The organism is Amycolatopsis sp. NPDC114505 (assembly GCF_055633615.1).
The window spans coordinates 1280349-1337409 of record NZ_JBVKDV010000001.1; the positions used below are offsets into that span (position 1 = coordinate 1280349).

Genomic DNA, 57061 nt, shown 5'->3' on the forward strand with positions numbered 1-57061 from the left:
CGAGCACGTCGAATTCCTGCGTGCCCCGCTCGACTGGGTGACCGGGAACCAGGAACAGCTCGACATCATGCAGGAGACCTGGGGAAACATCAGCGACGAGATCGACGCGGTCGCCAAGGACCTCCTGGAGACGGTCAAGGCGGACAGCGCGGAGTGGACGGGCCAAGGCGCGGACGCCTACCGCGCGTTCACGGCCGAGCTCGGCGACATGTACTCCGGGGTCGCCGGTGGTGCCAAGGCGATCTCGGTCCTGATCGACGTCTGCAAGAGCATCCTGAACGTCGTGCGCAGCGTGCTGCGGGACCTTCTCACCGAATGCATCGGCAAGCTGATCAGCATCCTCATGCGCTACCCGGGGCCCGCCGCGCCCGCGGGCCTGGCCGGCGAAGGCACGGTCGAGATCGTCAAGACCGGCGAGCGGATGACGGAGTGGCTGCGGAAACTGATGCGTGCCTTCGAAAAGGGCATCAAGCAGTTCAACGACCTCAGCGGGCTCTTCAAGAAGGTCGGCGGCAAGCTGCTCGAAGCCTTGCGGGACGCGGCTCGCGCGGCTCCCGGCATCTTCAAGGACGGGCTCAAGGAGCTGCCCAAGGCTCTCGGCGAAGAAGCCGGGAAGGAAGCGGGCAAGAAGACCGCGGGCGCTTACGACGAGGCCGACAAGAACTACCGCGAAAACCACTACAACGAAAAGAAGCCCGCGGTCGCCGAGCCGGTCTTCCAGCAACAGGGCGGCCGGCGCATCTCCGGGTCGATCTAGCGCCGTGGTGTCGACGACTCCCGGTGAGCCGGAAACAGCCGTGGTGCGAGTCCGGCTGCCGATCCACGACCCGCCCGCCGAACTGAGGAGGGCGGCCGGGTGCATGGCGTTCTTCGGCGTCGTGTTCGCCGTCGCGGCGGGCCTGCTGGTGTGGGCACGCAGCGAAGACCCGGTCGTGTACTGGGTCGCGCCCGTGCTCGGCGTGCTGGCGTTGCTGTGCCTGTGCTTCAAGCCGATCCTGGGGCGGTACATCCGCCGCAACGGCGCGATGGTGACGGCCAGGGTCGAGTTCGGCCCCGACGGGTTCCGGCAGCCGCTCGAAGACAAGACGACGCTCGTCCTGCCGTGGGATGACGTCCGCCGGTTCGTCTTCCGGGAAGGACAGCCGGAAGACCGGGTCGCACTGGCCGTTCTGCTGGTGGACGACGATGCGCTCCGGAACCTGAACCCCGATTGCCGGCACAGATCGGAGGACGGCTTCATCCTGACGTCGGCGATGGCCCGGGAAGAGGCCGAAAAGGCGTCGGCGGCGATCGAGCGGTACCGGCCGGGGCTCGGGCGCTGGACCTCCAAGAACGTCCGGCGCGGCGGCTTCGGCGTGCCGAACCCGGTGAAGGGGCTGGTCAAACGCTGGCGCGCCGACCAGCCGGGAATCCCTGTCCGCGCCGAACAATCGTCGGCCGTCCGGCTGGTCATCCTGTGGACCGCCTGGCTGACCGTCATCGCCGACTTCGTGGCGCCCGCGTTCTACGACATCCCGCCGGGAATCCCGCTGCCGGTCGCCGTGGCGATCTGGGTGCTGCTCTACCTGACGCGTTATCGGGGCGACCTGGGCGAATTCGCCCTGACGGCCGACGCGATCACCTGGCGCCCCAAGGAAGGCGACCCGGTCTCGGTGCGGCGCGCCGACCTCGCCCGGCTGACTGTCGAGCCCTCGGCGCAGCAGGCCACCCGCCGGTACGTCGCCGTTCACGCGGTTCTCCGCGACGGTGAGGATCGGCCGCTGGCGGTGAAAGTCTCCCCGGGTGCCGCCAAACACGTACTGCGGCTGGCCGTCGCATGAGCCGGCCGTCGGGGCGCCGCCGACGCCGATCACTCGGGGGGCTACGTGATCGGCGCCGGCGACATGATGCCCTGTCCGGCTCGCGCCGGCGGGGCACCGTCACCGCGGCTCGCGTGGTGACGCACCTGGAGAGCGGGACCGGTCCGCGTAGTGACGGCCGGGGGAATGACATCCCCCGATCGAGTGACGGTCATCCGCTGCTCGCATGATTGTCGCACTCAACGCCGGATAAGTTACAAAAACCTTCACTTTCCTCTTCGGCACCCTTCCCGACCTGGTCGGACGGCTTTCGTGGGACAGTGCGGGGATGAACTCCGACGTCCTCGTTGTGGGATCCGCCAATGCCGACCTCGTCGTCGCGGTGGACCGGCGGCCGGCAGGTGGCGAGACGGTGCTGGGCGGCGACACCGTGCTTTCGCCGGGCGGCAAGGGCGCCAACACCGCCGTCGCGGCGGGCCGGCTCGGGGCGGACGTCGCGCTGCTCGGGGCCGTCGGGGACGATCCCTATGGTCGGCTGCTGCTCGATTCGCTGCGGTCCGCCGGGGTCGACACCGGATTGGTCCGGACCAGCGAGCGGCCGACCGGCATCGCCTACATCACCGTGACCCCGGACGGTGAGAACGCCATCCTCGTCTCCCCCGGCGCCAACTCGAGCCTCGAGCCCGCGGACGTCGACGCCGTCTTCGACGGGGTCGAGATCATGGTGGCCTCACTCGAAGTGCCGCTGCCGACCGTCGAGCACGCTGTCGCGCGGGCGGCCGAGAAGGGCGTCAAGGTACTGCTGAACCTGTCGCCGGCGGCGAAGCTCGCCCCGGACACGCTGGCCAAGCTCGACGTCCTGCTCGTCAATGAACACGAAGCCGCGTGGCTCACCGGGCCCGGCGAGGACTTCCGGAAGCTGCTGGACCTCGGCCCGCGCGCCGCCGTCGTCACGCTCGGCGCGGCCGGTGCGGTCGTCGTGGAGAAGGACAGCGCGACCGAAGTCGGGTCGCCGAAGGTCGAAGCCGTCGACACGACCGGTGCCGGGGACGCCTTCGCCGGTGCGCTCGCGGCGTCGCTCGCCGACGGCACCGATCTCGTCTCCGCGGCGAAGCGCGCGGTGCGCGTGGCGGCCTTCAGCGTGACTCGGCATGGCGCGCAGCCGTCCTACCCGACCGCCGCCGACCTGGGGGAATGATCATCCCGGCCCCGGTGTTCTACCTCACATGGGCGACTCGTTCGGTTCGGCCTGGTGGCGTGGCTACGCCGCCCAACTGAGGGCGATCGCGGAAGCGCGCCGGCCCGACCACCTCGCGATCATGCCGCTCGGGGAAACCCTGAAGGCGCTCGGCAAGCAGACCGAGGTCGACGAAGGCGTCTACGACGTCCCGCTGGAGGGCATCGTCGGCACGGTCGCCCGCGCCGGCGACTTCGACCGCGAGTTCCGGCCGCGCAACCGCGCGCTGCGCGATCGCTGGGACCGCCTGACGCAAACTTCCGCCGACCTTCCGCCGGTGCGGCTCGTGCGCCTGTCCGACATGTTCTTCGTCGACGACGGTCACCACCGCGTCGCCATCGCGCGTGCCCGCGGCGCCACGAAGATCCGCGCGCGGGTCCGCTGGATCAGCACGGTCGCCTGCGCGCTGCGCTGCCTGACGCTCGCGGACCTGCCGTCGAAGACCGCCGAGCGGATGTTCCTCGAGCGCGTCCCGCTGCCGGACGACGTCCGTCTCGGGCTGTGGCTCGACGACCCGGAGGACTGGTTCCGGCTCGCCGATTCGGCCGAGGCCTGGGGTTTCCGCCGTATGCTGGCCGGACGGCCGGTGCGCAGCCGCGGCGAACTGGCCGACGCCTGGTGGCACGAGGAGGTCCGGCCGGTGCTCGAACAGGTACGTGAGCGGGGCTTGCGCCCGCCACCACGAGATATCCAGACGTATCTGAGCTATGGTCTAGACCATGTCTGAGTTCGATGCCGCCTCCGCGGGGAAGAGTGCGTCGGCGGGGACCCTTTCCGGGGTCGCCGTCAGCCCCGGCCGTGCGAGTGGTCCCGTCGTCCGCGTCGCGGAGCCGCTCGGCGAGCCCGCCGCCACTCCCGCCCCGGCCGACCCCGCCGCCGAAGCCGCCCGGATCGCGCCCGCCGCCGCGATCGTCGCCGGCCGGCTCGAGAAGCAGGCCGAGACCGCCACCGGCGAAGCCGCGACGATCCTCATCACCACCGCCGCGATGGCGGCCGACCCCGCGCTCGCGTCCCAGGCCGAGCAGCTGGTCAAGACGCAGGGGCTGCCCGCCGCGCGAGCCGTCCACCAGTCCGCCGAAGGCTTCGCCGAAGCGCTGGCCGCCGCGGGTGGGTACATGGCCGAGCGCGTCCGCGACGTCCGTGACGTGCGCGACCGGCTGGTCGCCGAGCTGCTCGGCATCGCGCCGCCGGGAGTCCCCGAGCTGGCGTCGCCGAGCGTGCTGGTCGCGCGCGACCTGGCCCCGGCCGACACCGCGGGCCTCGACCCGGCGAAGGTGCTCGCCCTGGTCACCGAAGAAGGCGGCCCGACCAGCCATACCGCCATCCTCGCGCGGGCGCTGGGCATCCCGGCCGTCGTCGCCGTGCGCGGATTGCTGGCGCTGGACGCCGAAGCGCTCGCCGTCGACGGCGACGCGGGCACCGTCGAGGTCGCCGACCCGTCGGCGCCGGTCGTGACGGCGACGAAGGCTCAGCTCGCCGAGTGGAACGGCACGGGCGCGACGGCCGACGGCCACCGCGTGAAGGTCTACGGCAACGTCGGCTCCCCGGCCGATGCGCAGGCCGCGGCGGACGCGGGCGCGGAAGGCGTCGGCCTGTTCCGCACCGAGTTCTGCTACCTGGACGCCTCGGCGGAACCGTCGGTCGCCGAGCAGCGCGCGGCGTACACGGCGGTGCTCTCGCCGTTCCGCGGCAAGCCGGTGATCGTGCGGACCCTGGACGCGGGTGCCGACAAGCCGCTGGTCTTCCTTTCCCCGGAAGCCGAGCCGAACCCGGCGCTCGGCGTGCGCGGGCTGCGCGTGGCGTTCGACCGTCCCGAGGTGCTGGACCGCCAGCTCGAGGCGATCGCCGGCGCGGCGGCGGACTCCGGCGCCGAGGTTTCGGTGATGGCCCCGATGGTCGCGACGGTCGAGGAAGCCGCCTGGTTCGCCGAGCGCGTCCGCGCCGCCGGCATCGCCCGGGCGGGCGTGATGATCGAGATCCCGGCCGCGGCGCTGAGCGCCCGCGAAATCCTCGAAGCCGTCGACTTCGTGTCCGTGGGCACGAACGACCTGGCCCAGTACACGTTCGCGGCGGACCGCCAGCTGGGTGCGGTGGCGAAGCTCAACGACCCGTGGCAGCCCGGCCTCCTGCGGCTGCTGAAGCTGATCGGCGACGCGGCCAAGGCCACCGGCAAGCCGGCCGGCGTGTGCGGCGAAGCGGCGGCGGACCCGAGGCTGGCGCTGGTCCTGGCCGGTCTGGGCCTGACGAGCCTGTCGATGAACGCTCCGGCGGTCCGCACGGTGGGCGCGAGCCTGGCGTCGGTGACACTCGCGGACTGCGAGGCGCTGGCTGAAGCGGCGTTGGCGACGTCGGACCCGGCGGCGGCCCGCGCGGCGGCTCGCCCCTGATCGGCGTGGGGACGGGCGCCGCCCCCCACTTTCAGTCTATCGGCCGTCACCGACAGTGCTGATCTGTGCGAACCTGGGTTCGCGGAGTTGTCCCCGATGCACGAGGGGTGTGGACAACCTGACCTGAAGCCGTGGAGGCCGCCTTCTCACAGGCGGCCTTCACGGCTTTCCGCCGGAAGATCCCGGCCGGCTGTCGATTTCGGCGGGGCCCGCTCGACGCAGTGGTGGAAGCACCACCGAGCCGAGAGGAACCAGCCATGACCACCACCGCTGAAGCGCCGGTCGGAGCCCCGGCCGAGACGGCGAGGGCCGGGCGCCGGGAGTGGATCGGCCTGGCCGTGCTGGCCCTGCCCACCCTGCTCGTCTCGCTCGACGTCTTCGTCCTCGTCCTCGCGCTGCCGAAGCTCGCCGCCGGGCTGCACGCCGATGGCACCGAACAGCTGTGGATCATGGACACCTACGGCTTCATGGTCGCCGGGTTCATGGTCACCATGGGGACCCTCGGCGACCGGATCGGGCGCCGGAAGCTGCTGCTCATCGGGGCCGCCGCCTTCGGCATCGCGTCCGTCGGAGCCGCCTTCGCCACGACGCCCGGCATGCTCATCGCCGCGCGGGCCGTGCTCGGGATCGCCGGGGCGACGCTCGGTCCGTCGACCCTCTCCCTCATCGGGACCCTCTTCAAGAACCCGCAGCAGCGCTCCCAGGCCATCGGGATCTGGGCCGGCTGCTTCACCGTCGGCGCCATCATCGGCCCGATGGTCGGCGGTGTCCTGCTCGAGCACTTCTGGTGGGGCTCGGTCTTCCTGCTCGGCGTCCCCGCCATGGTCCTGCTGCTGGTCATCGGCCCGAAGCTGCTGCCCGAATACCGCGATGAGCAAGCCGGCCGGCTCGACCTGCCCAGCGTCGGCCTCTCGCTCGCCGCGATCCTGCCCGCTGTCTACGGCGTCAAGGAACTGGCTCGCGACGGCGTCCACCCGGTCCCGCTGGCGGCGCTGGTCGCCGGACTGGCCGTCGGGTACGTCTTCTACAAGCGGCAACGCGCCCTGCGAGACCCCCTGGTCGACTTCAGCCTCTTCGCCGCGAAGGCCTTCCGGACCACGCTCGGCGGGATGCTCCTGTTCAGCATGCTCGGCGGCACCACGATGCTGTTCACCGCGCAGTTCCTGCAGGTCGCGCAGCACCTCTCGCCGGTCGGGGCCGCGCTGGGACTGCTGCCCGGGATGGCCGCCTCCACCGTCAGCTTCCTCGCCGCGCCTCACCTCGCGCGCCGGGTGAAGCCGAACGTCCTGATCGCCGGTGGGGTCGCCCTCGCCGCGGCCGGTATGGCGATCCTCGCCCTCGTCGACCCCGCCGCCGGGCCGGCGTGGCCCGCGCTCGGGTTCGCCGTGACGTCGCTGGGCGTCGGGCCGATGGTCGCGCTCGGCACGGATCTCGTCATCGGCTCGGTTCCGCAGCGCAAGGCGGGCGCCGCCGCGTCGCTGGCCCAGACCGTCAACGAGTTCGGCTACGCCTTCGGCATCGCGACCGTCGGGACCCTGGGCAACGCCGTCGTCCGCGCGCACGGTCTGCCCAGCGGGCTGCACGTCGTCGCTGCACTCGCCGCCGTCGCGTTCGCCGTCCTCGTGGGCTTCGTCGCGAGGAACCTGCGGGCCGCCTGAACAGCGCGAAGGCCTCCCCACCCGATGCCTGGGTGGGGAGGCCTTCTTGACGCCGGGGGCAGAGGGGCCCCGGCTAGCCGAACAACCCGCGCCGCGGGTGCCGGATGACCAGCGAACCGCCGTGGACCCGGCCGCTCAGCACGAAGCGCGGGTTCCCCGCGTGCCCGTTGCTGCGCGTCTTGTCCTCCAGCGAGCCGAACTTGACGTCGGTGATCGAGTTGACGTCGACCGCCGCGTGCTCCGGGATGATCACCTCGACCGAGCCCCACTTGGCGTCCAGTTCGATGTGCACCACCGGCGACTGGACCTGGGCCTCGGTGAAGTCGAGCTTCGTCGAGCCGTACTTGTTCCGCACGACCATCTCCGGCGGCACCACCCACGGTCCGCTGCGGACCAGCGACGAGTACTTCGCGTTCAACTCGAAGCGCCGTCCGGGCGAATAGCTGCCGGTGTAGCCCACCGGCGGAGGCGCGTACGCCGGCGCGGCGGCGACCGCGGCCGCCGGGTGGTAGAGCCCGGCGAGGTCGGCCAGCACGGCGTTCAGCTCGCCGCGGGTCCGGGACGCGAGCGCACGGTCGGTGCGCTCGGTGAACTCGTCGAGGTCGATCATCCCGCGGCCGATGGCCTTCTGCAGCACCCCGATGACGTGCTCGCGCTCGTCGTCCGACACCCGAAGATCGCGTTCGCCCAACGGCTTGGTTTCGGTCATCGGTTCCGCCGCCGCGGTCTCTTCCTCGCCCATGTCCATGATGGTAGAACCGGATTTCACCAGGGAGATCGGGGGAAAACCCTGAACGGACCCGTAGTTCGCGGCGCCGCCGTCTGCGCGGCCTTGGTTCTGCTGGCCGCGTGCACCGCCGAAGCGCCCACACCACCGCCACCGGCCACGAGCACGACGCCGACCGCCCCGCCGACGCTGCCCGAGGGGCTCGCCGGGGTGCCGGCGACCGGCGGCATCGGCATCACGGCCCTGCTCCCCACCACCGGCCCGACCCTGTTCGACGCCGACCGCGGCCCGGTCGGCACGCCGCCCGGCTATCCCGGGGGCGACACCGGGATGAGCGTCCTGCGGGTCGGGAAGTCCGCCGTCCTGATCGCCTATCCGACCGGCACGACCGACCCGCTGGAGGCCTTCGTCTACACCGGTCCCGCGAGCCCGCCGCGGTCGCTCGGCCACGCCTGGTCGGTGGCTCCCGCCGTCGACGGCGAGAGCGTGTGGGTCATCCGGCCGGACGCGCCCGACGCGTGCCGACTGCAGCGCGTCTCGCTCTCCGGCAGCGAGCTCGGCCACGGCCAGCCCGCCAGCTGCCGCACCGAGGTCCGCGCCGGGACGCCGCACGGCCTGCTGATCACCATCGACTCCGGCGCCGCCGAATCGACGGACGCGCTGATCGACCCGGAGACCGGCCGCACGGTCCAGCAGGCGCCCCGCATCCTCGGCATCGGCGGTGACTGGATGCTCCTCGACGGCCTGACCGACCTCACCCTGGTCGACCTACGGGACAACAGCCGCAAGCAGCTCAGCCGGCCGGTGATCGCGCGGACGCCGACCGTCGTTCCCTCCCGTGACGGCGGGGTCTGGGCCGTCGACTTCGCCAACCCCGCCTACCGCGGCACCAGCACGCAGGCCCGTGACCTCTGGTTGCTGCGCCCGGACGGGCCGAGCTGGGAACACGCCGCCGCGATGCCGTTCATCACCGAGCACCTCAAACGCGGCGGCGGTTTCGACTGGTCCGAGGCCGGTGACCTCGTGCTCGCCGACGGCGTCCTCGCCGCGTGGCACCCCGGCGAACCCCGGTGGCGGCTGGGCAAGGCGGCGCTCCCGACGAGCGTCTGGTCGGGGTTCGCCGTGCTGCCGTAGCGGCTACTCCTCGTCGAGGCCGTGTTCGATCGCGTACCGGGCCAGCTCGACGCGGTTGTGCAGCTGCAGCTTCCGCAGCGTCGACTGCACGTGGTTCTCGACCGTGCGGTGCGACAGCACCAGGCGTTCGGCGATCTGCCGCGCGGTGAGCCCCTTCGCGACCAGGCGCAGGACGTCCGTCTCGCGCTCGGTCAGGCGCGGCGGCTCGGCACCTTCGGCCGGCGCGTCGGCCATCCGCCGGTACTCCCCGAGCACCAGCCCGGCCAGTCCCGCGGTGAACACCGGGTCGCCGGCCGCGGTCCGGTGCACCGCGTCCACCAGCTCCGCCGCCGACGCCGACTTCACCAGGTAACCGGACGCGCCGGCCTTCACCGCCTCCAGGACGTCCTTGTGCTCGCCGCTCGCGGACAGCACCAGCACCTTCGTCGACGGCAGCGCCGAGGTGATCTCGCGGGTGGCGTCCACGCCCGAGGTCGTGCCGAGGTTGAGGTCCATCAGCACGACGTCCGGCAGCACGGTCTTCGCGATCCGCAGCGCCGCGGCGGCATCCGGGGCGGTCGCCCGCACGTCGAAGCCGTGCTCGGTCAGGTCGCGGGCCACCCCGTCGCGCCACATCGGGTGGTCGTCGACCACCATCACCGAGATCCGCTCGTCGCTCACTTCGCACCCCTCGTGCTCGGCACCTTGACCTCCCACTCGGTGCCCCGGCCGGGCCCGGTGTCGAGGGTCGCGCTCCCGCCGAGGTCGCGCACCCTCCCCCGGATGGATTCCACCACACCGAGGTGCCCGTCCGCGGCCGCTCGCTCGAGAACTCCGTCCGGAATGCCCGGTCCGTCGTCGCGGATGCTGACGACGACTTCGCCGCCGAGGTCTTCCAGCAGCACCCAGGCCTGTGCTTGGGGGCCCGCGTGCTTCTCCACGTTCGAGAGCGCTTCGCGGGCTATCGCGACGAGCTCATCGGTGACGTGGGCGGGCAGCTCGACGTCGTCCGCCGGGGTCGAGACCTGCACCGACGACGTCGCGAGCAGCTGCAGTGCGGCGCGCAGGCTCGCCGTGCCGCTGTCGTTGGGCGCCGCCGGTTCGGTCGTCACCAGCGACCGCAGCGCGATCTCCTGCTCGCCGGCCAGCTTCGCCAGCTCGGCCGCTTCGCCGCCGACCTCGTTGCCGCGCTTGCGGACCCGGGCCAGCACCTGCAGCACGCTGTCGTGGATCGACCGGGCCAGCCGCTCCCGCTCGGCCGTCGCCGCTTCCTTCCGCAGTGCCTGCTCCAGCCGGGCCGCGGACCGCCTGCCCATCGTCGCGGCCATGCCGACCAGCAGCCCGGCGGCGGCGAGCAGGACGCCGTCGCGGGCGACGTCGAGGTCGAACTTCTCCCGCGCCAGCCCGGTCGCCACGCCGAGGACCAGCCCGGCCAGCGCCCCGCCGACCGCGCCGAACCGCGCACCGGCGGCGACCGCGGGCACGGCCGCCCACACCGTCGTGATGAGCGGGACGTTCAAGGCGAACTGCGCGTCGCTGAGCACCCACGGCGAGGTCAGCAGCAGCGCGGTGGTGAGCACGAGGTCGAAGACGACGAGCGCCGGCGGCCGGGTGCGCTCGCGCAGGTAGAGGAAGCTGCTGACGACCGACCACGCGGCCATCACGCCGAGGATCGTCCACGCCAGCCACTCGCGCTGGTAGTGCCCGCTCTGGACGATCACCGTGCCGAAGGCGAACGCCCAGGTGAGCACGCGGAACGCGAGCACGCCGCGCCACATCGGCGTGATCGGGTCCGGTGACCGCCGGACGGTCACTTGCCGTCGCGCTTCGGCGGCTCGGCCGTCGAAGCGTCGGCTTTGGCCTCGGCGACCGTCGCGATTTCGGCCTTCGACGACCCGGGTTTGGCGTCGTTCGGCTGCGCGGCCTGGTCCTTCAGGACGTTCACCTCGGCCGGGTCCGGGTTGGTCTCGTGCAGCAGCGACCGGACGCCGGCGTTCAGCACGGCCAGCAGCGGCACGGCCAGCAGCGCACCGGGGATCCCGCCCGTCACCAGGCCGGCGGTGATGGCCAGGACCACGGCGAGCGGGTGCAGCTTCACCGCGCGGCCCAGCAGCAGCGGCTGCAGGACGTGGCTTTCCAGCTGCATCACGCCGATCACGATGGCCAGCACGATCACCGCGCCGATGAAGCCGTTCGTCACGAGGGCGACCAGGACGGCGACGCCGCCGGTGATGACGGCGCCGATGATCGGGATGAACGCGCCGATGAACACCAGCGTCGCCAGCGGGATCACCAGCGGCACGCCCATGATCCACAGCCCGATGCCGATGCCGACGGCGTCGACCACGGCCACCGCGGCGGTCGCCCGCACGTAGCTGACCAGCGACGCGAACCCGCGCCGCCCGGCGACGTCCACGCGGTTGCGGACCCGGTTCGGCACGGCGCGGACCAGGAACGTCCAGATGCCCTCGCCGCCGCTGAGGAAGAAGATCGTGATGAACAGCGTCAGCAGGAAGCCGGTGAGGATCTCGCCGACGGTGCTGGCCGTGGTCAGCGCGGTCGTCGTGATGGACGCCTGGTTGTTCTGGATGAACCCGATCGCCTGGTTGATGAAGTCCTGGATCTGTTCCTGGCGCAGGTGCGGCGGGCCGTTGAGCAGCCACTCCTTGATCTGGTTGAGGCTGTCGTTGAGCTGCTTCTGCAGCTGCGGCAGGCCGGAGGAGAACTGGGTGATGACGAACGTCAGCAGGCCGCCCAGCACCGCCAGCCCGGCGATCAGCACGATCGCCGTCGCCAGCCCGCGCGGGAACTTCACCGCCACCAGCTTCTGCACCGCCGGCGCGAGCAGCGCGGACAGCAGCAGCGCGATGGACAGCGGGATGATGACGACGGACAGGTAGCCGATCACCCACACCACGGCGTACAGCGCGGCGATCACCACGATGAACCGCCACGCGAGCGCCGCGCTGATGCGCAGCCCGCGGGGGATCAGTCCCGTGATGTCCTCGTGCTCCGGCAGGAACGGGTCTTCGCGTCGCGCGTGGCTCACCGCCACACCGTACTGGCTGGACCGTCCGATTCGGCCGCATTCGCGCCGTCGCGTCCGACACCGATCACTGCCAGGCGTGATCACCCGCCGTCAGACCGGGCTACACAGTGTGTCGTTCACACGATGGGGGCATCAAGTCGCGTCAAAGGTGCGCGGCGCGTCCCGGGTTTGGTTAGGTCGCTTCCGCAACGCAATGTTGCCGATCGATCACGAACTCAGCACGAGGAGACGACGAGTGGCGAACACCGCGACGAACGAGGGGCAGGGTGCCAAGCGCGCCGGCCGTCTCGTGTCGCGTGCGCTCCTCGTGCTCGGTGGCGCGGTGGCCGGCACGGCCGCCGCGTGGCTCGTCTCCGGTGCGACCGCTTCCGCCGACACCGTCGACGTCGGCACCGCCCCGATCACCGAAGCCGCGGCCGGCAGCCTCGGCGACGTCAACAGCGGCGCGTCGAGCGCGGCCAGCGACGTCTCCGAGTCGAGCTGCCACCAGGACGTCACGGCGTGGAGCGAGCCGTGCGCCCGCACCCTCGGCCACGAGGTCTCCGACCGCGTCAGCGACTCGGTTTCGGACCTCGCCGACGACGCCGTCGTGAGCCCGGCGCACCGCACCCTCGGCGCGGTCGAGCACATCGTCCGCAAGCCGCAGGACACCCGCCAGGTCCTCGAGCAGACCATCACCCCCGAGCCGGCCCACGACGTGTGGCAGCTGCTCGACCCGGCCGCCCACGGCGACCTGGTTTCGCTCCCGGGGATCGCCCCGGTCGAGCAGGATCCGGTGACCACGGGCCTCGGCCAGACCACGGACACGGTCGCCGTCTCGACCGTCCAGCTCCCCGCCGCGCTGCGAGCCATGCTCGCGATGCCGACGGGTGTCCAGCACGTTGACGGCATGGGTGCCGCGGGCGAGTCCCGCGACGGGCACCGCGATCTGCCGTCGACGCTGGTTCCGGCGCAGCTTCCGGTTGCGCCGTCTGTTCCCACCGCCCCGGGTGGCAGCTCTGCCCCCGGTGGCCACCTCGACGGCTTGAACTTCGGCGTCCCCTCGTGGGTCTCCGCTGCCGTCAGCGATGCCGCCGCCAGCGCTTACCGCGGCGGCCTGCGGCACACGCCGCGCACCCCGGGCACGCAGCCCGGTGTCACTCCTGACTGAACACCTCCCTTCACGGGTCGCTGACGCGCCCAAGTCCGTCTTCATCTGACGGCTCTGCGTCCGCGGAATTCCCGTGACACGGCGGTGCGCTTTTTCGCGCCCGCAGAAGTTCCATCCCCCCTCGGTGCGTATTAGCGCACCCCCATAAGCCCGCAAGGGAACCCGAAATAAAGGAGAAACACCCCATGCAGACGTGGGCAAAGCGCGGACTCCAGACCGCACTTGTCACCGGTGGACTGCTGATGCTGGGCACCGGCATCGCTTCGGCCGACGAGAACGTCAACCCGGACGCCCCGGCGTCCCCGCTCGACCTGAACGTGACGGCTCCCATCCAGGAAGCCAACAACGCGGTCGGCACTCCCTTCGGCCAGCTGGACCTGCCCGCCGGGCAGACGGAGCTGAGCACCAAGCCGGTCACCAACGCGGCGAACGAGGCTGCCAAGCAGCTCGACGAGGCCAGCCCGATCAGCCAGAGCACCCTCGGCGGTGCCACCAAGGCCGACGGCGCGGGCGCCTTCACCCCGGGGCACAACAACCTCAAGGGCAACAAGGTCACCGGCGACGTCGTCGTCCCGATCCAGATCGTGGACAACGCGGTCGGCGTGATCGGCGACGCGAACGTCGAGGGCGGCGACCACTCGCAGACCTGGGACCACAACCAGGACATCGCGACCACGGGCCAGGACTCCAGCCTCGCGGGCAACGCGGTCGCCCTCGACTGGGCGCTCCCCGTGCAGATCGCCGGCAACGGCGGCGGCGTCGCGGGCGGCACCGGCCGGGTGACCGGTGGGTCGGCCAGCCAGAGCACCACCGAGACCGGGAACGTCGACACCAACGGCGACGGCTCGTCCCTCTCCGGCAACGTGGTCGCGGGCCAGCTCGCCACCCCGGTGCAGGTGACCGGCAACGCCGCGTCGTACCTGCTCGGCAACGGGCAGAGCCACGGCTACTCGGCCGACACCGTCGCGACCTCGGGCGGCTCGCTGCTCAGCTCCGGCGACCAGAGCGCCGGATCGGGCAACGTGGTCGGCGCGCCGATCGCCCTGCCGGTCAAGTTCAACTGCAACTCGGGCGCCGTGTGGGGCTCGCTGTCGAACTCGGACGGCTGCAACACCTCCGCCGACGCCACGGCCGGGGACACGCGCGAGGGCAGCCTCGGCATCCCGACCTACCTCGAGACGAGCGGCAACGACTCGTTCCTGTCCGGCAACGGCGGGGCGGCCTCGCTGTCCCCGATCGCGAACGTCGCGGGTGTCGCGGGCTCGTGGATCGGCAACGCCTCGGCGGGCATCCCCGAGACCGGCAGCTCCTCCAGCACGGTCGACTCGGGCGGCTTCGTCAAGACCGCCGGTGACAACGCGAGCGGGTCGGGCAACGTCCTGAACCCGTCGGTCGCGCTGCCGGTCGAGGCCTTCGGCATCGGTGGCACCTACATCGGTCAGGCCAACGCCGCGCACGACAACACCACCGACGCCAACGCGGGCGACGGCAGCTACACCAAGGGCAACGACTCGGTCCTCGGTGGCAACATCGTCAACACCCAGACCGCGGGCGCGCCCGAGGTCTTCGGCATCGGCGGAAGCCACATCGGCAACGCCTCCGGCACGGCGACCGAGGACAAGACGGTCACCGCCGGGAACTACGACGGCACGCAGGGCAACGACTCGTCCGGCTCGGGCAACGTCGTCCAGGTGCCGGTCGGTCTCCCCGCCGAGGTCTTCGGCGTGGGCGGCTCCTTCATCGGCCAGGGCTCCGGCTCGGCCGACGAGACCAAGGTCGTCTCCGGCGGCGGCGGTGGCAGCACCCACGACGACAACGGCTTCCTGAGCTCGAACCTGGGCACCGTGCCGGCTTCGCTGCCGGTGCAGGTCGCCAACATCGGCGGCGCGTTCGTCGGCCAGGGCCACGGCAAGGGCTCGACCGACACGACGTCCAACGCGGGCGGCGACGTCACGGCGAACGGCCCCGCCGGCGCCGGCGCCGGCAACATCATCGAGGCCCCGGTCTCCCTGCCGGTGCTGGCCGCCGGCAGCGGTGCCGCCCTCGCGGGCATCGGCACCGGTGAGAACGACAACATCACCGACTCCTCGGCGGGCGGCGACGCCCTCACCGACGGTCAGGACGGTGCGCTGGCCGGCAACATCGTGAAGGCCCCGGTCGCGGGTGCCGCGCAGCTGTTCAGCGACGGCGTCGCGGGTGCGGCCCTGGGCCACGGCCTGGGCACGAGCGACACCACGTCGCAGGCCGGTGGCGACGCCACCACCAACGGTGACCGCGGCAGCGTGGCGGGCAACATCATCGGCGCGGACGCGCTTCCGGTCGCGCAGGTCTTCGGCGACGCCGTCAGCGCGGCGGGTGTCGCCAGCGGCACCGGGATCAACACGACGTCCGTGCAGAACGCGGGCGACGACACCACCTCGGGTGTCGAGGGCGCCATCTCCGGCAACATCCTCGACATCCCGGCCACGGCGATCGCGCAGCTGTTCGGCGACGCGGTGACCGTGGGCGGCGTCGCGCACGCTGTGGGCGACAACACGCTGACCACGCAGAACGGCGGCGAGCCGGTCACCGAGGGTGACGGGTCGAGCCTGTCGGGGTACAACTTCTACCACGACATCGTGGCGCCGGTGCAGATCTTCGGGGTGCCCCTCGAGCTGCTGGGTGTCGCGACCGCGGACGCGACCGACATGACGAGCATCAACGGGGAAGCCACCGACGTGGCGGCCGACGCGATCTCGAACCCGGTCGAAGGTTCGGAGCTGGGTGCCGGCGAGCTGCCCTCGCTGACCGGGCTGGCCAGTGGCCTGCCGACGGCGGGGCTGCCCACCGATGGCCTGTCCGCGCTGCCGATGGCCGTTCCGGCGCAGCGCGCCGACGTGCCGGTGAGCCCGATGGCCGGGCTGCCCCACCTGCCGACCGCGGGTGGCCTGCCGGGCCTGAACGGGCTTTCGGGCCTGGGCGGTTCCCTGGCCGGCGGCGGCGAGCGTGCCGACCTGCCGACCGGTGGCCTGCCGGTGCACATCCCGGCCTTGAGCGGCGGCCTGCTGCCGACCCTCCCGGCGCTGGGTGGCACCGAGCGTGCCGACCTGCCGACCGGTGGCCTGCCCGTCGCGCTGCCGGCGCTGCCCGCCCTGGGTGGCGGCGTCCCGACGCTGCCGGTCGCCCTCCCGGTGACCCCGGCGCTGCCGGCCGCCCCGGCCGCGCTGCCCGCCGCCCCGGCCCTGCCGGTGAACGCGAAGCTGCCGGTGCTGGACAGCGCGGCCCCGGCCGCGCAGGTCCCGGCGATGTCGGGCCTCGACTCCACCGGCTTCCTCGCGAAGCTGCTGGGTCTGGTCAAGCGCAAGTAGTTCGGTGACAGCCGGGCGGGTTCAGCCAGAACTCGCCGGGCCCTCCCACTCCGCCAGGCATTCCACCGCGCCGCGAGGTCTCCTCGCACGGAGTGCCTGACGAGCGAAGAAAGCTCTCCTTCCCTGGAGAGGACGAGCCCCAAGAGCCGAATCCGGTCCTTGGGGCTCGTTCGCGTTCGCGGGAAGGTCAGGAGAACTGCAGCGACCGCTTCGCCAGGCCGTGCCAGAACCCGTCGATGACCGTGCGGCCGGACTTCTCCTCCGCGGTCGCGCCGAGGGAGACGAACAGCGGCGCGAAGTGCTCGATCCGCGGGTGTGCGAGTGCGGCCGCCGGTGCCTTGTGCCGGAAGTCGAGCAGCGCGTCGACGTCGCCGTCGCGCACCACCTCGTCGCCCCAGTGGTCGAACTCGGCCGACCACGCGGGCGGTGTCCCGTCGGTGGCGCGGGCCATACCGCTCAGGTTGTGGGTGAAGAAACCGCTGCCGATGATCAGCACGCCTTCGTCGCGCAGCGGCGCGAGCTTGCGGCCGAGGTCGAACAGCTCCTGCGGGTCCAGCGAGGGCATCGAGACCTGCAGCACCGGGACGTCGGCGTCCGGGTACATCTCGACGAGCGGCACGTAGGCGCCGTGGTCGAGGCCGCGCTCCGGCGCGTCGTGCACCGGTGTGTCGGTCGAGCGGAGCAGCTTCCGCACCTTCTCCGCCAGCTCCGGCGCTCCCGGTGCGGCGTACTTCACCTGGTAGTAGCGGTCGGGGAAGCCCCAGAAGTCGTACACGAGCGGCACGGTCGTCGTGGCCGCGATGGTCAGCGGCGCCTCCTCCCAGTGCGCCGACACGACCAGGATCGCGCGGGGCTTCGGCAGGTCGGCCGACCAGGCGGCGAGCTGGCGGGTCCACGTGGTGTCGTCGGCGAGCGGCGGCGCTCCGTGGCTGAGGTAGAGGACCGGGGTGCGGGTCATCGACGGCTCCAGTGCTTGAAAGTTCAACTACTAGGATACCTGACGCCCGCGCTCTCCGGGATATTCCTTCAGTGACCTTCGAGGTTGGCCGCGCATCGCTCCAGAGTGCGGACCGTCGTGCGGTAGTCGTCGTCGCTGATCCCGTCGGTCACCGCGGCGCGGAACGCTTCGACACGCTTCTCGACGCGGGCGTGCGCTTCGCGTCCCGCTTCGGTGAGTTCGCCGCTTTCGGTGACCCAGCCGCGAGCCCGGAGGTCGGCCACCTTGGTGACCATCGACCCCTCGGCGGCGACGAACGGCGCCAGTGCCGAGTCGACCTCCTCCGGCGTGCGGGCACCGAGGGCGATCGTGTTGAGTACCTGCCAGTGCCGGCGGCTCAGCGACTCGGCGTCGAGGGCCTTGGCCATGGAAGATTCGAGAAGCTCGTGGACGTGGCGAAGCCACCAGCCGAGGGGTTTCATGAAGACTCCGAACATGTCGATGAACAACTGCATGTAAACTTACATGTAGTTCGGAGGGTGGGGCAACCATGACGGACGCGGTGGCCGACGTCGAGCGCGCGATGATCGCGATCCGCCGCAGCCAGCAGCGGCGGGCGCTGAGCCGGATCGGCAAGGCCCGCGGCCAGGGCGCGCACGACCCGGTGCACGAGCTGCTCGACGTCGTCGAAGAGCTCGCCGAACGCGGCGAAGCCAGCACGGTGACGGCCTTGAGCACGGCCATGGGCGTCGACCAGCCGCGCGCCAGCCGGCTCGTGGCGCGCGCAGTCGAGCAGGGACTCCTTCGCCGCGAAGCCGATCAGCGCGACGGACGGCGTGCGGTGCTCGTGCCGACCGAAGCCGGCCAGGCGCACCTCGACGAGCTGCACGCCTTCCGGCGCTCGGTGTTCGCCGAGGTCATGGCGGACTGGCCGGACGAGGACCGCGAGAACTTCGGCCGGCTCCTCACGGCGTTCATCCGCGGGTACAGCGCCCTCGGTTAGTCGTGGGAGAGGTCCACGAAACGGCTGTAGTGCAGCTGGTGGGCCACGACGATCGTGGCGGTCGGGCCGGCACGGTGCTTCGCGATGATCAGGTCCGCCTCGCCCGCGCGCGGGTCGTCGCGCTCCCACGCGTCGGGGCGGTTGACCAGGATGACGAGGTCGGCGTCCTGCTCCAGCGAGCCGGACTCACGCAGGTCGGACAGCATCGGCTTCTTGTCCGTCCGCTGCTCGGGACCACGGTTCAGCTGGCTGATCGCGATCACCGGGACCTCGATCTCCTTGGCCAGCAGCTTCATCTGCCGCGAGAACTCCGAGACTTCCTGCTGCCGCGACTCGACCCGCTTGCCGGACGTCATCAGCTGGAGGTAGTCGAGGACGACGAGCTTGAGGTCGTTGCGCTGCTTCAGCCGCCGCGCCTTCGCCCGGATCTCCATCATCGTCATGTTCGGCGAGTCGTCGACGAACAGCGGCGCCTCGGACACCTCGCTCATCCGGCGGGCCAGGCGTGTCCAGTCGTCGTCGGACATCTTGCCGCCGCGCATGTCGGAGAGGCGGATCTTCGCCTCGGCCGAGAGCATGCGCATGACGATCTCGGTCCGGCTCATTTCCAGCGAGAAGATGACGCTGGTCAGCCCGTGCTTGATGGAGGCCGACCGGACGAAGTCCAGGCCCAGGGTCGACTTGCCGACACCGGGGCGGGCCGCGACGATGATCATCTGCCCCGGGTGCAGGCCGTTGGTCAGCTCGTCGAAGTCGGTGAACCCGGTCGGGATGCCCTGGGACTGGCCGCCGCGCGAGGCGATCGCGTCGATCTCGTCCATGGTCGGCTGCAGCAGCTCTTCCAGCGCGACGTAGTCCTCGCTGGTCCGGCGCTCGGTGACGTCGTAGATCGCGGCCTGCGCGCGGTCGACGACCTCGTCGATGTTCGCGCCGTCGGCCGCGGCCGCGCCGTAGCCGTACTGCACGATCCGGGTGCCCGCCTCGACCAGCCGGCGCAGCACCGCCTTCTCCGCGACGATCTCGGCGTAGAAGCCGGCGTTCGCCGCGGTCGGCACCGTCGCGATCAGTGTGTGCAGGTACGGCGCGCCGCCGATGCGGCCCAGCTCGCCCCGGCGTTCCAGCTCCGCGGAGATGGTGATCGGGTCGGCCGGCTCGCCGCGGCCGTAGAGGTCGAGGATGCAGTCGTAGATCGCCTGGTGCGCCGGGCGGTAGAAGTCGTCGGGGCCGAGCGCCTCGATGACGTCGGCGACCGCGTCCTTCGACAGCAGCATGCCGCCGAGCACGGACTGCTCGGCCGTGATGTCCTGCGGTGGCTGGCGGTCGAACCCGCCGCCGGAGCCGGGGTCGCTCGGACCCGGGTCGTTCTCCGCGTACATCGGACTGCGGTCGTCGGTCAGCGCCACCGCTCCGGACACCTCCTCATTGTGTCGAACACTAGTTCGAGTATGCCGGATCTTCGCTCTCGAAGCACGCGGCCAGGTCTGTGCCTGACTGTTCCGGACGCGTCCCCCGATGATCGGCGAGAACGTCGCCCGACTCTCGGAGGCACGCCGGGCGCCACCGTGAGTACAGGCCCGAGCGGGCACGCTAGATCCCCCGGAAGGCCGAAGGCAATTCCGGATGGGGACCCTTCTGTGGACAACCTGTGGATGAATGGGGGTAACCAGTCACAGGTGCCGCGAGAGCTGTGGACAAGTTGGGGACAAGCGTGATCGGCTTCAAAGAATCCCCAGGTCAGAGGCTGTGAACAAGGTGTGGAGAACTTCCCGAAAACTCGTGCGGCGTGTCGCACGAAATCCGTTGTTCGGCGTGTCGTGGACCAGCCGGAGCCCATTGGCCGCTGCGGCCTGTGGATGAATATTACGGAGGGTAGAGCCGTAACCCGGTGGGCTGAACGGCCGACGGTCAGGCCGCGGTGAGCCGGCCCTGTGCGCTGCGTAACCGTTCAGCGAGAACGCGCTGGTCGGCCGGGGTGAAGGCGATCCGGTTCTCCCCCCGCCCCGGAACCTCCTCGGTCAGCCACCGGCCTTCCGACGTATCGATGTAGTTCACCGGCCGTTCGATGCGGTGCCAGGCTCCGCTGCGGCTGCGGACCGCGACGTAGAGGCTGCCGCTCCCCATTCGGCGCAACGCCAGGATCCGCCGGAGCTCCTCGACCTCCTGCGAGCCCTCGGCCGGGCGGTCGTTGCGGAGCACCGCGTACCCGCCTTCGTCGCCGCGGGCGGTTCCCTCGATCTGGCTCTTCGGCACGGCGAGCGGTGTCCCGCGCCCGGGCGCGAGCTTCGGGATCTGGCCGAGGAAGCCGTCGAGGAGCTCGTGCGGCTGGGTGGACTCCAGCACGACGACGTCCAGCTCCTCGTGCTTGGCCAGCACGAACGACTCACCGCCGGCGGTGCCGCCGAGCAGCCGGTAGCTGATCGGCTTGCCCTGGAACCCGCCGTCGATCCAGCCGTAGTACTCCAGCTGCGGCCGGGCGATGGCTTCGACCGTCGCGACGAACCCGGGGTGCATGCCGCGTGGGCCGAACAGCCCCGCCTTGGCGAGCTCGGCGTTGACCCGCTCGTCCTCGGTGCGCTGGGCCTCTTCGCTGTACCAGGTCGGCGTCTCGGACAGCACGGTGTGCGGCTCGCCGCCGCGGCGCCGGATCAGGTTGACCAGGGTGCCGGTCGTGATGGTGACCTGCCTGTCCAGCACCGCTCTTCCCCCAGTGAAGTCAGCTTGGTGAACCCGGAAAAGCCGGGCGCGCCCAATCTTGGCACGCACCCGGCGATCTCGCGTGCGCTACTCGCCGATGACCGGCGGTGCGGTCAGCTCGTCGCTGCCGAAGATTTCGTTCGGGTCGTCGCCGAGCAGGTACTTCGACGTGCGTTCCTCGTCGCCGCCGCCCTGGCCCTTGGCGCCGTGGCCCATGCCGCCCATCCCACCCATCCCGGTGGAACCGCCGCGCCCGGCCGCCGCGCCGCCCGCGCCCATCGCGCCGCCGGCACCCATGCCGCCCCGGCCGGCGCCCGTCCCGCCGGCGCCGCCCGGCAGGGATGCCCCGGTCGAGCCGCCGGGCCCGAAGCCCGCGCCGCCCGGGCCGAAGCCCGCCGTCGGGTCGCCGATCCCGGCCGATCCGCCGGGGCCGAACCCGCCGCCGCCCCCGCCCCCGGAGAAGTTCGGCGCGCTGCCCGGGCCGAAGCTCGGCACCCCCGGCATGTCCGACGGAGAGAAGCCGGACGCGCTGGTGCCGTCGCTGAAGTTCGGCGGCGTGTAGTTGCCGGCGCCCGGGATCTTCGACGGGTCGTAGCTGCCGCTCGGGACCTTCGACGGATCGAAGCCCGGCACCTTGGACGGGTCGAAGCTCCCGCCGGGCACCTTCGACGGGTCGAAGCTGCCGCCCGGGGTGTTCGGCGGCTGGCCGTTGAACGACGGGACGCCGCCCGGGCCGGGCATGTTCACGCCGCCGGGACCGGTGCCCGGAGCACCGCCGCGCTCGCCGTCCCCGTTGCCGTTGCCATCGTCGCCCGGCTTCTTCTTGCCGTCCTTGCCGTTGTCGACGCCGATGTTCTCCTGCTGACCCTTGAGCGCGGAGTACGTCGGCATCTTCTGGCCGTTGTCGTTGCTCGACTTGTAGTAGGTGTTGAAGGCGTCGACGTTCGCCTGGCCCTTGGCGTTGTAGTCGCGGATCGCCCGGTCGGTGTCGGTCGTCCACGGCGTCACCGCGTTGAGCAGGTTGTTCTTCGGCGGGTCCTTCGGGACCTCCTGCACCTTCGCGTGCACGGTGGTGAACGCGTTGTTCTGCTCGCCGAGGTACTTGTCGGAGTCGGTCAGCTTGGTGCCCGAGTCCTCCATCCACACCCGCAGCGGGTGCGCGCCCGCGTTCTGCGCCGCTTCCGAGCCGCCGCCGGTCCAGGCCGCGTCCATCTCCTTGGCCAGGGTGTCGATGGTGCTGAGCCGGTCCGAGTAGGCGCCCTTCAGCCGGCCGGCCGCCGACTGCCCGTTCTGGATCGAGCCGGTGCCGGGACCGGTGGTGATCTGGTGCCAGATGTCGTAGCAGTCGATCTTGCGGTCGCCCTGCTGCGACGTGTGGTCGTCCGAGTGCGTGGTCGCCATGTTGTAAGCGGCGAACCCGCCGAGCAGCACCAGTTCCAGCATCTCAGCCCTCCTTCAAGGTCTGGATCATCGCCTCGGCCGCCTTCTCCGCGTACGGGCACGGCTGGGTCGCGCCCGGGCCGTTGCCGATCTGCGTGAAGACCTGGACGGCCTGGGTGTCCGTCACGCCCACCAGCAGCTTGCACTGCCCCTGGGCGCGGAAGTCCTTGGTCGCGGCGTACACCGCGGGGTAGCCGGAGACGTCGGCCGGCTCCCAGTACTCGTACTGGTCCTTGCCGCCCTTGGCGTAGAGGTCGTAGATGCCCGCGAGCCCGTCGGTGTTCGGGTCGGCCGCGATGTCGACCCGGCTGCTGCGCGTCTCGTCGGCGGTGTAGACCCAGGCGCAGGTCGCGCCCCCGGCGCCGGTGCGGGGCGTGCCGTCCTCGAGGCCGAGCGTCGAGCGCTGCGAGGCCGAAAGGACGGTGCACGGGTCGGACTTCAGCTTCGCCGGGTCGAGCGGGCTGGACACCTTGGGTGCGCCGCCGCCACCGCCGCTGTCGGAGCTGCTGCTCGCGGAGTCCGGTGTGCCGGACGCGGCCGGGTTGGCCGTGCCGCCGGTCGTGGAGCTGCAGCCGGCGAGGGCCAGCGCGGCCAGGACGAGGCCGGGCAGTACGAGACGGCGGTTCACGCCTGTGTCCCCGCCTTCGAGATGTCGCCGGTGTGGTCCGCGTCCGAGGCGGTGATCTTCTTCTTCGCGTCGAGCAGGGCCTGGATGTAGTTCTTCACGTATTCCTGCATCTTCTGGTTCTGCTCGAGGAACGCCTTGCCGGAGGGGTTGGCGAGCTTCTCCCAGTCACCGCTCGCGAACTCCTTGCCGGGCGCCTTGACGTCGGCCATCAGGTTGGCGTCGGCGGCATCGTTCTGCAGGTCCGTCTGCAGGTCCTGCCACTTCTTGATGACGCCGTCGATCTTGTCGGCGTCGAACGTGAAGCCCCCTCCGCCGGACGGCGCGGACATGTTGACCTCGTTACCCATCCGAGTGCGCTCCCTTCGCGTCCCGCTCCATTGTCCTACGACGACGCCCGTGTGTCCGAGGTTCCCCCGAAACGCGTGAAGGCGGGCCGCCCACGAGGGAGCGACCCGCCTTCCACGACGTACGGACTTACTGGATCAGGACTGCGAGGCCTTGACCTCGAGCCGCACGTCGACCTTCACGTCCGGGTGGAGCCGGGCGCCGACCGAGTGCTTGCCCACGGTCTTGATGTGGTCGCGCAGCTCGATGACGCGCTTGTCGAGCAGCGGGCCACCGGCCGCCTTGATCGCGTCGACGATCTCGCCGGCGGTGATCGAACCGAAGAGCTTCTTCGAGCCCTCGGCCGCCTTGCCGTTGAGCTGGATGGCGCCGAGGCCCTCCAGGGTCGCCTTGATCTCCTTGGCGTGGTCGAGGTCGCGGATGCGACGGCTCTCCTGCGCCCGCTGGATCGTGCGCACGTTCTTCTCCGCGCCCTTGGAAGCCGGGATCGCGTAGCCCCGCGGGAGCAGGTAGTTGCGCGCGTAGCCGTCCTTGACCTCGACGATGTCGCCGGGGCCGCCGAGGTTGGCCACGTCCGTGGTGAGGATGATCTTCGCCATGTCAGTGCCCTCCCTTAGCGCGCGGTCGAGGTGTAGGGCAGCAGCGCCATCTCGCGGGAGTTCTTGACCGCGATGGCGATGTCACGCTGGTGCTGGCTGCAGTTGCCGGTGACGCGACGGGCACGGATCTTGCCGCGGTCGGAGATGTACTTCCGCAGCAGGTTGGTGTCCTTGTAGTCGATCAGTTCCGGGCGGCCCTTCTTCTCGGCCTTGCAGAACACGCAGACCTTCTTCTTGGGCTTGCGGATGGGTGGCTTGGCCACTGGTCACTCCTGGTAGTTCAAATCTTTGTGGATGTGTACGAGATCAGAAGGGAGGCTCGTCGGAGAAGCCGCCGCCGCCACCGCTGCTCGCGGCCGGGGCGGAACCCCACGGGTCGTCGGCCGGCGCACTGCCGCCGCCACCGCGGTTTCCACCGCCACCGCCGCCGCCGAAGTCACCACCGCCGCCGCCACCGCGGCTGACCTTGTTGACCTTGGCCGTGGCGTAGCGCAGCGAGGGGCCGATCTCGTCGACCTCGAGCTCGACGACGGTCCGCTTCTCGCCTTCCTTCGTCTCGAACGACCGCTGCTTCAGGCGGCCCTGCACGACGACGCGGGCGCCGCGGGTCAGGGACTCGGCGACGTTCTCCGCCGCCTGGCGCCAGATGTTGCAGCGCAGGAACAGCGCCTCGCCGTCCTTCCACTCGCCCGACTGCTTGTCGAGCGTGCGGGGCGTGGACGCGACCGTGAAGTTCGCGACCGCCGCACCGGACGGGGTGAAGCGCAGTTCCGGGTCGGACGTCAGGTTGCCGATCACCGTGATGACGGTGTCTCCAGCCATCGGGAATACCCTTCGGCTCAGGCCTTGGCGGCGACGGGCGGCTTGGCCGCGGCGCGCTTGATCTCGCGACGCATGACCTTGGTGCGGAGCACGGTCTCCTGCAGCGACAGCTGGCGGTCCAGCTCCTTCACCGCGTCCGAGGACGAGTTCAGGTCGAGGAGCGCGTAGATGCCCTCGGCGTGCTTCTTGATCTCGTACGAAAGGCGACGACGGCCCCAGACATCGACCTTCTCCACGGAACCGCCCGAAGTGCGGATCACGTTGAGGAAGTTGTCCAGCGTGGGGGCGACCGTGCGCTCGTCGAGCGTGGGGTCCAGGATGACCATTACCTCGTAATGGCGTGACACAACCACTCACCTCCTATGGGCTCGCGGCCACGGACTGTCCGTGGCAGGAGGGTTTGTCCAGGTAAGGCTACCTGGAGGGGCCTCGGGGACCCGACGGCGGGGTCAGCTCGCGCGGCGCAGGACCCAGGTGCGGACGAGCCCGGCGGTGACCCCGGCGAGCACGATCACCGCGAGCAGCATCGGCAGCTGGACGTCGTCGGACGAGCCGGGCGAAGCGAGCGACTGGGCGTTGCCCGCGTCGCGGACGTCGGCACCCTGGCCGCTCTGGGCACCCGTGTCGCCCTGCGGCGCGGAGGCGTCACCGGGGAGCGTGCCGTTGGCCGGGTAACGCGCACCCGGGGCGACGGCCGTGCCGGCGGTCGCGGTGGGGATGCCGCCGTAGTCGCGCATCGGCGCGCTGCCGCCCGTGCCGCCGGCGGTGCCCGGGTTCAGGTTCGAGAGGTTGCCGGAGGAGCCGCCGGGCGTGGTGCCCGTGCCGCCCGCCGAGGTGCCGGTGCCCGGCTGACCCGGAGTGCTCGGCGCGACGTAGTTGGCGGCGAGCAAGGTGAGGTTGCAGCCCTTCGCGACCGTGCTCTCCACGCTGTTCAGCGTCTTGTTCCAGTCGAGGCCGAGACCCCAGGTGCCGGAGTCGGCCAGCGCGGTGCGGACCGCCTTGCCGATCGCGGCTCCGGTCGCCTCGCCGCCCGCGGAGTTCGGCACCTGCCCGACCGGGATCGCGTGGTTCTTGGCGACGGAGTCGCCGGCCCAGCTGCCGATCGCGAGCGTGCCGGCGTTGTTCGCGCCGTTCGTCACGAGGGTCTTGACCGAAGCCCCGTCGATCGCCACCGAGTCGCCCATCTGGCCGGTGACCGTGCCGGTGCAGCTGGTGCTCACGACCTGCTGGCTCGCCGAAGCCGTGCTGGCGGAAAGGAAAGCGCTACCGGTGACGAAGGCGGCAAGGGCGGTCACGGTCAAGAACTTCCGCACGAGCACTGTCCTCCGTGGGGTCATCTGGGGTTATCGAGACGTCGTCCTGAACAACAGGGTCAACGAAGAAGGTACGTGAAAGATACTCGGCAGTCGGGTCAATTCGCAGCGGCCATTCGGCGGATCACCCAGGTCCGCACGAGGCCGGCGCTGACTCCGGAGAGTGCCAGCACCGCGATCAGCAGCGGCAAGTTCGACGCGTCCGTGAAGCCGTCGGACGCGGACGGCAGCGCTTCGGCCTGGCCCGCCGTCTGGATGCCGGCGTTGCCGGTCGCGGGCTGGTCGGGTCCGGTGAGGCCGTACTGCGGCGCGTACCCCGGGATCTGGCTGCCGTACCGGATGGCGGGCGACGGCGTGAACAGCCCGGCCGTCGCGAACGGGATGCCGCCGTAGTCGCGCATCGGGGCGTAGCCCGTGCCGATGCTGAACGGGAAGCCGCCGAACATCGGGCTGCCCGAGAAGCCGGGCAGCAGCGGGCTGTTCGCGTCGGGGATCGGCGTGGTGCCCTGCGGGGTGCCACCCTGCGGCGCGCCCCCGGTCCCGCCCTGGGCCGGCGGCTGCTGCGGGTTGCCACCGGTACCCGGCTGCGGCGACGCCTGCTTGCCGCCGCTCAGACCCTGCTGGGCACCGCTGGTCAGGCCCTCGACGCCCTGGTTGATCGCGCTCGCGGCCGGCGCGCCGATCACCGGCACCGGCGAGACGACCGTGTTCACGACGGTCACGGTGACCTTGCAGAGCGTGCCGAGGATGGCGTTGATCGTCCCGGTCAGCACCTTGGTGCCTTCGGTGACCACGCCGAGGTCGAGCGGGATGCCGAGCAGCGGGGTGGTGCCCTGGACCGTGTCGCCGGGCTTCGCGGTCACCGAGCCGCCGCAGGGCGCCGACTTCGTCTCACCCGCGGAAGCGGTGCCGGGCATGCCGAGCACAGCCGAACCAGCGAGGACGAACGCCGTCGCACCGACCGCCGTTGCCCTCCGTGTCCGATCCCGCATGCTCGCCGCCCCTTGTCTCGTTGCCTCTGCCCAGGACAACGACGTTAAGGCAGCACGGTGACGCCCGCTCGCTCAGAAATGTCCGGCATTCGAGTGGAAGCGGGGTCACCGTCGGTGAGGTCAGGCAGGCTTGCGGCGGATCCAGGCCCGGACGAGTGCCGCGGCGACGATCGCCAGTGCCAGCACCGCGAGCAGCATCGGCAGCTTCGCCGGCGGTGTCACGCCCGGGAGCGCCTCGGCCGTGCCGGACTTCTGCTCGTCGACCGTCGGGACCTGCTGGCCGGGGATGATCTGCGCGATCACCGGCGCCTGGACCAGGCTGCCCGGCAGCAGCGAGGCGTTGCTGTAGATGCCCGAAATCGCGTCGCCCGGCAGGCTCGCGCCACCGGGACCGGTGGTCACCGGGCCCGTGCTGTCACCGGGCGGGGTCTGCCCCGGCGGCGTCTGACCGGGGGGTGTCTGCCCCGGCGGCGTCTGACCCGGCGGGGGCGGGGTCAGCGGCGGGAGTTCACTCGCCACGCCCTGCGTCACGCCGCCGACGGTGTTCACCACACCCTGCGCGGCCGGGCAGACGGCCTTCGCCGCCGCGTCGCCGACCACCGGCACTTCGCCGACGCCGAGCGCGCGCACCGCGTCGCCCACCGGAAGCGTGAGGAGGGGCTTCGAGCCGTTCGTGTTCTTCGCGCTGGAGTCGAGGCCGACGGTCAGCCGGTCCGGGGCGTTCAGCGGGGCGCCGGCGTCGAGGAGGAGTCCGGTCTTGGCGTCGCGGGCCTGGCCGTTCTGCAGCGTGGCCCCGCAGTCGCCGCCGAGGGTCGGGCTGGGGGCGGCGCTCGCCACGCCCGGCATCGCGAAAGCGGCCGAAGCGGCGAGAGTGAACCCCAGTGCGGTGATCCGAGTGAACTGCTTCCCCATCGATGCCCTCCGGCAGTCGGCCCAATCTGGATCACGGAACGCGCTCACGGTACTCCACGAGCGTCACCAACCGGTCCCACAGGGGAAAGAAGCACCCGGAGTAGCGTGCTCGGCATGCTGATTGGCGCCCATGTCCGTGACGACGACCCGTTGACCGCGGTCGCCGAGCGCAAAGCCGACGTCGTCCAGTTCTTCCTCTCGGACCCGCAGGGCTGGAAGGCCCCGAAGCCACACCCCCACGGCGAGGCCATCGCGGCCGACCCCGTCGAGGTGTTCATCCACTCTCCCTACCTCATCAACGTGGCTTCGCTGAACAACCGGATCCGGATCCCCTCCCGCAAGAACGTCACGCAGCACGCGGACGGTGCGGCGGCCATCGGCGCGAAGGGCCTGATCGTGCACGGCGGGCACGTCGGCGACAACGACGACGTCGAGGCCGGCCTCGACAACTGGCGCAAGCTCTTCGAGCGCGAGCAGGAGAAGGGCGGCTTCAAGGTCCCGGTCCTGATCGAGAACACCGCCGGCGGCGAGAACGCGATCACCCGCGACCTCGAGGTCATCGCCCGGCTGTGGGACAAGGTCGGCGAGTTCGGCGCCGGGTTCTGCCTGGACACCTGCCACGCGTTCGCCGCGGGCTGGGACCTCGCGACCGCCGTTGAGAAGGTCAAGGCCATCACCGGCCGGATCGACCTGGTGCACCTCAACAACTCCCGCGACGAGTTCGGCTCGACCCGCGACCGGCACGCCAGCGTCGTGCACGGCGAGGGCACGATCGACCCCGAGGCGCTGGTCGCCGTCGCCCGCGAGGCGGGCGCGCCGGTCATCGTCGAGACCCCGGCCGACGGCCAGGCCGCCGACATCGCCTACCTGCGCGAACAGCTGGGCTAGACAGCCACGGCCTTGCGGCGGCGCCGGACGGCGTTCGGGATGATCGCGTCCCGGGCGCCGTCGAGGAAGCCGCCGGCAGGGTCGTCGTCGCCGTCGATGCGGACGAGGTCGGTGCCCGGGCGGTAGATCTCGCGCACCACCAGCACGCACAACGCGACCACGGCCAGGTCGCGGACCACGACCGTGCTGAGGAACCAGCCTTCCGGCAGGCCCTTGTGGTCGACGCCGAGGTAGTAGAACATCCGCGGCACCCAGACCAGCGCGTCGATCAGCATCCAGTCGAGCAGCAGCCGCCAGCGCGGGATCGCCAGCACCGCCAGCGGCACCAGCCACAGCGAGTACTGCGGGCTCCACACCTTGTTCGTCAGCAGGAACGCGGCCACGACGAGGAACGCGAGCTGGCCGACGCGCGGCCGTCTCGGCGCCGCGAGCGCGATGTAGGCGATGCCCGCGCAGCAGGCCAGGAACAGCACGGCCACCGTGAGGTTCAGGTACGCCGGCGTCTGGTTCTTCTGCAGCACGCCGTCGAAGCCGGCCCAGCCCGTGGCGTAGGAGATGACGTTGTACAGCGAGTCCGGGTCCATCGGCCGGAGCGTGTTCATCCGGAAGAACTCCCACCAGCCGCGGGTCGCGGTGAGGATGAACGGCGCGTTCACCGCCAGCCACGTCACGACGGTGGCGGCCGCGGTCTTCCAGAACGGCGTCAGCTTCCCCGCGCGCAGGCACAGCACGAACAGCACGCCGAGCAGGAACAACGGGTAGAGCTTCGCCGTCGCGCCCAGGCCGAGCAGGAGCCCGGCGAGCAGCGGCCGCTTGCGTCCCCAGGCCAGCAGGCCGGTCGCGGTGAACGCGGTCGCGATCGCGTCGAAGTTCGTGAAGGCGTGCACCAGCACCAGCGGCGAGACCGCCACCAGCACCATGTCCCACGGCCGGCGTTTCATCGTCCGGCCGGTCGCCCAGACGGTGACCAGCCAGGCCATCGCCAGGAACAACGCCGTGAGGTCGAAGTAGATCGCGACCGGCAGGCCACCGGGTAGCCAGCCGCTTTCGGCGACGGCCGACCAGCCCGCCGCGAGCCTCGCGTTCGCCCACTGGAAGAGGCCGGTGAACACCGGGTACTCCATGTACCGGGTGTCGTTCTCCGCGGTCTGCGAGCTCTCCTTCCACGACGTGTAGTACGGGAAGGTGCTCGGCCGGTCGAGCCGCTCGGAGCTGTAGAGCGGCACGATGTCGGAGTAGCACATCGCGACGAACGGGCGCCCCGCCCGCCAGTCGAGCTGGGTGGCGCCGCTGGAGTCCTGGTACTGCTGGATGCAGGAGCCCTTGCCGAACCAGCAGAGCATCAGCGCGATCGTGGCCAGCAGCAGGCCGACGCGCTGCGGCGACCAGAACCAGTGCCTGCCGACCGCCGCGTGCTCGCCGAGCGGGCCGCCGATGGGTCTGGTGACCGCCGCCGCGAGCGGCTCGTTCCAGCTCGGGACGACCCGGTCCGCCCGGCTCAGCGTCACGGGGCCGGGGTCCGGCTCGTGCGTGGTCTCCTCTGGCACGAGTGCGGATGTTAGCGGTCGGCGCCCGCCACCGAGGTGAAGGCGGTGATCATGCCGGATTCGCGTAGTACGAGGCCAGGACCTCCGCGGCGGCTCCGCGCGTGACGATCTCCTCGCCGAAGGCGTCCTCGACGACGTCGATGCGCTGCCAGTGCGGCAGCGGCAACAGCTCCTCGAGCCGTTCCGAAACGGCGTCACGGTACGTGCCCGGTTCGTCCCGCACGGCGCGTCCGGCCAGCACGATCCGCTCGAGGTCGAGCACCTGGACGAGGTCCGCGAGGCCGATCCCGAGGAAGCCGGCGGCGGTCCGCGTATCGGCCGCCTGCTTGACCATGATCTCGACGCAGCCGCGCCGCCCGCAGGCGCAGACCGGCCCGTCGTAGGCGATCGTGGTGTGCCCGAACTCACCCGCGTTGGTCCGCGGGCCGCGGTAGAGGCGTCCGTCGATCAGCAGGCCGACGCCGATCCCGGTGCCGACGAGCACCACCGCCGTCGCCGTCGGCTCGCCGTGCGGCCAGAGCTGGGCGAAGGCGGCCGAATTGGTGTTCTTGTCGAGCGTCACGGTCAGGCCGGTGCGCTTCTCGAGCAGGTCGCGAAGGGGGACGTCGTGCCAGCCCGGCATGTTCGTCGCGTCGCGGACCAGGCCGGCGAGGTGGTCCAGCGGGCCGACCGCGCCGAGCCCGAGGCCCAGCACGTCGAAGCCGTCGGCGAGCTCGAGCGCGGCGGTGCCGATGGCCTCGACGGCCTGCTCGGGGGTGAAACCGGCCGGGAGCGGGCCGCCTGCCGTCTCCTCGACCTCGCCGATGAGGTTGGTGCGCAGCACGCGGAACTCGTCGCGGTCGAGGCGCGCGCCGAGCGCGTGGCGGGCGCCGGCGCGGATGGTCAGCTGCGTGCGGGGCTTGCCGACCCCGGCCGACGGCTGGCGCTGCTCGTCCAGCAGGCCGGCGTCGAGGAGTTCGGGCACGATCTTGGAAACGGCCTGCTGGGTGAGCCCGGTGCGTTCGGCCAGCTCGACGCGGCTGAGGCCGCCGGCGCGCAGGATGTGCGTGAGCAGCAGGGCGCGGTTGTGTTCGCGCACGTTGCGCAGGTTCACCCCGGTGTCCGCCATGAAGAGGATCTTCCCATGTCTGGCCAATTACGCAACAGTGTTGTTTAATGGGCCGCATGAGTGACTTGCGGGTGGGCATCCTCGGGTACGGCATCGGCGGACGCGTGTTCCACGCACCGCTGGTGGCGGCGACCCCCGGGCTGACGCCGGCGGTGATCACGACGTCGGGCAACGCGGTCCAGGCGCGCACCGACCACCCGGGCGCGGAGATCGTGCCGGACGCCGACGCGCTGTTCGAGCGGGCCGGCGACCTCGACCTCGTCGTGGTCAGCACCCCCAACCGCACGCACGTGCCGCTCGCGCTGCGGGCGATCGAGGCCGGCCTGCCGGTGGTCGTCGACAAGCCGTTCGCGCCGACCGCGCTGGAGGCCGAGCAGGTCGTCGCCGCGGCGAAGGCGGCGGGCGTCGGCCTGACGGTCTTCCAGAACCGCCGCCTCGACTCCGACTTCCTCACCGTCCGGAAGGTCCTGGAGTCCGGGAAGCTCGGCGAGGTGTTCCGCTTCGAGTCCCGCTACGACCGCTGGGTGCCGAAGCCGAAGGACAACTGGCGCGAGTTCGGCGACCCGGCCGAAGCCGGCGGCCTGCTCTACGACCTCGGCGCGCACATCGTCGACCAGGCGCTGCAGCTGTTCGGCCCGGTCACGCAGGTCTACTCGGAGACCGATCGCCGCCGGGCCGGCGTCCAGGTCGACGACGACGTGTTCGTCGCGTTGAAGCACGCCAACGGCGTCCGGTCGCACCTGTGGGCGTCGGCGCTCGCGGGCACCCTGAACCCCCGCTTCCGCGTGCTCGGCGACCAGGCGACGTTCACCAAGTACGGACTCGACGTGCAGGAACCCCAGATCAAGGCGGGCATGCGCCCCGGCGACGACAGCTGGGGCGTCGAGCCCGCGTCGGACGCGGGCAAGATCGGCGTCGGCAACGACCTCAAGACGGTGCCCACCGAGACGGGCCGCTACGAGCAGTTCTACGCCCAGGTGCGCGACGCGCTGCGGGGCGAAGGCGACTTCCCGGTCGATCCCGAGTCGTCGGTCGAAGCCCTGCGCGTGATCGAGGCCGCGCACCGCTCGGGAGTCGAAGGAACGGTCATCAAGCTCTGACCCCCGGACTGGCCGTGACGTCGGTGTCCCCCAGCTCCGACGTCACGGCCTCCTTCGGCCACGTTGCTGGTCCTGCAGCTCCTGGAGCCGTTGCTGGAACTGGCGGAACTGGTCCAGCTGGTCCTGCCGGTTCCCGGGCTGCTGCTGTTGCTGCTGCTGCCCACGCGGGTCCTGCTGGTCGCGCGGGTCCGGTTGCTGTGGCTGCTGGACCTGCACCTGCACCCGGTCCTGCGGCGAGCTGATCGCGGCCACGCGGTCGAAGCGCTCGCCCGGCCGTCCCGACAGGTACAGCTGCATGAACCGGTCCCAGATCGGCCCGGCCAGGGTCGAGCCGAACAGCGGCGCGCCGTTCGGGCCGCGCAACGCCTTGTCGCCGTCGCTGCCCACCCAGACCGCCGCGGACACCGAGGGCGTGTAGCCCACCATCCACGTCTGCGAGTTCGCGTTCGCCGCCGACGCGGGTTCGTCGTTCTGCGGGGTGTGCTGCTGCGTGCCGGTCTTCCCGGCGCACTCGTGGCCGGTCGGGCAGCTGAGCCGGGAGAACTGGATCACCGGGGCCAGCGCCGCCGTCACGTTCCCCGCGATCTGGGCGCTCTTCTGGGCGTCGTTGTCCGCGAACGCGTCGGTCGAGCGGTCCTTGGCTTCGTACGCCGTTTCGCCGTTCGCGTTGGTCACCTTCTGCACGAAGTGCCGGTCGCGCTGGACGCCGTTCGCGGCGAACGTCGCGTAGCCCGACGCCATGTCCGCCGCCGTCACGGCGGTGCCGCCACCGCCGATGGAGATGTTGTTGTCGCCGGTGAACAGCTTGCTGCGGCCGCCGTTGTCGGACGTCCGGATGCCCGCCTCCTGCGCCGCTTCCGCGACCCCGGACGGCTTCGTGATGTTCAGGACCATGTCGTAGAACACCGTGTTCGTGGACCGCTGCATCGCCTCCGCGACCGTGCACTGCTGCGAGCAGCTGCTGCTGTCGCCCGCGTTGCGGATCGGCAGGTTCACGCCGGGGAACGTCCGCGGTGACGTGCCGTCGAACCGCGCGTCGAGGCCGCGGCCGAGCTTGAGGAACGCCGCGAGGTCGAACGGCTTCATCGACGAACCCGGGTTGTGCGGCTCTTCGGCCCAGTCGCGGCCGGCCTGGTCCTCGCCGTTCGGGCCCTTCACGATCGCGTCGCCGCCGTAGTACGCGAGCACGCCGCCGGACTTCGGGTCGACCGCCACGAGAGCGTCGAGGATCCGGTCGTCGGTCTGCCCTTCCATCCCCTCGGCCACCGCCTTCTCGGCGGACTGCTGGGCCACCGGGTCGATGGTCGTGAAGACCTGGAACCCGCCGGAGTAGTACTGCTTCTCGTCGATGCCCTGTGCGGCCAGCTCGGCCTTGACCTTGGCCTTGATGAACGGGTTCAGCGCACCCGCTTCCCGGCTCTCGCGCAGCGGGATCGGCGCCGGGAACTTAGCCGCGGCGCGCTGGGCCGGCGTCAGGTAGCCGTTCTTCAGCATCCGGTCCAGCGCGGTGTTCCACCGGCCGGTCGCGACGGCGGTGTTCTCCGAGCGGCCCGGCTGCTGGATCAGCCCGGCCAGCAACGCGGACTCCGAGTAGTCGAGCTGCCCGACGTCCTTGCCGAAGTAGGCCTGCGCGGCCGCCTGGACCCCGTAGGCGCCGCGGCCGAAGTAGATGATGTTGAGGTAGGCGGTGATGATGTCCGCCTTCTCGTAGGTCTGGTTCATCTTGAACGACTTCGCGAGCTCGACCCACTTGCGCGACAGCGTCGGGTCGTCGTCGCCGGAGGAGTTCTTGATGTACTGCTGCGAAATCGTCGACCCGCCACCGGAACCGCCGGTGACCTGGTTGTACGCCGCCCGCAGGATGCCGCCGACGTCGAAGCCCGAGTTGGTCTCGAACGACGCGTCCTCGGTCGCGATCACGGCTTTCTTCACGACGTCCGGGATCTGGTTCGCGGCCAGGATCTGCCGGTTTCCGCCGGTGGGCACGTCCTTGCCCATCTCGGTGCCGTCGCTGTAGAGGTAGGTCACGGCCTGGCCCTGCGCCTGCGCGACCGTCTCCGGCGAGGGGACGTCGACGGCGAAGTAGGTGACGAGGAACGCGACCGCGGGAACGGCGAAGAACAGCCCGGCGATGACGTAGGCGATCCGCCGGACTCGCCGCCACCGCCGTTTCCGCAGGTCCCCGTCGGTGAGCGGCCGCGGCCGGCGCGGCGGCTGCCCGGGACGCGGCCGCAGGATCGGCACGGTCGGCGGATCGATGTCCGGCTCGGTGCCGTTGTGCGCGTGGTGGGTGATCAGCTCCGGCTCGGCGCCCAGCAGCCCGCTGCGGGGCACCGGCCGCCGGGTCCGGCGACGACGTGGGTCGGGCCGCCGGCCGGGTGACGTGCGGTCGTTGTTCACGGGCCGTCCTCCACGGTGGGCTGCGGACGCAGTCCTCTCGTAGGCACACGGACCGCGGCCCACCGTGGTTCAGTCCCGGTCTAGTTCTCCGGCTCGTCGGTCTTCGTCGGAGTTTCCTTCGACGTCGGCGTCTTCGTGTGCTTCGGTGTGCTTTCCGGCGAGGACGACTGGCCGTGGCCGTTGTTGTCACCACCGTTGTCGCCCTGGTCGCCGCCGTTGTCCTGGTTCTCGTCCGTCGGCGTCGCGTCCGTGGTCGTGACCACGTCCGACGACGGCGGCGGGGGCACCTCGCCGCCGATGCGGTCGACCTTGTCGAACCGCTCACCCGGCTTGCCGGTCAGGTACAGCGAGAGGAACTTCTGCCACATCGGGCCGGCGATCGTCGAGCCGTAGATCGGCGAGTTGTTCTTGCCGTGCAGCGGCTTGTTGCCGTCGCCGCCGACCCACGCCGCCACCGAGACCGACGGCGTGTACCCGACCATCCACGTCTGCGAGTTCGCGTTCGCCGCCCAGGACGGCTCGCCCGCGACCTTCGTGTGCTGCTGCGTCCCGGTCTTGCCGGCGCACTCGTGGCCGGCGGGGCACTTCAGCTTCGAGAACCCGATGACCGGCTTCAGCGCTTCGGTCACGTTCCCGGCGATCTGGCGGCTCTTGTCCGAGTCGCTGTCGAACGCCGACTTGGAGTCGGTCGAGGCTTCGTAGGCGACTTCGCTCTGCCCGTTGGTCACCTTCAGCACGAAGTGCCGGCCCCGCTGCTCGCCGTTGGCCGCGAAGGTCGCGTACGCCGAGGCCATGTCCAGCGGCGTGATCTGGGTTTCGCCACCGCCGAGGGAGATGTTGTTGTCCTTGGTCGAAATGATCGACTGGCCGCCGTCGTCGTTCTTCGTCTTCACGCCGGCTTCGCGCGCCGCGTCCTTGACCGGGCCCTGCTTGGTCTCGTTGAGGACCATGTCGTAGAACACCGTGTTCGCCGAGCGTTCCATCGCTTCGGCGACGGTGCACTTCTGCGAGCAGCTGCTGCCCGGGCCGGCGTTGCGCACGACGCGGCCGTCGAACGTGCGGTTGTTGGAGCCGTCGAACGTCGCGTCGAGGCCCTTGCCCATCTTGAGGAACGCCGTGAGGTCGAACGGCTTCATCGACGAGCCGGGGTTCTGCGGCGTGTCCGCCCAGTCACGGCCGGCCTGGTCCTGCCCGTTGACCTGCACGATCGGCTTGCCGCCGTAGTAGGCGAGCACGCCGCCGGTCTTCGGGTCGACGGCGACGAGCGCGTTGAGCAGGTTGTCGTCCACCTGGTTCTTCATCGCGTCCGTGGCGGCCTCCTCCGCGGCCTGCTGCGCCTTCGGGTCGATCGTCGTCTGCACCACGAAACCGCCGGAGTAGTAGCGGTCCTCGGGGATGTCGTGCGCGGCCAGCTCGTCCTTCACCTGCTGGACGACGAACGCGGGCGGCGCGCCGGCCTGCTGCTTGCTGTCCTCGAGCGGGATCGGCGTCGGGAACTGCGCCGCCGCGCGGTCGGCCGCGGAGATGTAGTTGTTCTTCACCATCCGGTCGAGCGCGGTGTTCCAGCGGTCGTTCGCGACCTTGGGGTTCTCCGACCGGCCCGGCTGCTGGATCAGGCCGGCGAGCAGCGCGGCCTCCGAGAAGCTGAGGTCCTTGGCTTCCTTGTGGAAGAAGGCCTGCGACGCCGCGCCGACCCCGTACGCCCCGCGCCCGAAGTAGATGATGTTCAGGTACGCGGTGATGATGTCCTTCTTCTCGTACGTCTGGTTCATCTTGAAGGACTTGGCCAGCTCGGTCCACTTGCGCGTCAACGTCGGGGCGTCGTTGTCGGTGGCCTTCTTGATGTACTGCTGCGAGATCGTCGAACCGCCGCCCGCGCCGCCGGTGGCCTGGTTGTACACCGCGCGCAGCAGGCCGCCGACGTCGAAGCCGGAGTTGGTCTCGAACGAGTCGTCCTCGGTCGCGATCGCCGCGTGCTTCATGACGTCGGGGATCTGCTCCGGCGTCAGCAGCACCCGGTTGCCGCCGCGCGGGACGTCCTTGCCCATCGGCGAGCCGTCGGCGAAGAGGTAGGTGACCGCCTGGCTCTGGTTCTGCGCGACCTCGGTCGGCGACGGCACGTCGACCAGGAAGTACGTGATGACGAACGCGATCGCGGGCACCACGAAGAACAGCGCGACGAAGGCGTACGCCACCCGACGGATGATCTTCCAGCGTCTCTTCTTGCGCTGTTCCGGCGTGAGGACCGGCTTGCCGTCTTCGTCCGGCTCGACGTCGTGCTCGTCGTAGCCGTCCGGCTCCTCGTAGGAGTGGTGCGTCATCAGCTCGGGGCCACCGCTCATCGGCGGCGGCTCGGGCCGGTACCCGCGCGGCGGCGTCCGCGGCGGCTGCTGGGGCTGCGGCCGGCCGGGCGGCGGGGGCACGGGCCGGCGCGGGCCCTGGCCTTGACCTTGGCCGTACGGACCCTGGGGTGCGCGACGGCGCGGATCGGGACCCTGGCCGGGCCAGGAGCGGGATCGATCGTCGGACACGGGGCAGTCCTCCAGTGTGCGCGGGCAGCGACAGTCGCCACCCCCTCTAGGAAGGGACGCACGAGAAACGCGGGGGTTGCCGAAACGATCTTCCTGAAACGCTTCAGGGCCCTCCGCGAGTGTGCGGAAGGCCCTGAAGGAGGACGTTTCTAGCCGGGCCCGGCGCCCGGCGGCCGGGCGACCCCGCCACCACCACCCGAGGTGTTGCCGAGCGGGAACGTCGGCGTCTCACCCGGGCCGGGGCGGGTCCGGCTCGTCCGCGGCGTGGTCGTGTCGGTGTTGGACGGCTCGGTGCTCTCGGACGACTCCGGGGTGGTCGGCGTCGTCGTGATGCTCGGCGTCTCGGACGGCTTCGACGGCGTCGTCGTCACGTCGTTGACGTCCTTGCCGATCGCCGCCACCTTGTCGAACTTCTCCGCCGGTTTGCCCTTGAGGTAGAGGTTCATGAAGTTCTGCCACGTCGGACCGGCGATGGTCGCACCGAAGATCGGCTTGTTCTTCGGGTCGTGCAGCGGCTTGTTGCCGTCGCCGCCGACCCAGACCGCGGCCGACACCGACGGCGTGTACCCCACCATCCACGTCTGCGCGTTGCGGTCGTTGTACGACGAGGGGTCGCCGGCCTTCGCCGTGTACTGCTGCGTACCCGTCTTGCCGGCGCACTCGTGGCCGCTCGGGCACTTCAGCTTCGAGTGGTCGATGACCGGCACCAGCGCCTCGGTGACGTTGCCCGCGATCTGCTGGCTCTTCGACGCGTCGTCGTCGAACGCGGGGTTGGTCTTGATGTTGTTCTGGTCGAACTCCACCTCGTCCTGGTTGTTCGTCAGCTTCGCGACGAAGTGCTGCTCGTGGTACGTGCCGCCGCTGGCGAACGACGCGTACGCGGCCGCCATGTCCTCCGGCGTCACGGCCGTGCCACCACCACCGAGCGAGATGTTGTTGTCGTCGGTGTAGAGGACGCTCTTGCCGTCCGGCGCGATCTTGACCCCGGCTTCCTTCGCCGCTTCCGCGACCCGCGACGGCTTCGTCACGTTCAGGACCATGTCGTAGAACACGGTGTTCGCCGAGATCTCCATCGCCTTCGCCACGGTGCAGTCCTTGCCGCAGCTGGCGCTGTCACCCGCGTTCCGGACCGTGCGGCCGCCGAGCACCCGGTTGTTCGAGCCGTCGAACGTCTCGCCGAGGCCCTTGCCCATCTTGAGGAACGCCGTGAGGTCGAACGCCTTCACCGACGAACCCGGGTTTCTGGCCTGGTTGGCGCGGTCCTGGCCGATCTGGTCCTTGCCGTTGGCGTCCTTCACGAGCTCCGGCCCGCCGTAGTAGGCGAGGACCCCGCCGGTCTTCGGGTCGACCGCGACGAGCGCGTTCAGCAGGTTCTCGTCGGTCTGGCCCTTCATGCCGTCCGCGGTGGCCTTCTCCGCGGCTTCCTGGGCGGCCGGGTCGATCGTCGTGTAGATCTTGGCGCCGCTGGAGAACAGCTTGTTCTCGTCGTAGCCCTTCGCCGCCAGCTCGTCCTTGATCCGCTGCTGGACCTGGTAGGTGAGCTTGCCCGAGTTCTGTTCCTTGTTCGCGTTCTTCGCGATCGGCGTCGGGTACTGGAAGGTGGCGCGTTCGTCCGCGCGGAGCCACTTGTTGGCGACCATCTGGTCCATCACGTACGCCCAGCGCTTCTGGGCGTACGCCTGGTTCTCCGAGCGGCCGGGGCCCTGGATCAGGCCGGCCAGCAGGGAGGCCTCCGACGCGTTGAGGTCCTTGGCGTCCTTGTTGAAGTAGGCCTTGGCGGCCGCCTGGATGCCGTTCGCCCCGCGGCCGAAGTAGACGATGTTCAGGTAGGAAGTGATGATCTCTTCCTTGGACTGCTGGTTGTTCATCTTGAACGACTTGGCCAGCTCGGTCCACTTGCGGGTCAGCGTCGGGGCGTCGTTCTGCGTCGCCTGCTTGATGTACTGCTGGGAGATGGTCGAACCACCGCCCTGGCCGCCGGAGACCTGGTTGAAGACCGCGCGCAGGATGCCGGTGACGTCGAAGCCCGAGTTGGTCTCGAACGTCGCGTCCTCGGCGGAGTACACCGCGTGCTTGACGACGTCGGGCACCTCGCCCGGCTTGAGCAGCTGCCGGTCGCCGCCCGGGGGCAGCTCCCGGCCCATCACCTGGCCACCGGCGTCGTAGTAGGTGATCGGCTGGTTCTGCAGCGACTTGATGCTCTCCGGCGTCGGCACGTCGACGAGGAAGTAGGTGATGACGAACGCGATCGCGGGGACCACGAAGAACAGCCCGACGAAGGCGTACGCCACCCGCCGGATGATCTTCCAGCGACGCTTCTTGCGCTGCGCCGGCGTGAGGACCTTCTTGCCGTTTTCGTCGAGCTCGTCCTGGGGCTCGATGTCGTCGGCGAACTCGTTGAACGCGGCGTCGTCGTAGCCGTCGTCGTACGGGTCGCGGCCGACGTCATCGGTGCCGTTGTGCGCGTGGTGGGTGATCAGGTCCGGTTCGCGGCCCGGCGGCGGCACCGGCCGGTTGCCCGGCTGGCGGAAGCCCTGCGGCGGCGACCCCGGCGGGCCCTGCTGGGCGCGCTGGCCGGGCGGCGGGACGGCCCGGCGGGGCGGCATGCCCTGCTGACCCTGCTGACGCGGGCGCTGCGGCCGTCGCGCCGGCTCTTCGCCGGGCCACTGGGGGCCGCCTTCGTCGCCGGACGGCCACTCGGGCGCACCGCCGCCGCGCGGGTTGCCCCGAGGGGGCGTACCGCGCTGCGCCGACTCACCACGTGGCCGCCGGGGGGCTTCTTCGCCGGGCCACGCCGGTCCGGCGTCGTCCCCCGGCCGCGGGCCCTGTTGGGCACGGCGAGGTGCATCTGGCTCCTGGCCGGGCCAGGAGCGGTTGCGGTCGTCGTTCACGAATGGGCCTCCCAGACCGGCGCCCGGTGTCGCGCCGTTCTGCGCTCTTCAGCGGTTGTGATCCAGCTCACCGGCCTGCGGTCCTTCGCGGACCGTCGGCCGGTTCCCCCGTACCGAGGACGTACGACCGGACCAGGTGGTTCCAGTGGCACGCCCGACACACTTCGACGTCGTACACGGTGAACTCGGCGAACAGGCCGGCCATCCTGGCCAGCTCTTCGGGGGTCCTCGCCGAGCCCGCGACGTGCTTGAGTTCGTCACCGTAGACCCAGGACACCAGGGTCAGCGGTTCCTGGCGGCAGATCGGGCAGGGCTGGTCACCGGCCCGGCCGTGGAACTTCGCCGCCCGCAGCAGGTACGGGCTCGCGTCGCAGGCTTCGTAGCCGCCGACGCGCCCGGAGCGGACTTCGGCGAGCAGCGCACGGCGCTGCAACGCGTAGTCCACGACCTGCCGCTGGTTAATCACCAGGACAGAGTACGGGCTCTTCCTGTGTCGTCCACGCCCCCTAGCGCGGCTGGTGAGCGACCCGGTGGGGACACGCCGGACGTTCGATAACTCTCCGGTGAATTTCGCCCACTCCAGAGTGAGCGGGCTCGTTAGCTTCGCCACTTCGATGTATCGGCGCGATATAGTGGCTGAGTAGGTTGGATCGAGGCGATCGTTCGGAGCAACGCCCGTCGTCTCGGTTTGTTCCCGGAAGGGGGTGCGCTGTGCTGGAGTTCGCGATCCTCGGTCTTCTGCACGAAGCGCCCATGCACGGGTACGTGCTGCGCAAGCGGCTGCACGAGACGCTCGGCACGCTGCGGACGTTCTCGTACGGCTCGCTGTACCCGACCCTGCGGAAGCTGCTGCGGGCCGGGTACCTGGTCGAAGAGCTGGACGAGGCCGACGACCGGGCGTGGTCGCGGCGCGGGCGGCGGGTCTACAAGCTCACCGCGGAGGGCAAGGAGCGCTTCGGTGAGCTGCTCGGCGACGCCGGGCCGCAGACCTGGGACGACGAGGGGTTCGGCGTCCATCTGGCCTTCTTCTCGCGAACCCCGGCCGACGTGCGGATGCGGATCCTCGAGGGCCGCCGCCGCCGCGTCGAAGAACGCCGTGAGGGTATGCGGGCGGCTCTGGCCAGGGCCGAGGAGAAGATCGATCGCTACACCCGCGAGCTGCACCGGCTGGGACTGGAGACCAGCGAGCGGGAGGTGCGCTGGCTCAACGAGCTGATCGCGCACGAACAGGCCGAACGGCAGGGTCCGGAGACCTGAGCCACTCGGCGCGGGCCGCAGCGTCGCGGCACCAGACCTACTGAACAGACACGGAATTGAAGGAGAAACCCCCATGGGCGAGAACCGCCGCGTTCGGGTGGCCATCGTGGGCGTCGGCAACTGCGCGGCGTCGCTGGTCCAGGGTGTCCAGTACTACCGCGACGCGGACCCCGCCACGCGGGTCCCGGGTCTGATGCACGTCGACTTCGGCGGCTACCACGTCCGCGACATCGAGTTCGTCGCCGCGTTCGACGTGGACGCCAAGAAGGTCAGCCGCGACCTGTCCGAGGCGATCTTCGCCTCCGAGAACAACACCATCAAGATCGCCGACGTGCCGCCGCTCGGCGTCACCGTCCAGCGCGGGCACACCCATGACGGGCTCGGCCGCTTCTACCGCGAGACGATCGAGGAGTCCGACGAGACCCCGGTCGACATGGTCGCCGCGCTGCGCGAGGCCAAGGCCGACGTGCTCGTGTCGTACCTGCCGGTGGGCTCCGAGGTGGCCGACAAGTACTACGCCCAGGCCGCGATCGACGCCGGCGTGGCGTTCGTCAACGCGCTGCCGGTGTTCATCGCCTCCGACCCGGAGTGGGCGAAGAAGTTCGAAGACGCGGGCGTCCCGATCGTCGGCGACGACATCAAGTCCCAGGTCGGCGCCACCATCACGCACCGCGTCCTGGCGAAGCTGTTCGAGGACCGCGGCGTCCAGCTCGACCGGACGATGCAGCTCAACGTGGGCGGGAACATGGACTTCCTGAACATGAAGGAGCTGGAGCGGCTCGAGTCGAAGAAGATCTCGAAGACCCAGTCCGTCACCTCGCAGGTCGACCGCGAGCTCGGCAAGGGCAACGTCCACATCGGACCGTCGGACTACGTGCAGTGGCTCGACGACCGCAAGTGGGCCTACGTCCGCCTCGAAGGCCGCGCCTTCGGCGACGTGCCGCTGAACCTGGAGTACAAGCTCGAGGTGTGGGACTCGCCGAACTCGGCGGGCATCATCATCGACGCCGTCCGCGCGGCGAAGATCGCCCTCGACCGCGGCATCGGCGGCCCGATCCTGTCGGCGTCGTCGTACTTCATGAAGTCGCCGCCGGAGCAGTACGACGACTCGACCGCGCGTGACGCCGTCGAGAAGTTCATCCGCGGCGAGATCGAGCGGTAGGAACTCATCGTCGAAGAAGGCCGTCACCGCTGGTGGCGGCCTTCTTCGCGTGGTGCACTAAACCGGTGGGGCGGGGTGCGCGTTGGCGGGGTGTGAGTGCGAGCGTGGGCGAGAGCGCGCCGGGGGACCTGGGCGCGCCGACGTTCCACGACCTGTTCCGGGAGTACTTCGCCCAGATGACACGGCTGGCGCACCTGCTCGGCGCGGACGACGCGGAGAACGTCGCGCAGGAGGCCTTCGTCAAGCTCCACCAGCGCTGGGACACGTTGACCGACCACACGCGCGTGGCGGGCTACCTCCGCACGACCGTGGTGAACATGTCCCGGTCGCGCACGCGGCACCTGCGGGTCGTCCGGCGCGCGCCGCAGGATCGGCCGCTGGACGAGCTGTCGGCCGAGGTCAGGGCGGTGGCCAACTGGGAGCACGAGCAGCTGCGCGGGGTGCTGGGGAAGCTGTCCCGCCGTCAGCGCGAAGTGCTCGTACTGCGGTATTGGCTGGACCTGAGCACGGCGGGCATCGCGGAGACATTGGGGATCTCACCGGGCACGGTCAAGGCGACCACGCACCACGCGATGGAGAATCTGCGCAAGCACCTGGGGGACGAGCCGGGAGGTGAGCGATGACCGACCTCGAACGCAAGCTGGCCGAAGCACTGCGTGGACAGGCCGAGGAGGTCACGCCGAACCTCGACGCGGCCTGGGCCGAGCAGGTCCGGCGCCAGCGAAAGCCCCGCCGCCGCCGCGCGACGGTGTGGCTCGCCCCGCTGGCCGCGGTCCTGGTGGTGCTGACCAGCGTCTCGATCGCCACGCGGGTGAACACCGACCCCGCTCCGCTCCCCCCGGCGAACCCCGGGCAGGAGTTCGTGCTCGCGAAGCCGGAAGTGATCCCGCCGGCGACCTTGAGCGGCGGCGGCGAGCCGGTGACCCTCACCGACTTCGTCGGGCAGACGGACAACTGGACTTCCTACGCGGTCACCGCCTCCGACCCCACAGGCCGGAAGCTGTTCTGCGTCCAGGCGTTGCCCAAGGACGTGACCGGGGGTGCGAGCGGCTCGCAGTACGGCATCGAGTCGCCGTCGTGCGTCCCGATCTCGCGGGCCACCGTGCGCGCCGGGTACGTCGGCAAGACCGGCGGCCCGCTCCCGGCGGGACAGGCGGTCTACCTCGTCGACTCCGCGTTGCCGGGGCTGCGGCTGTTCGACGCGGCCGGCGACCTGAGCCAGGCCAGGGCGGTCGGCACGTTGGGGCCGGACCGGGTCTACCTCGCCGACGTGAAGCCGGATTCGCCGCCGAAGAGCTTCGCCGTCACGGCGTCCCAGGAAGCGCACCCGGCAAGTCGGTGATCTTCTCCACCACCGCCGTCGCCTGCTTCAGCACGTCCGGATCCGGCGGGAAGTGCGGGTTCGGCACCGCGTACACCGCCATCCCCGCCGCCAACGCCGACTTCAGCCCGTTCGTCGTGTCCTCCACCGCCGCGCACGCCGACGGCGTCACGCCCAGCAGCTCGGCCGCCCGCAGGTAGACGTCCGGCGCCGGCTTTCCCGCGCCGACCTGCTCGGACGACACCGCCGCCCCCACCGGCAACCCCGTCACGTCGAGGAACCCCTTGATCAGGATCACCGGCGACGAGCTGGCGATCGCCACCGGCCACCGCGCCGAAACCTGCCGCACGACCTCCACCGCGCCCGGGATCAGCGGGGGCTCCTCGGCGTACCGGGCCGCCATGCGCTTGACCACCACGGTCGCGATCTCCGGTGGCGACAACCGCGCGCCCAGCTCCTCCACCAGGTAGCGAGCCCACTCCGGGGTGCTCATCCCCTGCTGCGCTCGCGTCGCTTCGGGAAGCCACGTGCCGCCGTGCTCGGCGACCACCGCGCGGCGCACCTCGTCCCAGATGCGCTCCGAGTCCACCAGTACGCCGTCGAGGTCGAAGATCACCGCTTCCATCTCCTGAGCGTAGCTTGTGAGCCGAGTTACTTAGCTACCCTTACTAATATTTGTTAGCATAGCTAAGTGACTTCCGCGATCGCCGATCTCGCCCACCGGCTGCGGCCGCTGGTCTTCCGGCTCTACCACCAGGTGCGCCGCCAGACCCCGCAGCTGACGCTGACCCTCACGCAGGGCTCGGTGCTGAGCGAGCTCGTCAACGGCGGGCCGCGGCGGATGAGTGCGCTGGCGGAGTTCGAGCGGGTCAAGCTGCCGTCGATGACCGACGTCGTCAACCGCCTCGAACGCCTCGGCCTCGCCACCCGCACGCCTGATCCCGCCGACCGGCGCGCGGTGCTCGTGGACGTCACCGACGAGGGTCGTCGCTTCTACGCCGAGATGGTCGCCGCCCGCGAGGAGTTCCTCCGCGAGCGGCTGATCGCGATGGACGACGCCGACCGCGCTGCGATCGAAGCCGCCCTGCCGGCTCTCGCCAAGTTGCTCGTTGACACCAAGAAGGAGGAACTGATCAGCGATGAGCGCTGAACACCACTCGAGCCTGCTGGACGCCGTCAAGGGCCAGCCCAAGCAGGTGTGGATCACCGCGTTCGCCGCGGTCATCGCCTTCATGGGGATCGGCCTGGTCGACCCGATCCTGCTGTCCATCGCCAAGGGCCTGGACGCGACGCCGTCGCAGGTCACGCTGCTCTTCTCGTCGTACCTCGGCGTCCAGGTCGTCGCGATGCTGGTCACCGGCGCGGCGAGCGCCAAGTTCGGGCCCAAGCGCACGGTCCTGGTGGGGCTGACGTTGATCGTCGCCGCCACCGCGCTGTGTTCGGCTGCCGGCTCGATCGAGCAGCTCGTCGGGCTGCGCGCGGTCTGGGGCCTCGGCAACGCGTTCTTCATCGCGACCGCGCTTTCGGTGATCGTCGGCGCCGCGACCGGCGGCCAGTCCGGCGCGATCCTGCTCTACGAGGCCGCCCTCGGCGTCGGCCTGTCGGTCGGTCCGCTGCTGGGTGCGCTGCTCGGCAGCATCTCGTGGCGCGGCCCGTTCCTCGGCACCGCGGTCCTGATGGCCGGCGCGCTCGTGCTGTGCGCGGTGTTCCTGAAGAGCGACAAGCACGAGAAGCGCGATCCGATCAAGCTGCTCGACCCGATCCGCGCGCTGAAGCACCGCGGTCTGCTGCGCACCTCCGTCGCGTCCGCGCTGTACACCGCCGCGTTCTTCGCGGTGCTGGCCTGGTCGCCGTTCGTCCTCGGCTGGAGCGCCATCGCCGTCGGGCTGATCTTCTGCGGCTGGGGCCTGTGCGTCGCGGTCGCCGGGGTCGCACTGGCGCCGCGGCTGGCCGCCAAGCTCGGTGAGCGGCACGCCGCCGCGGCCGCCGTCTTCGGGTACGCCGTGCTGATGCTGGTCCTGGCCGTGCCGAGCAAGCCGGTGCTGGTCGCCGGGATCATCGTCTCGGGGCTGGTGTCCGGGCTGCTGAACACGCTGTTCACCGGCACCGCGATGTCGATCAGCGACGCGCCGCGCCCGGTCGCCAGCGCGGGGTACAACTTCTGCCGCTGGCTCGGTGGCGCCGTCGCCGCGACGCTCGTCGGGCACGTCGCCGAGTGGTTCGGCTCGCCGCAGGCGCCGTTCGTCGCCTCGGCCGTCCTGTGCGTGATCGCCGGCGGGCTGCTCTCGCTGCGGGAGCGTCAGGCCGACCCGCACGCGGTGCCGAAGGAAGCGGCACTCGTCGGCGAAGAGTTCTGACAGCGCCCGTTCGGAGCAGCAGTACACCGGCCGTTCACCTGTATGTCGGGATTGGCTGGTTTGGGAGGCTTACGGTCGGTTCGTTCCCGAACTCCCACCATGGAGGCCTTCGTGCCCGACCTGCTCCCGCTGTTCCCGGCCCACCCCGGCGGCCGCTCCCCGATCACCTGTGAATACCGCTGCGGCAACGCCTGTGCCCACCCCGAGCCGAACGAGTCCGGGAACGAGTACTTCGGCGACGTCGTGAAGGACATCTCCCGCCGCGGGGCCTTCAAGGCCGGAGCCGTGATGGCCGCCGCGGCGGGCGGGTTCGCGGCGCTGTCCGGGACCGCGGCCGCCGCGCCGGCCGACCGGCCGCACCCGCGTCCGGTGCCCGGCACCGACTTCGACCCGGTCCCGCCGAACAAGCTCGACGCCGTCGTCGTCCCGGACGGCTACGCGCAGCGCGTCGTCATCCGCTGGGGTGACCCGGTCGTCGCGGGCGCGCCGAAGTTCGACTACACCAAGCAAACGGCGGCCGCGCAGGCGAAGCAGTTCGGCTACAACAACGACTTCGTCGGGCTCATCCCCCAGGACCCGCTCGGCTTGACCAACCTGCTCGTCGTCAACCACGAGTACACGACCGAGGTGCACCTGTTCCCGGCCGACCAGTACGACCCGGCGAACCCGACCGAGGAGCAGGTGAAGATCGCCTGGGCGGCGCACGGCCTTTCGGTGCTGCTGACCCGTCGCGACCCGATCCGCGGCGGCCTCGAGGTCGTCCCCAGCCGGTACGGCCGCCGGATCACGCTCGACACGGTCTTCGAGGTCCGCGGCCCGGCCGCCGGCTCGAAGTACCTGAAGACGTCGGCCGACCCGAGCGGGCGCAAGGTCCGCGGCACGCAGAACAACTGCTCCGGCGGCGTGACGCCGTGGGGCACCGTGCTTTCCGGCGAGGAGAACATCCACCAGTACTTCGCGAACTCCGAGCAGGTCACCGACCCGGTCGAGGCCGCGCGGCTGAAGCGGTACGCGATCGGCACCGGCGCCAGCACCCGCAAGTGGGAGCGGTTCGACAAGCGCTGGGACGTCGCGCGGGAGCCGAACGAGCCGAACCGGTTCGGCTGGGTCGTCGAGATCGACCCGAACGACCCGACGTCGACGCCGATCAAGCACACCGCGCTCGGCCGGCTCAAGCACGAGGGCTCGAACATCAAGATCACCGCGGACGGCCGCGTCGCCGCCTACACCGGGGACGACGAGCGGTTCGAGTACATCTACAAGTTCGTCTCCAAGGGCAAGTACAAGCCGGGCAAGAGCGCGCACGCGCGTCGCCACAACTCGGCGCTGCTCGACGACGGCACGCTGTACGTCGCCCGCTTCACCGGCGACAGCCCCGGCGAGATCGACGGCACCGGCAAGCTCCCGGCCGACGGCGAGTTCGACGGCGCCGGCGAGTGGATCCCGCTGGCGAGCGGCAACAAGTCCTTTGTAGACGGATTAACCGCCGAGGAGGTCTACGTCTTCACGCGGCAGGCCGCCGACAAGGTCGCCGCCACGAAGATGGACCGGCCGGAGGACATCGAGCCGAACCCGGTCAACGGCCGGATCTACGCGGCGCTGACCAACAACAGCGACCGCGGCGCGGCGGGCAAGGCCGGCGTCGACGAGGTGAACCCGCGCGTGGCCAACCGGAACGGCCAGATCCTGGAGTGGGAGGAGCACCGCGGCGACGCGGCGTCGACGAAGTTCTCCTGGCGGCTGCTGCTCGTCTGCGGTGACCCGGCCGCGGCCGACACCTACTACGGCGGCTTCGACAAGACCAAGGTCAGCCCGATCTCGTGCCCGGACAACGTCACGTTCGACCGGCACGGCAACCTCTGGATCTCCACCGACGGCAACGCGCTCGGCTCGAACGACGGCTTGTTCTCGGTACCGGTCACCGGGCCGGAACGCGGCCACGTCAAGCAGTTCCTTTCGGTGCCCGTCGGCGCCGAGACGTGCGGCCCGAACGTCACCGACCACGTGGTGCTCGTCGCGGTCCAGCACCCGGGCGAGAACGCGGCGAGCTCGGCGAACCCGACGTCGCACTGGCCCGACGGCGGCACCGCACAGCCGCGGCCGTCGCTCGTCTCGGTGTGGAAGAAGGGCCGTTCCGGGCTGCCCGGCCGGATCGGCGAACGCTGACGCACCGGGCCCGCACCGGCCGAGGTTCACTCTTAAGTGGACGCTTCTCGGCCGGTGCGGGCCCGGGCGCCGCGTCATAGTCGAGGCATGATCCGTTCGGCGCGCGTGGTGGCAGTGACGGTCGTGGCGCTTTCGGGGACGGTCGTACCCGCGGCGACCGCGGACCCGGCGCCCGCGTGCGGCGGGATCGCGGCGAACCCGAGCGTCGAGGAGACCGCGCGCAACGGCGCCCCGGACGCCTACGTCTTCACCCCGGCCGCGCCGGTCCCGCCCGGCACTCCCGCCACGAAGGCGCCGAGGCTGCTCACCGAGCAGGCCTTCGCCGTCGACGGGCAGCGGTCGGCGGTGATCCAGACGCCCGACGGCAAGGCCAGCACCGCCTATTCGACCGAGAAGTTCGTGCCCGGCGGCGTGTACACGCTCAGCGTGTCGACCGGCTCCTACCTGCCGAGCGGCGGACCGGCGACGGGCCTGCGCTTCTTCGACGTCAACGGCGCCCAGGTCCAGGAGACCAAGCTGGTCGCGGACCACAACGCCGGCGACGGCACCCTGGCCAAGCAGGACTTCCCGGCGGCGACGGCCCCGGCGAAGGCGGCGACGGTGAAGTTCTTCGCCACGACGAGCGCCGAACGGCTGCGCTGGGACTGCGTCGGCCTGCAGCTCGCCGCGTACTCGGTGAAGAAGGAAGTGCAGAACCCGGCGACCGGCGCGTGGGGCCCGTTCGCGACGGTCACCGCCGGCGAGACCGCGCACTACCGCGTCACCGTGGCGAACGAAGGCACGCAGGACCTCACCGGGATCACCGTGCAGGACCCGTGGTGCAGCGGGAAGTTCGAGCCGTTCACGCTGGCCGGCGGCGCGAACAAGCAGCTGACCTGCGACCACCCGAACCTGACGGTCGCGGACACCGGGCACGTCAACACGGCGAAGGTCACCGGCGTGAAGTACGCGGGCGGCACGCTGGGCGACAAGACGGCGTCGGCGACGATCACCGTCCTGCCGCCGCCGGCGATCGCGAAGATCGGCGACTTCGTGTGGAACGACCGCAACCGCGACGGGATCCAGGACCCGGACGAGCCGGGCGTCGCGGGCGTGAAGGTGACGCTGAAGGACGGCGCGGGCGGCACGGTCGGCACCGCGACCACCGACGACAAGGGCAAGTACGGCTTCGAGAAGCTGAAGGACGGCACCTACCAGGTGTGCTTCGCCGTCCCGGCGGACTTCACGGTGACCCGCAAGGACGCGGCGCCGGACGATCGGGACTCCGACGCGGACCCGGACGGCTGCACCGCACCGCGCACGCTGGGCGGCACGGCGCGCGAAGACTTCACGGTGGACCTCGGGCTGGCCCCGCCGACGAACCGGATCGGCGACTTCGCCTGGTCGGACACCAACGGCAACGGCCTGCAGGACGCCGGCGAGCCGGGCCTGGCCGGGGTGAAGGTGACGTTGAACAAAGGCACGAGCGTGGTCACCGGCCCGGACGGCGCCTACGCCTTCACGGGTCTAGAAGACGACAGCTACCAGGTGTGCTTCTCGGCCGACGGCAAGCACCCGACCGGCAAGGACGCGGGCGACGACGTGAAGGACTCGGACGCGGACCCGGCGACGGGCTGCGCGGACCCACGCCAGCTGGGCAAGGGCCATCGCGACGACGGCTCGGTGGACGCCGGCTTCGCTCCCGCTTAGCGGAGACCCGGCCCGCCGCCGAACCCCGAGCCAGTCGCCGCGCTGCCGTTACGGTTGGGGCATGACCGATCTTCCTCTCGCCCTCGTGACCGGAGCTTCCCGCGGCATCGGCAAGGCGGTGGCCCACCAGCTCGCCCCGACGCACCGCGTCCTCCTCGGCGGCCGGGACGTGACCGCGCTCGACGCGCTGGCGAAGGAGCTTCCGGGCGCGAAGCCGTGGCCGGTGGACCTGACCGACCCGGCTTCGCTCGAACGCGCTGTCGCGGACATCGCGTCGCTCGACGTCCTGGTCCACTCGGCCGGCGTTGCCCGTATCGGCCGCATCGAGGACGCGTCCGCCGAAGCCTGGCGGGACAACTTCGAGGTCAACACCCTGGCCGTGGTCGAGCTGACCCGCCTGCTGCTCCCGGCCCTGCGCGCGGCCCGCGGACACGTCGTCGTGATCAACTCCGGCGCCGGCCGCAACGCGCGTCCGGGCTGGTCGCCGTACGCGGCCAGCAAGTTCGCCGTCCGGGCCTTCGCCGACGCCCTGCGCGAGGAGGAGCCCGAGATCCGCGTGACCTCCGTGTACCCCGGCCGCACGGACACGGAGATGCAGCAGGAGATCTTCAAGGGCGAGGGCCGCGACTACGACACATCGCACCTGCTGAAGGCGGACTCGGTGGCGACCGCGGTCACCACCGCGGTATCGGCCACCCCGGACGCCCACCAGACGGAGGTCATCCTCCGCCCGCGCTGACCAGGCAGGCCCCGCCCTTCCCTGGGGGGCGTGCCCATGCCCAGTTTACCGGCGGTGGCGGACAAAACCGGCGCGCCGAGGCTTCCGGCCCGGAGTTGTCCACATCCGCACAAGCCTGTGGATCAAGCCCGCAGGCGGGCGGCGGTCTCGGCCACCCCGGCCTGGACCTTCGCCCGGTCCACCTTCAGCGACTCGCCGTCGGCCACGACCTGCTCGCCCGCGACCCACACGTCGCGGACTCGCCGCGAGCCGGCCGCCCAGACGAGGTTCGACAGCAGCTGGACGTCCGGGACGTCGATGCCGCACGCGAAGGCCGGGTCGTCGAGGTCGATGTGCACCAGGTCGGCCCACCGGCCCGGCTCCAGCGCACCGATGTCGTCCCGACCCAGCGCCGCCGCGCCGCCGCGGGTGGCCATCAGGAACGCGTCCGCGGCCTTCAGGACCGTCGAGTCGCCCGTTGCCAGGCGGGCGAACATCGCCGAGAGCTGCAGCTCTTCCCACAGGTCGATGTCGTCGTTGGACGCCGGCCCGTCGGTGCCGAGGCCGACCGCGACCCCCGCTGCACTCAAGTCCGCGACACGCGCGATGCCCGAAGCGAGCTTTGCGTTCGAGCCCGGGCAGTGCGCCATCCCGACGCCGTGCGCCGCGAACAACGCGATGTCGGTGTCCGACAGGTGGATCGCGTGCGCCGCGAGCACCCGGCCGTCGAGCATGCCGAGCTTCTGCAGCAAAGCGGGCACTGAGCCGTGCACCGAGCGAACCTCAGTGTCCTCCGCAGCCGCCTCGGCGACGTGGATCTGGATCAACGCGCCGCGCGAAGCTGCCGACTCGGCCGTCGCCCGGAGGCCCTCTTCCGACAGCATGTACGCCGAGTGCGGGCCGTAGCCCAGCTCGATCCGGTCGCCCGGGCCGAAGCGGAGGCCGTCGGTGTCGATCCAGCGCTCGATCGCGGCCAGCTGGGCGCGCCAGTCGAGGCCGGGCAGCTCCATCACCGGCGGCGCGACCAGCACTCGCCCGCCCGTCGTCAGGACGGCGTCGACCAGCTGCTCGCCTTCGAAGTACATCTCGGCGCTGGTCGTGACGCCGTGGCGCAGCATCTCGACCGAGCCCAGCAGCATGCCGGTGCGGACGTCCTCCGGCCGCAGCTTCGCTTCGGCGGGCCAGATGATCTCGTTGAGCCAGGGCAGCAGCGGTAGGTCGCCGCCCATGCCGCGCAGCAGCGTCATCGGGCTGTGCGCGTGCGTGTTGACCAGGCCGGGGAGCAGGATGCCGGTCAGGGTGGTGACCGGTGCGGCGGACTCGGGGGCGGTGGCCGCCGGTCCGCAGTAGGAGATGCGCCCATCGGAGTCCACATCGACGACCGCGTCACGCAGGAGCGAACACGACGGGTCGGCGGGGAGAACGACAGGGGCGTGGAAACGGCGTTGCATCTCTGGATACTACGCACCCTCGATTACGACACGACTCCACTCCGCCACGCCCAGGCGGCGATTTCCACGCGGTTGCGGGCGCCGATCTTGCCCTGCACCGAAGCCAGGTGCGTCTTCACCGTGGACAGCGACAGGAACAGCTCCGACCCGATCTCCGTGTTCGTCAGCCCGCGCGCCGCTGCCTTGACGACATCCATCTCCCGTGCGGTCAGCGGCTCCGAAGGCGGCGACGCCTTCGAGCGAGCCGGGCCGCCGTCGAAGTGCTTGAGCAGGCGGATGGTGATCTGGGGCGAGACCAGCGCGTCGCCGCGGTCGGCCGCGCGGACCGCTTCGATCAGCAGTGCCGGGCCCGCGTCCTTCAGCAGGAAGCCGTGGGCGCCGTTGCGCAACGCCGTGTGGACGTACTCGTCCAGGTCGAACGTCGTCACCACGACCACCTTCAGCGGGTCGCTCACGTCCGGGCCGGCCAGCTGGCGGGTGACCTCGAGCCCGTCGAGGCCGGGCATGCGGATGTCGAGCAGGCAGACGTCCGGGCGCAGCTCGCGGGCCTTCGCCACCGCCGAGACGCCGTCCGGGACGTCGGCGACGACCTCGATGTCGTCCTGCGCGTCCAGGATCATGCGGAAGCCCATCCGCACCATCTCCTGGTCGTCGGCGATCAGTACCCGGATCACTCGTCCCCTTCCCCGGCGGCCAGCGGCAGCCACGCTTCGACCCGCCAGCCACCGTCCGGGCCGCGCCCGGCCGACAGCCGTCCTTTGAGCAGTGCGACGCGCTCGCGCATCCCGACCAGACCGTAGCCGCCCGACCCGCCGGCGGGCCGTCGCGTCGTCTCGTGGCCGTTGTCCGTCACCCGCAGGTGGAGCTCGGAGCCGCCCGCCGACGCACTCCCTCCCGCGGAGGCGGCATTGGACACGACTTCGGCCAGGACGAACGCGTCCGTCGCGTCCGAGGCGTGCTTGCCGACGTTCGTCAGCGACTCCTGGACCAGCCGCAGCGCCGAGCGGCCGACCTCGTGCGGCAGGTCCGGCGGCAGGTCGAGGTGCATCGACGTCGGCACGCCGTGGTTGGCGGTCTCGACCAGCTTCCGCAGGTCGGCGCCGAGGTCCGTGGTGGCCTGCTCGCTGAACTCGGTCGACCCGGACGGTGCGTCGCCGCGCATCGAGCGGACCAGCCGCCGCATCGCCGCGAGCGCCTCGACCCCGGCGTTCTCGATCCGGCCCATCGCCTCGACCGCGATCTGCGGGTTCTTCTCGGCCATCATCCGCGCGGCCTGCGCCTGCACGACGATGCCGGTGACGTGGTGGGCGACGACGTCGTGCAGCTCGCGGGCCAGCGCCATCCGCTCGGCGGTCTGCGCGTCGGCCACCGCCGACTGGACGACCGTGGTGCGCTCGGAGTCCCGCGACCGCAGCATCAGGCCGACGGCGATCGAGATGCCGAGCAGCAGCGCCGCGGCGAAGGCCAGGATCGACAGCGTCTGGGGGTCGCTCTGCAGGCCGCGGGGCTGGTTCGAGTTGAGGATCGCGCCGAGCGCGACGACGGCCGCGAGCAGGCCGATCCGCGGCCACGCCTGGTTCAGCCCGCGGGCGCGGGTCAGGTTGACCACCACGCCCATCCCGGCGATGACCTGCACGAACGGCACGCCGCCCGGCATCGGGTAGTCGTAGCGCAGGTGCAGGAACGGCGTGACGACCGCGGAGAGCAGCAGCATCCCGGTGATGCCGAGGAGCGCGTCCGCCGGCCGCCGCGGGGACAGCACCGCGATGACGGCCGCGACGAGCGAGCAGAACAGGATCGGGAACCCGCGGGCGTTGCTCGAATACGTGTAGCCGAACTCGAACAGCAGCGCGAACCCGAGCAGGCCGACCAACGGCCACTGCCCCATGGCCAGCTCGTTCGCCCGCTGCAGCTTCCGCTTCCGCGGATCACGCTTCGGGCCGCGGTCCCGGGCCGCGATGGCGGGCACCGCCGCGCCGGCGAGCAGCAGCAAGCCGAACAGCAGCCCCTGGGACGCCGTGCCGCCGTCGATTTCGCCGACGCCCCGGTACCGGCCGAAGACGGCGACGAGGCCCCCGGCGACCAGGACGCTGACCACGCAGAACGCCACACCCGCCCGGGCCCGGCGGGTCACGTAGTAGACCATCAGGACCCCGGCCACGACCTCGGTGATGGTCACCTTCGGCAGCACGCTGGAGTACGGCGGGACGTGGAACGCGTGGATGAAGAGGGTGGAGAACACCAGCACCCCGGCGCCGGTCACGCCCGCGACGGCCGCGCGCTTCTGGGCCCACACCGCGCACGCCGTCATCGCGAAGATGCCGGGGAGCAGCCCGAAGTCGACGAACTTCGGGCCGTTGTCGTCGAGGGCCGCCTGGGTCGTGAAGACGACGTCGAAGAGCAGGGCGGCGTACAGGACGGCCGAGGGCACGCCGATGCGCCGCACCAGAGCGGCGGTGCGTGCGTAAAGCGTGTTCGGCGGGGGCGCGGCGGTCACAACGTGACGTTAGAGGATCCGCCCGCGTTCGCACCTTGGCCGAGTGGCCCGCACTTCCTCGGCCGATCGGCCGATGCGGCACCCCGCGTGACTGGCCGTCTGCCCGAAGTGGACACCCCCGGATCTCCGCGAAGCTCATCGGCATCAAGATCCGAACCGACAGGGAGAACCTCGTGGACCCGAACACTCCACAGTGGACGAATGGGCCGGTGCTGTCCGGCCGTGGGCTGGTGAAGCGCTACGGCGCGCAGTACGCCCTGGCCGGCATCGACATCGACATCCAGCCGGGGGACGCCGTCGCGATCGTCGGTCCGTCCGGCTCCGGCAAGACGTCGCTGCTGCACGTGCTGGCCGGGATCCTCCGGGCCGACGACGGGCAGATCTTCCTGGCCGGGCAGCGGATCGACCACCTCGGCGAGAAGAAGCGCAGCGAGCTGCGCCGCACCGAGTTCGGCTTCGTCTTCCAGTCGGGGATGCTGGTCGCAGAGCTGTCGGCCGAAGAGAACGTCGCGCTGCCTTCGCTGCTGGCCGGGCTCGGCCGCAAGGAGGCCATCGACGCCGGCCGCGTCTGGCTTTCGCGCCTCGGCCTGGCCGGCAAGGAGCGCCGCCGCCCCGGTGAGCTGTCCGGCGGCGAGGCCCAGCGCGTCGCGATCGCACGGGCGCTGACCCACCGGCCGAAGGTGATCTTCGCCGACGAGCCGACCGGCGCGCTCGACACGCGCACCGGCCGCGACACGATGGACGCCCTGCTCGGCGCCGCCCACGAGACGGGTGCCGCGGTGCTCGTGGTGACCCACGACCGCGAGCTGGCCGAGTCGATGCCGAAGACCGTCGCGATCCGCGACGGCCTGATCGCGACGAGGCAGGCGGCGTGAACTCGCTCCAGATCGCCCTGCGGGTGCTGAAGGTCGACCGGCGGACCCGGACGTCGGCGATCCTCACCGCGATCGGGGTGGCCGTCGCGACCGGGCTGGTGCTGCTGCTGGCGACGCTGCCGTTCGCCACGCAGCACCGCGAGCAGCGTGCCCTCTGGCAGGGCGAACACTTCTACAGCGGCCTCGCGGGCGACGCCCCGGCCAAGATCCTCTACAGCTCGTCGAAGGACTACTTCGACGGGAAGGAGATCATCCGCGTCGACGTCGCGCTGACCGGCGGCGCCACGCCTGGGTCCGTTCAGCTGCCGGCGGGGGTGCCGCAGCTGCCGGGGCCCGGCGAGACCGTGGTCTCGCCCGCGCTCGGCCGGCTGCTGCAGGCCAACCCGGCCGACCGGCTCGGCGACCGGTTCGGCAAGCCCGTCGGCGCGCTCGGCGAAGACGGCCTCCGCTACCCGGAGCAGCTCGTCGCGCTCGTCGGGCACACGCCGGACGCGATGCCGGTGCGCGCCGACCCGATCGCGGGCTTCCCCGCCGGGAAGGCGAGCGCGGACGGCCTGCTCATGCTGCTGTCCTGGGTCGGCATCATCGTGCTGCTGGTGCCGAGCCTGGTGCTGGTCGCGTCGTCGGCGCGGCTGACCGCGGCCCGGCGTGAGCGACGGCTCGCCGCGATCCGGCTGGCCGGGGCGACCCCGGGGCAGGTCACGAACATGGTGGCCGCCGAGACGACGTTGTCCGCGGGCATCGGCGCCGTGCTCGGCCTGCTGATCAGTCCGGCCCTGCACGGCCTCGCGTCGTTCGTGCCGTGGGCCGGTGGCACCTGGCTCGCGTCCGACTTCGCGCTGCCGGTCGGCCTGACGGTGTTCATCGCCGTGGCCATCCCGGTGCTCGTGGTGCTGGCCGGGATCCTCGGCCTGCGCCGCGTGCTCAAGAACCCGCTGTTCGCGACCGGCG

Annotated in this window: 51 protein-coding genes (2 of these 51 only partly in view); 23 read left to right on the forward strand and 28 right to left on the reverse strand. The window is 71.0% G+C overall.

All coding sequences use genetic code 11. The features are described from left to right. From ACZ7OU_RS06505 to ACZ7OU_RS06530, 6 genes are all read left to right on the forward strand, one after another. A protein-coding gene (locus ACZ7OU_RS06505; RefSeq protein WP_470254434.1) for a WXG100 family type VII secretion target crosses the window boundary here: on the forward strand, positions 1-757 show its 3' portion. Its footprint begins 227 nt before the window's first position; only the last 757 of its 984 coding nucleotides appear in the window; its start codon lies beyond the left edge, outside the window; the stop codon is at positions 755-757. Between the two features lie 43 nt (positions 758-800). Then, positions 801-1820, forward strand: a complete 1020-nt coding sequence (locus tag ACZ7OU_RS06510; protein WP_470254435.1) for a hypothetical protein — start codon at positions 801-803, stop codon at positions 1818-1820. Positions 1821-2127: 307 nt separating this feature from the next. Beyond that, the gene (locus ACZ7OU_RS06515; protein WP_470254436.1) at positions 2128-2997 is read left to right on the forward strand and encodes a ribokinase; all 870 of its coding nucleotides are present in this window, start codon (positions 2128-2130) and stop codon (positions 2995-2997) included. A 28-nt stretch (positions 2998-3025) separates the two neighbouring features. Then, positions 3026-3763: a hypothetical protein gene (locus ACZ7OU_RS06520; RefSeq protein WP_470254437.1), complete on the forward strand. Its 738-nt coding sequence runs from the start codon at positions 3026-3028 to the stop codon at positions 3761-3763. Beyond that, complete coding sequence (gene ptsP / locus ACZ7OU_RS06525; protein ID WP_470254438.1) at positions 3756-5423, forward strand: phosphoenolpyruvate--protein phosphotransferase; 1668 nt, start codon at positions 3756-3758, stop codon at positions 5421-5423. The genes ACZ7OU_RS06520 and ptsP overlap by 8 nt, the downstream gene beginning before the upstream one ends. A gap of 257 nt (positions 5424-5680) precedes the next feature. Beyond that, positions 5681-7081, forward strand: a complete 1401-nt coding sequence (locus tag ACZ7OU_RS06530) for an MFS transporter (protein ID WP_470254439.1) — start codon at positions 5681-5683, stop codon at positions 7079-7081. 73 nt (positions 7082-7154) lie between these two features. On the opposite strand, the gene ACZ7OU_RS06535 is transcribed toward ACZ7OU_RS06530, so the two are convergent. Next, positions 7155-7823 carry a DUF1707 SHOCT-like domain-containing protein gene (locus ACZ7OU_RS06535; protein WP_470240173.1) on the reverse strand — a complete coding sequence of 223 codons (669 nt, stop codon included), beginning with the start codon at positions 7821-7823 and terminating at the stop codon, positions 7155-7157. A 90-nt stretch (positions 7824-7913) separates the two neighbouring features. Between ACZ7OU_RS06535 and ACZ7OU_RS06540 the strand changes: the two genes are divergently transcribed. Next, the gene (locus ACZ7OU_RS06540) at positions 7914-8942 is read left to right on the forward strand and encodes a hypothetical protein (protein ID WP_470254440.1); all 1029 of its coding nucleotides are present in this window, start codon (positions 7914-7916) and stop codon (positions 8940-8942) included. A gap of 3 nt (positions 8943-8945) precedes the next feature. Here the strand turns inward: ACZ7OU_RS06540 and ACZ7OU_RS06545 are convergent, their stop codons facing one another. Genes ACZ7OU_RS06545 through ACZ7OU_RS06555 form a run of 3 tightly spaced genes read right to left on the reverse strand, consistent with a single transcriptional unit; the run spans position 8946 to position 11970 of the window. Next, on the reverse strand, positions 8946-9578 hold the full coding sequence (locus ACZ7OU_RS06545) for a response regulator (protein ID WP_470240789.1): 633 nt from the start codon (positions 9576-9578) through the stop codon (positions 8946-8948). Between the two features lie 20 nt (positions 9579-9598). After that, positions 9599-10735 (reverse strand): MacS family sensor histidine kinase, encoded by a 1137-nt coding sequence (gene macS, locus ACZ7OU_RS06550; protein WP_470254441.1) that lies wholly within the window; start codon positions 10733-10735, stop codon positions 9599-9601. Further along, entirely contained in the window at positions 10732-11970 is a 1239-nt protein-coding gene (locus ACZ7OU_RS06555) for an AI-2E family transporter (RefSeq protein WP_470240176.1), read from the reverse strand. Before ACZ7OU_RS06555 ends, macS begins: the two co-directional genes overlap by 4 nt. 235 nt (positions 11971-12205) lie before the next feature. Here ACZ7OU_RS06555 and ACZ7OU_RS06560 point away from each other — a divergent pair, with 235 nt between their 5' ends. Together ACZ7OU_RS06560 and ACZ7OU_RS06565 are read left to right on the forward strand one after the other, a co-directional pair. Continuing rightward, entirely contained in the window at positions 12206-13120 is a 915-nt protein-coding gene (locus tag ACZ7OU_RS06560; RefSeq protein WP_470254442.1) for a hypothetical protein, read from the forward strand. Between the two features lie 185 nt (positions 13121-13305). Continuing rightward, on the forward strand, positions 13306-16467 hold the full coding sequence (locus ACZ7OU_RS06565; RefSeq protein ID WP_470240178.1) for a beta strand repeat-containing protein: 3162 nt from the start codon (positions 13306-13308) through the stop codon (positions 16465-16467). A 187-nt stretch (positions 16468-16654) separates the two neighbouring features. Here the strand turns inward: ACZ7OU_RS06565 and ACZ7OU_RS06570 are convergent, their stop codons facing one another. Continuing rightward, positions 16655-17425: a dioxygenase family protein gene (locus ACZ7OU_RS06570; RefSeq protein ID WP_470254443.1), complete on the reverse strand. Its 771-nt coding sequence runs from the start codon at positions 17423-17425 to the stop codon at positions 16655-16657. 68 nt (positions 17426-17493) lie between these two features. After that, positions 17494-17886, reverse strand: coding sequence for a MarR family winged helix-turn-helix transcriptional regulator (locus ACZ7OU_RS06575; RefSeq protein WP_470255889.1), 393 nt, complete (start codon positions 17884-17886; stop codon positions 17494-17496). A 68-nt stretch (positions 17887-17954) separates the two neighbouring features. Here ACZ7OU_RS06575 and ACZ7OU_RS06580 point away from each other — a divergent pair, with 68 nt between their 5' ends. Next, on the forward strand, positions 17955-18407 hold the full coding sequence (locus ACZ7OU_RS06580) for a MarR family winged helix-turn-helix transcriptional regulator (protein ID WP_470240179.1): 453 nt from the start codon (positions 17955-17957) through the stop codon (positions 18405-18407). Here ACZ7OU_RS06580 and dnaB read toward each other — a convergent pair. The 12 genes from dnaB to ACZ7OU_RS06640 form a co-directional block, all read right to left on the reverse strand. Beyond that, positions 18404-19810 carry a replicative DNA helicase gene (gene dnaB / locus ACZ7OU_RS06585; protein WP_470240791.1) on the reverse strand — a complete coding sequence of 469 codons (1407 nt, stop codon included), beginning with the start codon at positions 19808-19810 and terminating at the stop codon, positions 18404-18406. The genes ACZ7OU_RS06580 and dnaB overlap by 4 nt on opposite strands. Positions 19811-20312: 502 nt before the next feature. Next, on the reverse strand, positions 20313-21101 hold the full coding sequence (locus ACZ7OU_RS06590; RefSeq protein ID WP_470240180.1) for an ESX secretion-associated protein EspG: 789 nt from the start codon (positions 21099-21101) through the stop codon (positions 20313-20315). 87 nt (positions 21102-21188) lie between these two features. Beyond that, entirely contained in the window at positions 21189-22544 is a 1356-nt protein-coding gene (locus ACZ7OU_RS06595) for a hypothetical protein (RefSeq protein ID WP_470254444.1), read from the reverse strand. A gap of 1 nt (position 22545) precedes the next feature. Then, the gene (locus ACZ7OU_RS06600) at positions 22546-23169 is read right to left on the reverse strand and encodes a DUF3558 domain-containing protein (protein WP_470254445.1); all 624 of its coding nucleotides are present in this window, start codon (positions 23167-23169) and stop codon (positions 22546-22548) included. Beyond that, complete coding sequence (locus ACZ7OU_RS06605; RefSeq protein ID WP_470240183.1) at positions 23166-23516, reverse strand: hypothetical protein; 351 nt, start codon at positions 23514-23516, stop codon at positions 23166-23168. The genes ACZ7OU_RS06600 and ACZ7OU_RS06605 overlap by 4 nt, the downstream gene beginning before the upstream one ends. Before the next feature lie 135 nt (positions 23517-23651). Further along, entirely contained in the window at positions 23652-24113 is a 462-nt protein-coding gene (gene rplI, locus ACZ7OU_RS06610) for a 50S ribosomal protein L9 (RefSeq protein WP_470240184.1), read from the reverse strand. Between the two features lie 14 nt (positions 24114-24127). Further along, positions 24128-24376: a 30S ribosomal protein S18 gene (rpsR, locus tag ACZ7OU_RS06615; protein WP_003098744.1), complete on the reverse strand. Its 249-nt coding sequence runs from the start codon at positions 24374-24376 to the stop codon at positions 24128-24130. 43 nt (positions 24377-24419) lie between these two features. Then, complete coding sequence (locus tag ACZ7OU_RS06620; protein WP_470240185.1) at positions 24420-24935, reverse strand: single-stranded DNA-binding protein; 516 nt, start codon at positions 24933-24935, stop codon at positions 24420-24422. Between the two features lie 17 nt (positions 24936-24952). Beyond that, complete coding sequence (gene rpsF, locus ACZ7OU_RS06625; protein WP_470240186.1) at positions 24953-25282, reverse strand: 30S ribosomal protein S6; 330 nt, start codon at positions 25280-25282, stop codon at positions 24953-24955. Between the two features lie 102 nt (positions 25283-25384). Then, positions 25385-26272: a hypothetical protein gene (locus tag ACZ7OU_RS06630; RefSeq protein ID WP_470254446.1), complete on the reverse strand. Its 888-nt coding sequence runs from the start codon at positions 26270-26272 to the stop codon at positions 25385-25387. 74 nt (positions 26273-26346) lie between these two features. Further along, the gene (locus ACZ7OU_RS06635) at positions 26347-27240 is read right to left on the reverse strand and encodes a hypothetical protein (protein WP_470254447.1); all 894 of its coding nucleotides are present in this window, start codon (positions 27238-27240) and stop codon (positions 26347-26349) included. A gap of 120 nt (positions 27241-27360) precedes the next feature. Next, entirely contained in the window at positions 27361-28152 is a 792-nt protein-coding gene (locus ACZ7OU_RS06640) for a hypothetical protein (protein WP_470254448.1), read from the reverse strand. Between the two features lie 114 nt (positions 28153-28266). On the opposite strand from ACZ7OU_RS06640, the gene ACZ7OU_RS06645 reads away from it, so the two are divergent. Further along, on the forward strand, positions 28267-29040 hold the full coding sequence (locus ACZ7OU_RS06645) for a deoxyribonuclease IV (RefSeq protein ID WP_470240190.1): 774 nt from the start codon (positions 28267-28269) through the stop codon (positions 29038-29040). On the opposite strand, the gene ACZ7OU_RS06650 is transcribed toward ACZ7OU_RS06645, so the two are convergent. Next, positions 29037-30587, reverse strand: a complete 1551-nt coding sequence (locus ACZ7OU_RS06650; protein ID WP_470254449.1) for a glycosyltransferase family 87 protein — start codon at positions 30585-30587, stop codon at positions 29037-29039. The genes ACZ7OU_RS06645 and ACZ7OU_RS06650 overlap by 4 nt on opposite strands. 49 nt (positions 30588-30636) lie before the next feature. After that, positions 30637-31695, reverse strand: coding sequence for an ROK family transcriptional regulator (locus tag ACZ7OU_RS06655; protein WP_470254450.1), 1059 nt, complete (start codon positions 31693-31695; stop codon positions 30637-30639). A gap of 56 nt (positions 31696-31751) precedes the next feature. Between ACZ7OU_RS06655 and ACZ7OU_RS06660 the strand changes: the two genes are divergently transcribed. Next, positions 31752-32795: a Gfo/Idh/MocA family oxidoreductase gene (locus ACZ7OU_RS06660; protein WP_470240193.1), complete on the forward strand. Its 1044-nt coding sequence runs from the start codon at positions 31752-31754 to the stop codon at positions 32793-32795. A 42-nt stretch (positions 32796-32837) separates the two neighbouring features. Here ACZ7OU_RS06660 and ACZ7OU_RS06665 read toward each other — a convergent pair whose 3' ends face one another. The 4 genes from ACZ7OU_RS06665 to ACZ7OU_RS06680 all read right to left on the reverse strand — a co-directional run bounded on the left by ACZ7OU_RS06665 (position 32838) and on the right by ACZ7OU_RS06680 (position 41083). Continuing rightward, entirely contained in the window at positions 32838-35195 is a 2358-nt protein-coding gene (locus ACZ7OU_RS06665; RefSeq protein ID WP_470254451.1) for a transglycosylase domain-containing protein, read from the reverse strand. 80 nt (positions 35196-35275) lie between these two features. Continuing rightward, the gene (locus ACZ7OU_RS06670; protein ID WP_470254452.1) at positions 35276-37726 is read right to left on the reverse strand and encodes a transglycosylase domain-containing protein; all 2451 of its coding nucleotides are present in this window, start codon (positions 37724-37726) and stop codon (positions 35276-35278) included. 149 nt (positions 37727-37875) lie between these two features. Further along, positions 37876-40332 (reverse strand): transglycosylase domain-containing protein, encoded by a 2457-nt coding sequence (locus tag ACZ7OU_RS06675; protein ID WP_470240196.1) that lies wholly within the window; start codon positions 40330-40332, stop codon positions 37876-37878. A gap of 352 nt (positions 40333-40684) precedes the next feature. Next, positions 40685-41083 (reverse strand): DUF5318 domain-containing protein, encoded by a 399-nt coding sequence (locus tag ACZ7OU_RS06680; RefSeq protein WP_470240197.1) that lies wholly within the window; start codon positions 41081-41083, stop codon positions 40685-40687. A 245-nt stretch (positions 41084-41328) separates the two neighbouring features. Here ACZ7OU_RS06680 and ACZ7OU_RS06685 point away from each other — a divergent pair, with 245 nt between their 5' ends. From ACZ7OU_RS06685 to ACZ7OU_RS06700, 4 genes are all read left to right on the forward strand, one after another. Continuing rightward, complete coding sequence (locus tag ACZ7OU_RS06685; RefSeq protein ID WP_103353893.1) at positions 41329-41874, forward strand: PadR family transcriptional regulator; 546 nt, start codon at positions 41329-41331, stop codon at positions 41872-41874. A gap of 73 nt (positions 41875-41947) precedes the next feature. Beyond that, a complete protein-coding gene (locus ACZ7OU_RS06690) occupies positions 41948-43036 on the forward strand; it encodes an inositol-3-phosphate synthase (protein WP_470240198.1) in 1089 nt (362 codons plus the stop codon). Between the two features lie 92 nt (positions 43037-43128). Further along, complete coding sequence (locus tag ACZ7OU_RS06695) at positions 43129-43659, forward strand: RNA polymerase sigma factor (RefSeq protein WP_470254453.1); 531 nt, start codon at positions 43129-43131, stop codon at positions 43657-43659. Next, on the forward strand, positions 43656-44378 hold the full coding sequence (locus tag ACZ7OU_RS06700; RefSeq protein WP_470254454.1) for a hypothetical protein: 723 nt from the start codon (positions 43656-43658) through the stop codon (positions 44376-44378). Before ACZ7OU_RS06695 ends, ACZ7OU_RS06700 begins: the two co-directional genes overlap by 4 nt. On the opposite strand, the gene ACZ7OU_RS06705 is transcribed toward ACZ7OU_RS06700, so the two are convergent. Continuing rightward, positions 44341-44982: an HAD family hydrolase gene (locus tag ACZ7OU_RS06705; protein ID WP_470254455.1), complete on the reverse strand. Its 642-nt coding sequence runs from the start codon at positions 44980-44982 to the stop codon at positions 44341-44343. The two genes, ACZ7OU_RS06700 and ACZ7OU_RS06705, sit on opposite strands and share 38 nt — an antisense overlap. Before the next feature lie 66 nt (positions 44983-45048). Between ACZ7OU_RS06705 and ACZ7OU_RS06710 the strand changes: the two genes are divergently transcribed. The 5 genes from ACZ7OU_RS06710 (at position 45049) to ACZ7OU_RS06730 (ending at position 51308) form a co-directional block, all read left to right on the forward strand. Beyond that, entirely contained in the window at positions 45049-45507 is a 459-nt protein-coding gene (locus tag ACZ7OU_RS06710) for a MarR family winged helix-turn-helix transcriptional regulator (RefSeq protein WP_470240202.1), read from the forward strand. Then, positions 45497-46714, forward strand: a complete 1218-nt coding sequence (locus ACZ7OU_RS06715) for an MFS transporter (protein WP_470240203.1) — start codon at positions 45497-45499, stop codon at positions 46712-46714. The genes ACZ7OU_RS06710 and ACZ7OU_RS06715 overlap by 11 nt, the downstream gene beginning before the upstream one ends. Before the next feature lie 99 nt (positions 46715-46813). Then, positions 46814-48880, forward strand: a complete 2067-nt coding sequence (locus ACZ7OU_RS06720; RefSeq protein ID WP_470254456.1) for a PhoX family protein — start codon at positions 46814-46816, stop codon at positions 48878-48880. A gap of 87 nt (positions 48881-48967) precedes the next feature. After that, positions 48968-50569 (forward strand): DUF7850 domain-containing protein, encoded by a 1602-nt coding sequence (locus ACZ7OU_RS06725; protein WP_470254457.1) that lies wholly within the window; start codon positions 48968-48970, stop codon positions 50567-50569. Positions 50570-50630: 61 nt separating this feature from the next. Further along, on the forward strand, positions 50631-51308 hold the full coding sequence (locus ACZ7OU_RS06730; RefSeq protein WP_470254458.1) for an SDR family oxidoreductase: 678 nt from the start codon (positions 50631-50633) through the stop codon (positions 51306-51308). Positions 51309-51430: 122 nt separating this feature from the next. Here ACZ7OU_RS06730 and ACZ7OU_RS06735 read toward each other — a convergent pair whose 3' ends face one another. From ACZ7OU_RS06735 to ACZ7OU_RS06745, 3 genes are read right to left on the reverse strand one after another with little or no spacing between them, the layout of a single operon-like run. Continuing rightward, positions 51431-52738 (reverse strand): amidohydrolase family protein, encoded by a 1308-nt coding sequence (locus tag ACZ7OU_RS06735; RefSeq protein WP_470254459.1) that lies wholly within the window; start codon positions 52736-52738, stop codon positions 51431-51433. A gap of 23 nt (positions 52739-52761) precedes the next feature. Next, positions 52762-53412 carry a response regulator gene (locus ACZ7OU_RS06740; protein ID WP_470240208.1) on the reverse strand — a complete coding sequence of 217 codons (651 nt, stop codon included), beginning with the start codon at positions 53410-53412 and terminating at the stop codon, positions 52762-52764. Beyond that, complete coding sequence (locus tag ACZ7OU_RS06745) at positions 53409-55235, reverse strand: sensor histidine kinase (protein ID WP_470254460.1); 1827 nt, start codon at positions 55233-55235, stop codon at positions 53409-53411. Before ACZ7OU_RS06745 ends, ACZ7OU_RS06740 begins: the two co-directional genes overlap by 4 nt. A 173-nt stretch (positions 55236-55408) precedes the next feature. Between ACZ7OU_RS06745 and ACZ7OU_RS06750 the strand changes: the two genes are divergently transcribed. Further along, the gene (locus ACZ7OU_RS06750) at positions 55409-56110 is read left to right on the forward strand and encodes an ABC transporter ATP-binding protein (RefSeq protein WP_470240210.1); all 702 of its coding nucleotides are present in this window, start codon (positions 55409-55411) and stop codon (positions 56108-56110) included. Continuing rightward, positions 56107-57061, forward strand: partial view of an FtsX-like permease family protein gene (locus ACZ7OU_RS06755; RefSeq protein ID WP_470254461.1) — the 5' portion only. 1298 nt of this gene lie beyond the right edge of the window; only the first 955 of its 2253 coding nucleotides appear in the window; the start codon lies at positions 56107-56109; its stop codon lies off the right edge, out of view. The genes ACZ7OU_RS06750 and ACZ7OU_RS06755 overlap by 4 nt, the downstream gene beginning before the upstream one ends.

Coding starts and splice junctions, on each gene's coding strand:
- ACZ7OU_RS06515 (WP_470254436.1), top strand. CDS start 2,128: ATGAACTCCGACGTCCTCGTTGTGGGATCCGCCAATGCCGACCTCGTC.
- ACZ7OU_RS06520 (WP_470254437.1), top strand. CDS start 3,026: ATGGGCGACTCGTTCGGTTCGGCCTGGTGGCGTGGCTACGCCGCCCAA.
- ptsP (WP_470254438.1), top strand. CDS start 3,756: ATGTCTGAGTTCGATGCCGCCTCCGCGGGGAAGAGTGCGTCGGCGGGG.
- ACZ7OU_RS06530 (WP_470254439.1), top strand. CDS start 5,681: ATGACCACCACCGCTGAAGCGCCGGTCGGAGCCCCGGCCGAGACGGCG.
- ACZ7OU_RS06535 (WP_470240173.1), bottom strand. CDS start 7,823: ATGGGCGAGGAAGAGACCGCGGCGGCGGAACCGATGACCGAAACCAAG.
- ACZ7OU_RS06545 (WP_470240789.1), bottom strand. CDS start 9,578: ATGGTGGTCGACGACCACCCGATGTGGCGCGACGGGGTGGCCCGCGAC.
- ACZ7OU_RS06565 (WP_470240178.1), top strand. CDS start 13,306: ATGCAGACGTGGGCAAAGCGCGGACTCCAGACCGCACTTGTCACCGGT.
- ACZ7OU_RS06570 (WP_470254443.1), bottom strand. CDS start 17,425: ATGACCCGCACCCCGGTCCTCTACCTCAGCCACGGAGCGCCGCCGCTC.
- ACZ7OU_RS06575 (WP_470255889.1), bottom strand. CDS start 17,886: ATGAAACCCCTCGGCTGGTGGCTTCGCCACGTCCACGAGCTTCTCGAA.
- ACZ7OU_RS06580 (WP_470240179.1), top strand. CDS start 17,955: ATGACGGACGCGGTGGCCGACGTCGAGCGCGCGATGATCGCGATCCGC.
- ACZ7OU_RS06595 (WP_470254444.1), bottom strand. CDS start 22,544: ATGCTGGAACTGGTGCTGCTCGGCGGGTTCGCCGCTTACAACATGGCG.
- ACZ7OU_RS06605 (WP_470240183.1), bottom strand. CDS start 23,516: ATGGGTAACGAGGTCAACATGTCCGCGCCGTCCGGCGGAGGGGGCTTC.
- rplI (WP_470240184.1), bottom strand. CDS start 24,113: ATGGCGAAGATCATCCTCACCACGGACGTGGCCAACCTCGGCGGCCCC.
- ACZ7OU_RS06620 (WP_470240185.1), bottom strand. CDS start 24,935: ATGGCTGGAGACACCGTCATCACGGTGATCGGCAACCTGACGTCCGAC.
- ACZ7OU_RS06630 (WP_470254446.1), bottom strand. CDS start 26,272: ATGACCCCACGGAGGACAGTGCTCGTGCGGAAGTTCTTGACCGTGACC.
- ACZ7OU_RS06635 (WP_470254447.1), bottom strand. CDS start 27,240: ATGCGGGATCGGACACGGAGGGCAACGGCGGTCGGTGCGACGGCGTTC.
- ACZ7OU_RS06640 (WP_470254448.1), bottom strand. CDS start 28,152: ATGGGGAAGCAGTTCACTCGGATCACCGCACTGGGGTTCACTCTCGCC.
- ACZ7OU_RS06645 (WP_470240190.1), top strand. CDS start 28,267: ATGCTGATTGGCGCCCATGTCCGTGACGACGACCCGTTGACCGCGGTC.
- ACZ7OU_RS06655 (WP_470254450.1), bottom strand. CDS start 31,695: ATGGCGGACACCGGGGTGAACCTGCGCAACGTGCGCGAACACAACCGC.
- ACZ7OU_RS06660 (WP_470240193.1), top strand. CDS start 31,752: ATGAGTGACTTGCGGGTGGGCATCCTCGGGTACGGCATCGGCGGACGC.
- ACZ7OU_RS06675 (WP_470240196.1), bottom strand. CDS start 40,332: ATGCCGCCCCGCCGGGCCGTCCCGCCGCCCGGCCAGCGCGCCCAGCAG.
- ACZ7OU_RS06690 (WP_470240198.1), top strand. CDS start 41,948: ATGGGCGAGAACCGCCGCGTTCGGGTGGCCATCGTGGGCGTCGGCAAC.
- ACZ7OU_RS06700 (WP_470254454.1), top strand. CDS start 43,656: ATGACCGACCTCGAACGCAAGCTGGCCGAAGCACTGCGTGGACAGGCC.
- ACZ7OU_RS06705 (WP_470254455.1), bottom strand. CDS start 44,982: ATGGAAGCGGTGATCTTCGACCTCGACGGCGTACTGGTGGACTCGGAG.
- ACZ7OU_RS06715 (WP_470240203.1), top strand. CDS start 45,497: ATGAGCGCTGAACACCACTCGAGCCTGCTGGACGCCGTCAAGGGCCAG.
- ACZ7OU_RS06720 (WP_470254456.1), top strand. CDS start 46,814: ATGGAGGCCTTCGTGCCCGACCTGCTCCCGCTGTTCCCGGCCCACCCC.
- ACZ7OU_RS06725 (WP_470254457.1), top strand. CDS start 48,968: ATGATCCGTTCGGCGCGCGTGGTGGCAGTGACGGTCGTGGCGCTTTCG.
- ACZ7OU_RS06730 (WP_470254458.1), top strand. CDS start 50,631: ATGACCGATCTTCCTCTCGCCCTCGTGACCGGAGCTTCCCGCGGCATC.
- ACZ7OU_RS06735 (WP_470254459.1), bottom strand. CDS start 52,738: ATGCAACGCCGTTTCCACGCCCCTGTCGTTCTCCCCGCCGACCCGTCG.